Here is a 55,093-nt window from a genome sequence, read left to right on the forward strand (position 1 = left end):
CTTCTGTTAGGGCCAGTAAGCCTTTCTCTCCGTTGAACCGCTTCACCGTTCCCAGCGCCACCGAGCCGACGCTGACCCGGGCGGGACATGATGCCCTCGACGCGGAAGGGCGCGGGGTCCGGAGCCCGGTTGGAGTCGCCAACCCCGTGACGGCACGGAGCCGAGGCACACACCGTACTGATCGCCTCAACAATCGATCAGCACGGAAAGGGTGACCGGTCGGTAAATGGTGACTCGGGAGGTGTATTTCCCTACCCCAATGGAGCGTGAACCCATGTCCACAGGAACGCTTCTAGCGATCATCATCGCGGTCGTGGTGGTCCTCGCCCTGGCCGCCGTGACGGTCTCGCTCATGCGGCGACGCCATCACCTCCGGGAGCGCTTCGGCCCGGAGTACGAACGAACCGTCGAGGGCTCCGACAGCCGACTCGCTGCCGAGCGTGACCTCAGGCAGCGCGAGAAGCGGCACGATTCGCTGGACATCAAACCGCTACCCCCAGTCTCGCGTGACCGCTACACACGGGAGTGGAACAGCGTCCAGGAGGAATTCGTGGACCGGCCGCAGGACGCGGTGCACGACGCGGACCGGCTGGTGACCTCCCTGATGCACGACCGCGGCTACCCCACGGAGGGGTTCGACCAGCAGACGAAGGACCTCTCGGTGGAACACGGACGCACCCTCGAGCACTACCGTGCCGCGCACGAGGTCGAGTCCCTCAGCAATCGAAGCCAGGCCACGACCGAGCAGCTGCGGGGCGCCATGGTGCACTACCGCGCACTGTTCGACGAGTTGCTCTCCGACGGCGGCCGGGCCCAGCCCGCCCGGTCCTGACACCCACCCGACTCGGTATGGAGGAAACACCATGCACAGCAACGACGACACGGGCCGCACCACCGGCGGCCTGACCACCGAAGACCTCGCGGAGCCGTCCGGCGCCGCCACGCAGACGCCAGGACAAACAGAGGAGACCTCTTCCAGGGCCCCCACCTACCCCGGCGAGAGCACCCCCACGACTGACACGCACAGCCCCGCCAATGCGGCCGACCGGGACCGGCCCCCCGGCGAGAGCTCCGACACCACAACCGGCGCCGCCGGCACCCCGAATGCCTCGGGCACCTCGGACGACGAGACTCCGCAGCTCCTGATGGAGGACGAGGACCGGGACTTCCGCGACCGTTGGCAGAAGATCCAGAACCAGTTCGTGGACGACCCCCGCGAGGCCGTGCACGACGCCGACGCGCTCGTCGCGGACGTCATGCAAACCCTGGCCACCACATTTGCCCAGCACAAGAAGGAACTGGAAGGCCAGTGGGGACAGGGCGAGCAGGTGGACACGGAAGAGCTGCGCCGGGCCCTGCGTCGCTACCGCTCCTTCTTCAACCGGCTCCTCAGCACGTAAGACTCCTTCTCCCAGGCCGGGCCAGAACAGGAGGGCCGTCGCCCCGCCCACGTCTGCGACACCGGCATGCCGTGGCTTGGCCGACTCCTCGATCAGGCAGGCCAGATTACGCCGCGAGGCTGTGTGCCGAGTCTTCGGCAGCCGACTCAGCCGCGGTCCAGCGTCTCGCGGGGCGCACGCCGGTATGTGCTTCGATAGAGAGAGGCGAAGCGGCCCGGTTTGTAGAAGCCCCAGCGCGCGGCGATCTCCATGACCGTGGCGCCTCATTGCAGATCCGCATGGCGTACGGCAGGTCGGTCGGTGCGAACAGCACCCCATCGCCAGGACCGAAGGAATCCTCGACTCCCTGGAAGGTGGGGTCGCGCACGGTACCGTCGTGGACGAGGCACAGGCAGAACTTGCCGAGCGGCGTCACCGAGTAGCCCTATCTCGAAGCCAAGGTCGATTTCGTCGATGCTCACCGAGTCGATGGCGGTGCGGTCATGCGGGCTCGACTGGGGCCGGGCGTGTTGTTGCCGATGCGCATCCTGGCGTAGGCACGGCTGAGGAAGTCCTCGGTCGTCGCCAGGGCGTCGCTGTCGAAGGTCAGCGTCTCCATGGATATCAGTCGCCCGTTAGCCACTCCGTCATGGGCCGCTGAGCAGGTTTGTTTCGTTGGTGCGCATGCGCCCCGTCTTCCTCTTCAAACGGGAGCCGGCAAGCGAACAGCGCCGCATCTTCGGCGGCCGCTACCTGCCAGGCCCCCTGGCCCGGCCCGAACTGCTTCCCTTCCTGTCCGACATACCCGGCCTGCGGGTGCAGGCCCTGCACACCGACGACGCCGCCCGGGCCGACCGGCTCGCACTACGCTCGCCCCAGGCCCGCGGCGCCTTCAACCTCTCCGCCGAGCCCTCGGTCGACGCCGATGTCCTCGGCGCGATGCTTGGTATGCGACGCGTGCGGCTGCCACGTACAGGGGCCCGATCCGCGATCGCCGCCGCCTGGGGACTGCGCCTGCTTCCCGCATCCCCTCACCTCTTCGATGCAGTCCTGCGACTCCCCTTGATGGACTGCACACGCGCGCATACTCAACTGGACTGGCAGCCGGACCACACCGCGACCGAGGTACTGCAAGAGTTCCTGAACGGGATGCAGCACGGGGCAGGCACAGACACCGAACCGATGCAAGGCCACAAAGTCGGCTGAACGCAGCCGGGGGTGTACGCCTGACTGCACCTCGCAGACGTGCTCTGCCAAAGTCGCCGACCGCGGCATGTGCTGATCAGGACCATGACGACCCCATCTTCCGGTCTCGCTTCAGGGCTCCGCAGCGCGAACCGTGTTTCCTCCCGTCCCAACTGAGCTGAGGGCTGTGTTCTCGCGTCCCTTCAACCAGGCCGGGGCCACCGTGGAGATCCAGCAGCGTCACCGCGACAGTGCGAGCGTGCCACCTCTTCCTTCAGACAGCCGAGACAAACAAGGCCATGGGCTCGACCGCGACCGGCCGGTCGATGATCCGCGGCCAGCGGAACAGCCAGACCGCGCGCCGGCGCTTCTCCACCTGGAGCGACGAGCGCGCTATGCGGCATCCTCCCCAGCTCACGCATCACCTCGCCCTCACGCCCACCCACGAGGAGACCGCCCGAACGTTTGCCGGATCATCAACGGCGTGCCGAACCGCCTTCGTCGGGACCTGCTCTCACAGGGGAAATCGCGAGCATCTGCCTTGCGCGTTGAACCAGCGGCAAACAGAACCGCTGCCGCGATGAGGCGCCGTTAGTGCAGGATGCTGACAGCGCGGGCGATCACGAGGAGCGAGGTGACCAGCGCGGAAACGCTCTGGACGCTCATCATGACCTTGGCGCGGGTAGACAGCGGCATGGTGTCTGTCGGGCTGAAGGCAGTGGAATTGGTGACGGACACATACAGGTAGTCCATCAGAGTGGGGACCCAGTCAGAGGTGCCACTGGCACCATCGGCGACTTCCTGAACGGAGTCGTCGTTCTCGTCCTGCGAGAACCGGAAGTCTGCAAGAGGCAACTCGGTACGGGGCGCCTGGGTGCGGGTTACCGGGCCGCCCCTGTCCAGTTCCCAGTACGCCAGACCGAAGACGATGATGTTGGTGAGCCAGACCTGTAATGCGGCCACCAGCAGCGAGCGGCCGTCCTTCACCCCGGCGTACACCAGCTCATGGACCAAAATACCGAGGGCGACGACATTGCTCGTCGCAATGACGGCAACGAGGGTCAAGGACAGCACGCGAAAGGCCCTCGTCTGTCGTGTGAGGCGTTTCGGGTTGATCGCAACGAGCGGTACGAGCAGAAGAAATTCCAGAGCGGGCAGCACATACCGGGGAGCGATCAGCAGCCGCTGCGGCAGACCCAGATACAACATGATCGCGGCAAGGGTCGCGACCACCCCCGGCAGCCGTGCTTCCCCTCTCCGCTCATGGCGAGGATGCCTGGTCTGGGCCTCTTCGCGCGGACGCGCCATATCCCCCTCCACTCGCACCTGCCGATCAACCGGGGAACGGAGTGTACCCACGGCAACTTCGCAACAGGCCTGCAGCCACACCCCGCAGAGCTGGCAAGTGCGTACTCGGTGCCGCGCCAGCCGCCGGACGCCTACTCCCGGATGACCGTGCATCTACGCCACATGATCGGCGCAAGTACGACGCCCTGCTCCACCCGAAGTCGGGACAGACGGAAGACCCGGATGTGCATCAACATCCCCGAGATCGAGGGGAAGCTACCCGGTAGCATGTCCGGGCGCCGCGACGGGAAGCCCCACTCTTCGCCGGTCGAGGGATCTGCGCGGGTGTAGTGGCTGCGGCGGTCGGACAGCGGCGCGGGGCAAGCGGGGCGGACTTCCGCGCATCGCAGGCCGAGTGCCAGCGCCCGTCCGTGAACCGGCCCGGTCGCGGAAACGGCGGTCACTGCTGGGACAGCCAGCCAAAAGGAGAGCTGCGGAGCATGGGAGTAGGCCCGAACTCGACTCACCGACCTCGTCGGAGTGCTTGTCGACCTTGCCGGTGCTGCCGTCGGTCGCCTCGACCTTGTAGCCGGTCAGATCGGCTCCGGCCAGGTCGCCCGAGGCCGACCTGAAACTCCACACATGCTCAGCCACGCGAAAACAACTCCTCGGCGTGGGCAGCATGATGGGCTACCTGCTGTATACCGACGACGAAGACCTCGGCGTGAACCTCTACGCGCGAAAGCCCGGCGCGTTCACCGAGGGCAGCGAGCTGGCCGGTTGGCTGCTGGCCTCCCACGCCGCCGTCGCCTTCTCCAAACAGGCCGTCGCCACCCGCCACACCATCGGCGATGGCTATGGCTATGGGCATCCTCATGGGCAGCCGCCACCTCACCCAAGAAGAGGGGTTCGACGTCCTGCGCCGCTACTCCCAGAAAACCAACATCAAGCTCCGAGGGGTCGCCCGCCGACTCTGCGAACGAGGCAGCCTCCCGTGACCTCGAACGGGCGGCTTCCCCGGCACGTCGTCTGAACCAGAGAAGCCTGGGCCTGGCCAGCCCCATGGCCGCTGAACCCGGCCTACACACCAAGTCCCCGGCCCCACCACCCCCACACGCCATACAGGGCGAAAAGCCGATCCACGCCCGGATGCCCTTCGAACGCGGCCTCACAGCCGCCTCCCCCGGCTGGCGCACTGTGCCTTGGCGGACTGCGGCGAAGCCACGTGAGCGCCGTCGCCGGCCGGTCGCCCGGCGCGTGCGGCGGCTCCGTCGCAACGGATCAGGCTGTCATCGGGTTCTCTTGGCCTGGTCGGCGTGCTCAGTGTCGTGCTGGACCAGGACGGAGAGCAGATCCGCCGCGGTCAGCGCCGCCTCGGCCGGGTGGCGCAGGGGATTTCCCGGCCGGATGCGGTAGGCGTTGAGACCGTCCCTCACGCCGGTGGGTGAGGTAGCCACCCGCCTCTAGGTCAGAAATGATCTTCTGGACCGCGCGTTCGGTGAGCCGGCAGTGCGCGGCGATGTCGCGGACGCGGGTCCGGCGATTGCTCGCGATCGCGGCGAGCACCCGGGCGTGGTTGGTCAGGAAGGTCCACCCTGTGTGTCGTACGGGTACTTCTCCCATACAGCCAAGGTAGTCCCGGTTCGTTCACGTATACAAAAGCCTGAATTAGATTTCCCGTATTTCTTGACAGGCTACGTAGGCGGGCAGAGCCTGGATGCGGAAGGAAGTGGACGCCGACGGAAGAGGCGGCCATGCGGGAGCTGAAGCTTCCCGGCCAGCAGGCCAGGGAGGTCGAGATCATGAGCAGATCACCGGTCCACTGCGCCGCGGCGCAAGCAGCACCGCGGGCTCTCCTGATCGGGGTCTCCGCCCGCGGCGGGCGCCTGCTCGTGACCATCCGCGGCGACCTTGACATCAGCACGGAGAAAACCGTGCAGACCGTGCTGCGGGCGGCCGTAGGGAAGAGCAGGCACGGGGTCGATCTCGACCTCAGCGGCACAGGGTTCTGTGACGCTTGCGGTCTGAACTGCTTCCTCACCGCCCGGCGCCGCGCCCTGGCAGCCGGCAAGACAGTGACCATCCGGGCCGCCAGTCCCGTGGTGCAGCGTCTGCTGAGCGTGACGGGCATGTGGCCCCTGTTCACGCTCCAGCGCTGTCCGGCAGGCCTGTCCTGCTGCGGCCCCGAAGCGAGCGCAGAACATCAGGAGGATGCCCTGGACGAGAACGAGCACCTGCGCACCGAGGTCGTCCAACTGCGCCAGGCGATGCAGACGCGCCCCGTTATCGATCAGGCCGCAGGGATCCTCATGGCCACGTTCAGCCTCACCGCCGAGGACGCCTGGCAGGTGCTGGTCACCATCTCCCAGAGCACCAACACCAAACTCGTCCACGTTGCCGAGAAACTGCTCACCACAGTTCAGGGCCAACCGCTCCCCGAGGAAGACCAGCAGTACGTGGCCGCAGCCGTCGACGCCCTCCGCGCCGCAGATACGACCTCCGATCCCCCGCAACCAGAACACCCCGTGCCCGAGGAAGAGGCCGGCGGCCGCGGGACGCCGTCGTGAACCGGCCCAGCCCCTGCAGTGGCGGACGACCGTCTGATCGCCGGAGCCATGCCGGGCGCGGGGTCTCGCCAGAACCGCTCGGCCATGCGTGGGCCGCAAGAGACCAGGTCACGTGCCCAGCTGACCAGCGGTCAGAGTGACGTGAAGAGGTGGCCCCCCGCAGCCACTCTTCCTCTCGGGTGCGGTGCCTGCGGGAGGCGCGGGCCGCAAGGATCAAGGCATGATCCATTCAGCCGATATCCGCGAGTGACGCCACCAGGACGTGATCGATCCCAAAGGACACAAGATCGGAGCCCCGGAAGCGGTCTATGTCGACACCACCACCGACACGCCGACGATGGCCACCGTCCGTACCGGACTTCCGACCCGGCAGCGACTCGTCTTCGTATCCGTCGACGAGGCAACCCTGGGCCCGGGCTACGTGAAGGTGGCGCACCCGAAAGGACTGGTCAAGAAGGCGCCGTCCATGGGCGTGGGCGACGTCCTGCCCGCAGAGCGGGAAGAAGAGGCCTTCAAACACTACGACCAGCCTTACGAGCCAGGCGCTGGACGCGGGCGCTGCCTCGCACGCCAGTGACCAGGCTTCATCTCCGCAGAAGGGCCAAGCTCTGGCCGGATCGCTGGTCACTGCGCGGGCTCATCGCGCGCAGCACAGGGCCAAGGATGTGCTCACCATGGCCCTTTTCCTGTGCCTGATCATCGTGGCCATCGTCCTGGGACTCATCGGCGCGGTGGCGCAGGGGCTCACCTACCTCCTGATCATCGGCATCGTGGTCTTCGTGGCGGACCTGGCCCTGGTCGGCAGGCGCTGGTCCCAGCGCTCTCATTGACACCTCCTCCGCTGATGCCACCGCACAGCATCCGGGCGGCACGGCCCGCCGCTGCGCTGCGCGTTAGAAGATCCGAAGGCGCGGCGATATCGCCCCTTTCGGCCTTTCTGACCGGTGGGCGGGCATGCTCCGCCGCGGCCGCGCCCTGGGTCCGGCCCGACGCCGGCTCCGAGCACTGAGTGGCTGCAGATGCCGTGCCTGCGCCGGCCCGACGGACCGCCGAAGCACGCGCCTCAAGGTTTGGCCAACGCCCTCCCGGCCACACGGAGGGGAGAGATGGCAGTGCCGAAGGCCGGCTGATTGTTGGAGGTGGAAGTCCTCGAACTCACCCCGGGTTAACGATGAGCCTGATGGTGAGCTGCCACATGGAGCTTGACGCGCGGGGACAGCTCGCTCACTGGCTATCGGCGCTTCCGCCGCTACGAACGCGGGCGGGCGGACACACACACGCCCGGCGGCCGTTAGGCCGCTCACGACCCGACAGAAGGTCACGGCCCTTACACGCACAAGGAGGCGCGGTCGGCATGACCGTAGTCCCGCAGCAAACCGGCGGAGGCGCCAGCAGCCTCTACGACGTACTGGAACTCGTCGTCGACCGGGGGCTCGTCATCGATGCGTTCGTACAGGTCTCCCTGGTCGGCATCGAGATCCTCGAGATCGACGTGCGGGTCGCCGTGGCCAGCGTCGACACCTACCTGCGCTTCGCCGAGGCGTGCAACCGGCTCGACCTCGAGGCCGGCCCGCGCAAGAGCCCTGGTCTGCCCGACATGGTCGGCGAGATCACCGAATCCGGCGCCCGCGGCAAGTCCAAAGGCGCGCTGTCCGGCGCCAGCCAGACCGTCTCCGACGCTTTCAAGCAGGCACGTGACGAACGCTCGGGCGACGAGGCCGAGGCCGAACCGCGGCCCCGCAAGCCCACAGCCGCCCGCAGGAAGGAGGAGCAGGAGTGAGCACATACGTCTACGCCATCAGCGCGAGCTCGCACCCGGCGCTTCCCGACGGCATGGGCGGCGTCGGCGACCCGCCGCAGCCCGTACGCATCCTGAAGGAGGGGGACCTGGCCGCCATCGTCAGTGACGCCCCCGAGGAGCTGCGCCCCAAGCGCAGGGACCTGCTCGCCCACCAGAATGTGCTGGCCAAGGCGGGCCGGGCCGGGTGCGCACTCCCCATGCGGTTCGGCAGCGTCGCCCCCAACGACGCCACGGTCACCGATGTGCTTGCCGAGCGTACCGAGCACTACCAGGAGCGGCTGCGGGCGCTGGACGGCAAGATCGAGTACAACATCAAGGCCAGCCACGTGGAGGAGGCCGTCCTGCACCGGGTGATGGCCCAGAGCCCGGAGCTGCGCGCGCTCGCCGACGCCAGCCGCATGGCGGGCGGCGGAAGTTTCGACGACAAGATCCGCCTCGGTGACATGCTGGCGGCCGCGGTCAAGGCCCAGGAGGCCGAGGACGCCGCCGAGGTCCCGCGTCTGCTGGCGCCGGTCACCCATGCGGTCAGCGTGGGCCCCGCGTCCACAGGCTGGCTGGTCAACGTCTCGTTCCTGGTGGACGGTGACTCGGCCGGGCAATTCCTGGCCGCCGTCGAACGGGCCCGCACATCCCTCCCCCACCTGGAGCTGCGGGTCAACGGACCGCTACCGCCGTTCTGCTTCGTCGAGCCCACGGGCACCACGGCCAGCGCCGGAGCGGAATAAATCCCCGCGAAACGGAGGGAGTAGCAGAGGGGACCGGTCGGTGAGGTGTGTCTGCTGCCGTTCGCGCCGGTGCGCGGCAGCGCGTGGATGACCGGACAGGTGCCCCGCGAGGCAGAGCGGAGTCCCTGTACTCGGCCGCGGGCCAGACAATCAACGCCCACTGGCGGCAGCTCCGGCACTCCAGCGCGCAATTCAGCATCCGCCATACGCCCCCGATGCCCGAAGCCTCACCGCCAGCCGACCCGCCCCGTTTCCCCTGGCGAAGAGTGCGGGTCCGATCGCTATGAAGGTGCGCAACGACCGAAGCGGCAACGCAGAGGCGAATGTTGACGGCTCCTGTGGGCACTCGTGGGTCACCAACTCGTGAGGGGTGCCAGCCGTATGGAAATCTCAGGCATCATCAGCGCGATCGTCATCGGTATCGTGATCGGCGTCCTCGGCCGGCTTGTCGTCCCCGGCCGTCAGCGCATCGGCATCCTGTGGACGATCGTGATCGGCATCGTCGCCGCCTTCATCGGCACCGCCATCGCATCGAGTATCGGTGTCGCCGACACCAAGGGCATCGACTGGATCCAATGGCTCTTCCAGATCGCACTGGCCGCCCTCGGCGTGGCCGCCCTCAGCAAGGTGAAACTGCGCCGCTGACAAGCCGCATCACCCCCACGCAGCGCCTTGCCGGCGGACCTGGCCATGTCCGCTGGACTGGATGCTCCGCGAGTGTTGGCGGTGCCCTGCCGAGGCAGCGGCTGGGCCGCCTCGCCGCCGGCTAAAGCGCCGCTCCTCGCAGGACCTCACCAGGGCGAGCGCCCGCAGTACGCCCCAGCGCAGCGGCCACCGCCAGGTCGCAGGTGCGCCCCCGGCTCGATGCGCCCGGTTCCCCAAGGCTTCCCAGTCCCGAGGTGCGCCAGACACTGACGGTTGCGACCGTGTGAGTGAGCAAGGACCGTCCGGACGGACGACGACGGAGGCAGGCACCATGCTGACGGCGTATCCTCCGCTCTCCGGCGGCGGCCCGCTGATCGCGCGTCAGCTCGAGGACGCGACATACACACTGTGTGTACTCACCGGCACCCGCCAACTGGACACAACCCTGTTCGTAGCCCGCCGACAGCTGGCCGACGCCATGACACAGAACGGTTCCCCGCCCCGCTGAACAGCGCCTGCACCACACAGGGAGCCACCCCCCGCTGCCGGGCCTGCAGGTGTCAGCCACAACAGCGGGCCGCGGTGCAGAAACGCCGTCGCGAGCGATCCCGGCCCATGCCACCCGGGATCGCTGCCCGCCATGTCACCACACCCACGCGCGTAAGCGCCTCGGACACGCCTGTAGCACCCCGTCCGGCCAGCCAGCACCACAAGTGCGGGCGCCGAGGGTCGGGCGGGGCTCGGGCCGGTCACGATCCTGTGGCGCGGACATCACGGGCTGGCCCGTGACAGTCGCCGACGGCGGGCTGCCTCGTTGTCATGACGTGAGCAGTATGAGCGGGAGCAAGAACTGTGAGATCTTTGCCGGGCTGAGTGGCGCCTACTGGCGGGACGCATCCGGCGGCGAGTGCCGTTGCTGCGGTGAACTGCAGGCAGCACAACGCGAACAGCAGCCGACAACGGCCGGTGAGGGCAATGTGCCGGACCGGTGGGGCGCTTTGCGTGCGGTCATACTCCCGGTCTCGGTCCTCACCGTGACCTCCGCAGTACTGGTGGGATTCCTCGCCTGAAGCCGTCCTTATTGCAGCGTGCAGGGCAAGCCGTTGCGGACGGGGAAATGTGCCCGGCATGCGGTGTACTGGTGGATACCTGGGCCAGGGGTTCGACGTGCAAGCCGGACGCCAGAAAGGCCACCTCAGGCAGGCATTCCGGCACCACATCGGCGCGGTCGTCTTCGCCAGCGTCCTCCTCTCGGCGGGGGCCCTGCCTCTTCAGGCCCCCCGCCGGCTCCCCCCGGGCCACGCTTGGAGCGCTCGCGTGACACTGCGACCTGTCGGCCGCACGGCATCCTCCACCCTGGCAGCCAGCACTCGGCCTGAGATCGTGGGCGGGATGCCGCAATTGGGCCAGCCCACTCACGAGCCGGGGACATCCGGGTGCGCCGTTTCCGGCTCCGCCTGGGGCGCCGGTGGCGGAGGGAACAAGAGATCTTCGTACAGACTCAGTGCAAGCACCACAGCCAGGAGCATCACTGGAACGAGCAGGCCCACCACGACGGCCATGGCGCCTCCCGGGGCACAGCAGTGATCACGGGAACGGCAGCGGATCCGCCCCCAGCTTGCTGCCGAACGGGGGAACACAGCGCGCCGGACCGGCATTGCGATAGGCCATTCGGGTGACATACCCCGCGTCACACACCACCGGCGCCTCGCATGCGACGACCGGCGCCTCCGAAGAGAAACGGGTACCCCGCCGTGCCGCTCCGCCCTTGCACAAACCGATCACGGTGTGCCCGGCACTGCCCATGCCGACCAGCCCCAGCTCGCCCGGAGCCGAGAGGAGCGGACGTCATGACCAGCCCCGATCCCGAGCCGATACGCACTCCGGGACTCGAACCCGGCGACAACGTACCCCCCCGATGAGACCCCGCCCGCCGAAACCGGTATCTCCGGCATCTCCCACCCGGAGCCACCCAAGCTGCGCAAGGGATGGGGACCCATGCCGCTCGTCCTGATCATGCTGGTGGTGGTACTGATCGCGATCGGCCTGATCGCGATGGTGGTGGCCTTGATCGTCTAGACCAAAATCGCCGGAACTCACCCCGCTCCCGCACGTACGACGCCAGCGCTGGGGCGCGCCGCGGAACGCTCGCGTTTCCTGTGGTCCGCGCCGAACCGAGGCCGACGGGCTGGGAGCCCCTTCAGCCGGGCCCCGGCTGCCGATGAGGATCCGGCGTCGGTGCCACGATGTGAGAGTGCCAGGCTTCCGGGTCTTCCTCAGCGACCAGGACGCCGAGGGACACCAGGCCGACGGGCGGGCCGTCCGCGTCGACGACCGGAAGGCTCCGGACCGAGTGTTCGCGCATCACGCCGGCTGCCTGATCGACCTCCTGGTCCGCGCCGACGGCTCGTCACGCATCAGCCGCGCCACATCGGTGACCAAGGCACCGGTCTCCACGGACACCGGTGTGCCGGTCATGATGTCACGCACGTGCTGCGCCATGTCGTGTCCCCTTTCCGCAGGTGTCGCGATGCCATCCACCGCTGTCGGTCCGCCGAGTACCCCTGCGCCGGAATACGCACGCCGCGATCCTGCCGCTGGCCTGCCCGCGGGGCAGTCGACGACCGCGGGTCGTGCAGGAGGCCGGATAGAAAGCCCGCCACGGGATCCGAGTCACGGATGGGGGGACAGGGCGACTACGAGGACACCCCGTGAGCGACACGATGGATGGGTGGGAGAAAGCGACGAGAGCAGTGCGAGCGAGGCGGAGCTCATCTTCGGTCTGCAGGAAGAAGTCAGCCGGCTGAAGGAAGCCGTCGTCGGGCCCAAGCCCCCGACCACGCCCGAAGACGGCTGGTCAGTTACACGAGCCGGGCCGCCATGAGAGCCACAGTGCGGCAGGGCCCACAGCCCTCCCCGCCCCCGCCGAGCCTTTGTGATCAGGGGCTCAGATGACGACCACCCATGGTCGGCACTTCCCCAGCGCGAGCATCCAAGTCCTCACCGTGCCCTGACCACCAGCCGTCGTCACGCAGAGTCCCGGATGTAGAAACAGCATCCGGTCTGGTCGGGACCTTCGGGGGGCGACGGCACCCTGCGGCAGACGCCACGTCACACCCAGCCAGCGTGCGAGAACTCCCGCCGGACGCCGGGGAGCGGCGGCCTGGTCCGCGCACTGCTTGGCAGGCACGCGTGGAAATTCAGACGGGAACGAGGGAATCGTCGTGTGGGCGGGCGCCGGGCAACTGGTACCTGGCGGCGATGAGAGCGGCGTCGACGTCGCGGGTGCCAGTGGACACACACAACGTGTAAGCGACGTCGTCCATGCGCCGACGGACCTCCACACTGCCGTCCTCGGCATGCAGGATCCGCAGCGCGTCGTACTGCTCAACCAGGTTCCACAGGACCGCTGGGTGCGCCATCAGCATCAGGAGCCTCCCCCTCTTTTCAGTCGTCACATCTGCCGTACCTCGCCCCGGTTACCCACAGCCCGCACCGTCATACCCGGGCGTTCCGACAGCGGCCGCGCTGGCATGGAGTGCGGCGGGAGCAGGCACCTGGTGGTCCGGCAGACAGAACCCGTTCAGCCGCGTGCCGCACACCCCCGCTCGCCGGACCGAACGTAAGTTCCCGGCGCCCGACGTCCGAGACAGGACAGGCGGGCGTGGCTCCTGCCCGGCGCACGCCGGTTTGACGCGCCCTGCCGATTGCCGGGAACTGGCCTGTTGTCGCATGGACGGTGCCCACCGACTGGGTGAGGCGCACGCGCGAGGATCACTTCGCTGCCCCGCTGGGGGGATGACTGTCTGGCGGGGCGGGAACCCGGCCCCGACAGCGACCAACGAGAGGCGGAATGTGCGATGGGACATGGCGGAGATGTCATCGAGGAGCTGATGACCGACCACCGCGAGGTCGAGGAGATGTTCGGCCGGATCGAGTCGATGCCCGACGGGGCACAGCAACTGCGTGATCTCGTGGACGAGGTCACCATCGAGCTGGTGCGTCACTCGGTCGCCGAGGAGCAGCACCTGTACCCGGCCGTGCGCGAGTACATCGAGGGCGGCGACCAGCTCGCGGACAAGGAGCTCGCGGATCACGGCCGGGTCGAGAAGATCCTCAAGCAGCTGGAGAAGACGGACGCCGACGCCCCCCAGATGAACCAGCTGCTGCAGCTGCTCATGGAAGAGGTGTCCACGCACGTCCAGGACGAGGAGACCAACCTCTTCCCGAAACTGCGCCAGACCTGCACCGCCGAGACGCTCGACGATCTGGGGAACAAGATCCGCCGGGCCAAGGCCATGGCCCCGACCCGCCCGCACCCCGCCGCCCCCGACACCCCGCCCGCGAACAAACTCCTCGCCCCGGGCGCAGGCCTGGTCGACCGGGCCCGCGACTTCCTCACCGGCCGCGGAAAATCCTGACGCCCGGTAGCCGGGGCCGCACCGCGACAGCAGCCGGCCCCGGGCCGCCCGCCCGGGACGCTCAACGCAAGGACGCCGGTCATGACACGAGCGCGGCAGCGCAGCTTCCGCGCAGATACCTTCCCCGCGCTTGTCGCCACCTGAAACTGCCGTTGCACGCGCCCGTCGCATCAGGTGCGGGCGCTGTTGTGGCAGGTGAGGGTGGGAGGGTGGATGAACATCGAGTGATGGTGCAGCCGCCCGACGAATCGGGCGGGCGTCGAGTGCATGTGGACGCGAAGACCGTTGGTACCGCGCACGGCCTGCATGACCTGCTGCTACTCGGCCAGGCCGGGCTTACGTCTTTGGACGAGGTGGCCGTGGCCGAACACCCGCTCATCGAGTGGCACGGAGGAGGGCCCGAAAAGCTCTGAACGTGCCGATCAGCTCTCCACCGAAACGGGCCTTCAATCTGGAATCCATCCGGGCTCGTCCGGACAGCTCCTCAAAACCGTATGGATTCCGCCCGGCCCGACGTCACCTGGTGTCAGCGGCCGAGGACGTTCTCCATCTGCCGCTTGGTCATCGAGGAGCGCCCGTGGATGTCGCGCTTCTTGGCTTCCTCATACGGCTGGTCCTTGGTCGGCCCCTCCGAGCCGCTGTGCCAACGCTGCCCACCACGCTGGGGCGCTGACTTACCGTCGCGGGTGGAGGACTTGCTGGCCGTCTTCGACTCGCCCGACCTCGCCCGCTCCTTGTTCACCGTCCGCGCGGCGATCTCCTTCGCCCTCCTGGTCGACTCGCCACGGTCCTGGGCGCTCTTCTTGACGTGCTCGTACTGCCGCTCCCGCTTGGAGCTGGATCCGGTCTGCATCGTGGTTCACTTCCCTTCCTGACAACGCGAACCCCGCCCTGGTACGACGAAGGCACTCGGCCCGGGTTCAGGGATATCTCCCCCGCCCCTGCTGCACTTGTCCGTGCCGTGGGCATGCCCGCCCTTCGCCTCTGCCTGACAGTGGCTTGAGCTCGGCGCTGTCCTGGGGCCATGACGAAGCGCCCGTACTCGACGCGCTCGCCCGCTACCACGATGTCGACGAGCCGGGATTCACGCCCCCCGGTCACAAGCAGGCACGTGGCGCGGACCCCCGCGCACGGGCTGCACTTGGGGACACCGTGTTCTTCGGCGACGTCCTCGCCAGCGGCGGCCTGGACGACCGGCTCACCCGGGGCCGCGTCCTGAAGCGGGCCGAGGAGCTCATGGCCGACGCGGTCCACGCCGACCACACGTTCTTCTAAAACCTGCGGCAGTTCCCTGTCGGTCAAGGCCGCCACGCTGGCGGTGACCTGCCCCAGCCACCGGCTCCTCGCCGGACGCGACGCCCACAAGTCGGTCGTCGCCGGGCTCATCCTCTCCGGCGTCGAGCCGGTATGGGTGGGACCCCGATGCGACGCCAAGCGGCACATCGCCCATCCCCCATCGGCGGCCGCCTACGACCAGGCCTTCACGCACCACCCCGATGCCCACGGAGCCCTGGTCACCAGCCCGACCCCGTACTTGGCAACGAAAGGGATCCAGAAGGAACTCCACCAGAAGCTCAAGTCCCTTACCTGAAAGCAGATCCCGCTGCAGGGCCGCACCCGCGACACCGGCCATGGCCGCTGCGAGGTCCGCCGCATCATGGTGTGCACGGCGAACAGCCTGAGCTTCCCCAGTGCCCGCCAGCCGTCCAGCTCAAGCGCCGCCGAGTGGACCGCAAGACCGGCAAGGTCAGCATCAAGACCGTCTGCGCGACACCAGCCTCGCTGCGGAACAGACCACACCCGCCAAGCTCGCCCGGCTGATCCGCAGCCACTGGAAGATCGAAGCCCTGCACCACGTCCGAGACGTGACGTTCGCCGAGGACGCCTCCCAGCTGCGAACCGGCTCCGCTGCTCTTCGCCTCGCCGGGAAGAGCAGCATCGCCGCCGGCCTCCAGCACAACGCCCGCGACGCCAGCTGGCCGCTCGCCCGCCTCGGACTCACATGATCACGAAACGGGTCACACGACTACGCCGAAGCCCTGCGGTCACCTGCGTGGCTGCCGGGCCGGGCCCACACACAAAGCATTCCTGAATCCCGCCCGTTACCTCATCCCAACTCGGCTCGTTGCGTGAGCCGTTGTAGACCCGAAGGAGCCTTGGCCCGGTTCGACAACCAGCCAAACCTGTGATTTGCTGAAATAAATCGAGAGCCGTCCCGATGTTGCGGATATCTAAGGACGGAGTGCGAGTCGACTCAGATCACTTACCCCGTTCAGGAGTGCCGTCGAGACAGCGGATCACTTGGCGAAGGGGTTGTTTGCCGTGTCGACCTATGACACTCTACTCGCCTCCGATCAAGTCCACCGTTACACGGTTCCACCTGGTCTAGAGACTCAAATTACGGTCCAGACTCTACCAAATGCCAACTGCCGGATTTATTCAGGGCAAGAAGACGGCCCATACCTCTTGGCCATTTCCGACCCTGATGGGTACCTTGAGTTCTCTGTTCGACCATTGGGCAAGAGTACCGAGATCGCTCGGCTGCACATTGATGCGGCAACTGACAGCCAAGGTGCCCAGCACCTGCTGGAAATCCGGTCCAGCAATCATCCGACCCCTGACATGCCAACACCGCCCGAACGACCTAGACCGTTGCGCGGGCGAGGGGTTCGCACGAGCCCTCCTCTAGGGTTGGACGAATGCCTGAGCCTGTCTGACGAAGAAATCTTCGAGCGCGGCTACCCACTCCGGCCGAACCCTGACGTCGCACCTATGGCATTCAACTCCTGGCGTCGGTTCGTCTCAGCTCCGGTCACTTTTGTGGAGCCGCAGATCGCCTCCCGCCCAGATATCGCGCGGACGCATCGGAAAATGAACCAGAACCTCGACCCGCAGTCATTGCAAGAATCAGACAACTGGAGCGGGTATCAGCTGATTGACGAGCCCGGCACATACGACTGGGTGTATGCCGAGTGGCATCTCCCCGGCGCAGGAGCAGGACCCTTCAATCCCCATACCTACAATGCCTTCTGGGTCGGCCTGGACGGAACCGGAACTCGAGACTTGGTCCAGGCCGGAACCGAAGGAAACGGAATCGTAGACGGCACTCTCTGCACGAGCACCTTCTTTGCCTGGACAGCACTGCTGCCTGAACAATGGGCTGCGCAACAAATAACCAACTTCCCGCTCAGGATCGGCGACAACATTCAGTGCGCGGTCCAGACTGCAAATAGCGAAGCGGATGTACCCTCTATTGGAGGGGCACTGGCCATCTTCTCCCTTGCCAACGAGAGAACGCATCAGTACACCCGCGTCACGACACCGCGAAAGTTCACAGAGGTGAGCGGCTCTCAAGCAGACTGGATAATGGAACGGCCGACCGTAAACGGTGGTCACTCCGACTTGGCCACATACAACACAGCCACCATGAAATTCCCGTTGGCAGACCGCGAAAATCCATTGGAAGAGGTGGGCTACCTGGAAGCGCCCAACGATCAAATCACGATGGTCAGCCAAGAAGGACGTACGCTGTCTACCGTCACTCCCATAGACAACGACACAATGCAGTTCACGTGGCACAACTTCAAATAACAAAGCAATGGAGTCAAGTGATTGATGCGCTGCTGGATATCGAGCAGCCTCTGTCGTATAGGTGACTTTACGGGGCATGATGATCGGGCCGAACAGGCTCTGGCAGGGTCTACAAGGCAAGAGCCAGGTCCCCTTGCCGCGCCCGATCCCACAGCCAAGCCAGCAGACGCAAACCTCTTCGCGATAGAAGCTCGCCGCATCGCCTCTCTCCGGGGAGAGTTGCCCCCAGAGCACTTCACGGGGCACTGCGCTCACAAGAGCGACGGACCATCCACACCAGGGTGCGGGCGCTGCAGTGGCAGGTGAAGGTGGCAGGGTGGATGAACATCGAGTTGTGGTGCGCCCGCCCGACGAGTCGGGCGGGCGCCGAGTACAGGTGGGCGGGAAGACGCTGGGCACCGCGCACTGCCTGCATGACCTGATGGGGCTACTGGAGCAGGCCGGTCTGGAGCCTTTGGACGAGGTCGCTGTGGCCGAGCACCCGCGGATCGAGTGGCACGGAGGAGGGCCCGAAGTCTGGAAGCCCTGAACTTGCCCCCAACCCACCCGAAACGGGCCTCGGGTCTGGTTGCCCACCTGAGCATGCGGCCCCACCCCACCCAAAACCTGAGAGCTTCCGCCCGGGGCCAAGGCCCCAGGGATCAGCGGCCCAGCGCTTTCTGGAGCTGCCGCTTGGTCATCGTGAAACGGCCCTCGATGTTGCGCTTCTTGGCCTCTGCGTACAGCTGGTCCTTGGTGGGCCCTTCCGCGCCGCTGTGCGAGCGCTGCCCGCCGCGCTGCGACGCCGACTTCGGGTCACGCATGGAGGACTGGCCGGCGGTCTTCGACTCGCCCGACCTGGCCCGTTCCTTGTTGACCGTCCGCGCGGCGATTTCCTTGGCTCGCTTGGTCGACTCGCCACGGTCCTCAGCGCTCTTCTTGATGTGTTCGTACTGCCGCTCCCGCTTGGAGCTGGATCCGGCCGGCATCGTGGTCACTTCCTTTCTGCCACCGCGGACCCGTCCTGGTTCGGCGAAGGCACTCGGCACGGGTTCAGGCATGGTCGGCGCGCTGGTCCGGCGGGACCCCGCCGCCCTCTCCCCCCGCCCTTGCTGTCCTTGTCCGTGATTGCGGGCCCCGAGTTCCCCGGAGTTACCGTGACGACGCATGCGACGCACACTGCCGGCCCGCACCCGTCCAAAGAGCTGCCTGGCATGCCCGCCCCGGCTTCGGGAACCGCTTCCCACCATGGGTTCGCACCACGACGAAGCGCCCGTCCGCTACGCCCTCATCCGCTACCACGATGTCGGCGAGCTGGGATTCACGCCGCCCGGCCACAGAGACGCGGCGTGAATCCCCGCGCCCGGGCAGTCCTCGGGGACGCCGTGTTCTTCGCCGATGTTCTGGCCAACGGCGGACTGGACGACCGGCTGGGCCAGGGCCGCGTCCTGAAGCGGGCCAAGGATCTCATGGCCGACGCGGTCCACGCCGACCACACGTTCTTCTCAAACCTGCGGCAGTTCCTTGCCGGTGAAGGCCGCCACGCTGGCGTTGACCTACCCCGGCCACCGGCTCCTCGTCGGGCGCGACGCGCACAAGTCGGTCGTGGCCGGGCTCATACTGTCCGGCGTCGAGCCGGCGCGGGCGGAGTCCCAGTGAGACACCTTGCGGCACATCGCCCATCCCCGTCGGCGGACACCTGGGCTACGTCGCGCCGCTGCCTCCGCTTCCGAACGATCCGCTGGAGCCAGGCTGCCAGCGGGGACGGGTCTGGTTCCGGTTCGGCCTACTGGGGGCGTTTCCGAGCTGGTAGGGAGTGAGGCGATCGGCCTCCCCCGCCGCCCGGGGCACTTCGTTCGGCTCACGTATGTTCCGTTCCTCATGCACCGGCCCCTCGCGGGGCAACGTCGGCTGCTCCGCGGGCCGGGGCGGTGCGGACTCCCGGTGGCGTACGCGGATACCGAGGCGTACGGCCCCCACGAGTGCGGCCGTAACAAGCAGGCCGAAGACGACGATGACGACCATCCCCGCCGCCGAGCCGGCGGCGGCCAGTTCCTGAGATGTCGTGTTCATCGGCCCCGGGTACCCGCTGCCTGGCCCCACATACCCAGCGGCGAGGGTGGCGGACGGCGCGGACACTAGGCCCCGGTAGCGTCACCACGAAGGAAACAGACAGCCATTTGCCCGTCCTATGCGTGCGCCCTCCGGCGGCAGGGGCAGTGCCGACGAACGCGACGTCGGCTGCTGGCCAACCACATGCAGATCGGTCATCAGCACCGCGCTCCGCCCGCTTCTCGGCGAGGGCTCCCTTCGCGTGCCGTTCGCAGGCCGCGCCGCAGCTCGGCGTAGGGCACGACGACACCGAGACGATGACCTCGGCCAGCCCAGCCAGGTAGGCAGCGGGCAGCGGGCAGCGGGCAGCGGGCAGCGGGCAGCGGGCAGCGGGCAGCGGATGATCCATGGCCAAAGTCGCCAGTCCTGGGGACCAGGGCCGCCCGTGAAGGCCGGCGCCGAAAGCGCCAGCACTTCCAGGGAGCTGTGGATGTGCTGCTCGATGGGCCGGACCTCCCGTTCACCGACGGCGCAGCGACACGTCGTACACGGCCGTCGCTCCATGGGCCACGGCGGCACCGCCCATCACGGTGAGCACCAGCGGATTGACCCGGGCCAGCAGTCCCATCACCACAGGGATGCCGACCTCGGTCGTCATCAACGCGTGCACAGCGGACTCGCTGGTGCCGCTGGTGTGCTCGATCCGGGTCCGCCGGTGCATCCATCAGTCCGCAAGGCCAGGCACCACCCACAAGGAAAGAACCCAGTACAGCAAGAACCGGCGGCTCGCGTCCTCCGCCTCGGTGGACGTCACCGGAACCTGCAGATCGTCGGCCCGTCGCCTGTCCCGGCAGGTCCGCCAGGCGTGCCGGGGCAGTACGCGCAGCGCCATGGACACCTCAGTGACAATGACAAGGGTCCTGCGGCCCAGGTCTACAAACCGTCGATACCCGCCTCCGGTACTCCTCCTCATGCCTGCGACACCACGCACGACCCCCCGGTCGGTGGGTACTCGGAGCCGGACGGCAAAGCCACGGATGCGGTTCGGGAGAGACTATGGCGGGCTTCGGATACTTCCTGTCGTGTGAGGAGCACACCCCGGCGGAACTCGTCGAGCAGGCGCGGATGGCCGAGCAGGCCGGCTTCGAGTCGCTGTGGATATCGGACCACTATCACCCGTGGCACGACCGCCAAGGCCAGAGCCCGTTCGTGTGGTCGGTGATCGGGGCCTTGTCGCAGGCGGTATCACTGCCCGTGCAGACGGCGGTGACCTGTCCACTGGTGCGGACCCACCCCGCCGTGATCGCCCAGGCCGCCGCGACCAGCGCGGTCCAGCTGGGCGGGCGTTTCCGGCTGGGGGTGGGCACTGGGGAGGCGCTCAACGAGCACATCCTCGGCACGGTCTGGCCCGAGGCGCCGGTGCGGCTGGAAATGCTGGAGGAGGCCGTCCAGATCATGCGGCGGCTGTTCACCGGGGAGGAGATCAGCCACCACGGTAAGCACTACACCGTGGAGAACGCACGCCTGTACACGCTGCCGGACGAGCCGGTGCCGATCGACGTGTCGGCCTTCGGCCCCCAAGCCGCCGAGGTCGCCGCCCGCATCGGTGACGGCCTGATCACCATGGCGCCCGACGAAGCGATGGTGCAGCGTTTCCGGCGCGGTGGCGGCGGCACCAAACCGGTGTACGGCGGATTCAAAGTGTGCTGGGGGACGGACCAGCAGGAGGCGGTCCGCACCGCGCACCGCCTCTGGGCGAACGAGCAACTGCCCGGCGAACTCCCGCAAGTCCTGCCGACCCCGCGCCACTTCGAGCAGGCGTCCCAGTTGGTCACCGAGGAGCAGGTGGCGAAGGCCGTACCGTGCGGCGACGATGAAGACGTCCACGTCGAGGCGCTGGCTGCGTTCGTCGAGGCAGGTTTCGACAGCGTCTACGTCAACCAGATCGGCAAGGACCAGCAGGGCTTCTTCGACTTCTACCGCACCAGGGTCCTGCCACGGGTACGGGACTGACGGCAGGGTGATGGGTACGGTGAACGGCTCCGAAGCGACCGGCGGCACGGCGCTCGTCGTGATCGACATGATCAACACGTACGACCATGAGGACGCGGAACTGCTCATCCCTTCCGTCGGCCGCATCGTTCCCGTCGTCACAGATCTGCTCGCCCGTGCCCGGGACGCTGACGTGGCGGTCGTGTACGCGAACGACAACTTCGGCCTGTGGCGCTCCCACCACGGCGAGCTGCTGCAAAGGGCGCTGGATCGGCCGCACGCCGGGTTGGTCGAGCCGATACGGCCCGACGGCGAGTCCCTTTTCGTGCTGAAGGCCCGCCACTCCATTTTCTATGAGACACCCATGGCGTACGTGCTGTGGCGACTGGGCGTCACGCACCTGGTCCTGTGCGGCCAGGTCACCGAGCAGTGTGTTCTGTACTCGGCCCTGGACGCGCACATCCGGCACCTGAAAGTGACGGTACCGAGGGACGCCGTGGCCTCCATCCACCCCCATCTGGAGACTGCGGCCCTGGAAATGATGGAGCGCAACATGGGTGCCCGGATCGTGACGGCAAATGAGGTCGACTTCGCGGGCACCCGGAGTGCCGTACCGGACAGCTCCCCGGATCAGTGCCAAAACGGAACGTGAGCGAACACGGCCGCCGCACCACGGAGCGCTAGTACGACACGCTGTCCTTCACCGAAAGCCTCGCGCATGTCGTCGTCGGCCGAGCAACACACCGACCCACACGGCCCCCACACGCTGCTGCGCACAACGCGCCGGTACCAGGCGCGTTCCCAGCAACGGCCCACCGAAGCCTCTCCGGTGTGCGCGGATGCATCGGCTTGGCGCCGGTTGCCCGGGTACTCGGTGTCGTGCACGTCCAAGGGGCCGTGCCGGCACGCCAACGCGCACTCCGACGAAAGCCAACCAGGAGGCAATCACGGGCACGGTCAAGGAAGCGGTCAACGTGGAGGTTTCGCTCCGCACGGCCTACAACCATTGGACAAGGTTCGAGCAGTTCCCCCACTTCATGGGGGCGTCGAGGAGGTCAGGCAGCTCGACGACCGGCACAATCACTGGACCACCAGCATCGGCGCGGTGCGCCGCGAGTTCGACACAGAGATCGTCGACCAGCTGCCGGACGACCGGATCACCTGGCGCTCCGTAGCAGGCGACACCACACAGTGCGGATCGGTCCGCTTCGAGCGCATCGACGACACGCACGCCAGGGTGGAACTCACGACAAGGCCGGCGTTATAGCCGCCAGTTCGTTCAGTGCCCGGCAGCGGCGGCCAGGCACGTGTTGCCGGGCGAAGTCGAGAAGGCGCTGGTAGCCGCGGCCATGGGCGGGTGCGTTCGGTGGTGTCCAGGACAGCACCGATGGGGCTGACGGCTGCTGCGGCGATGGTGTCGCGGTGGGTGTAGACGCCCCATCACATCAGTGGGCCGCTGCGCCCATTGACGGCCGCCGTGCGGAGCGTGCAGCAGCGCGCGCAGGCGTTGTGCCAGGCGTGCTGGTGGTGCGGAGCAGGAGCAGGGCGATGTCGTCGGTGTGCTGACCGTGGGGCCAGCTGTGGTGCACCAGATCGCCGATGAGCTGATCCAGGTCGGATACATCGGTATGGGCAAGGTGGTCGGCGAGGGCGGCGGTGGTGCGATCGGTGCCCCTGCCGGGGACCTCCACCAGGCCGTCGGTGTAGAGGGCAAGGAGGGTGTTCACAGGCAGCGGCAGGGTGGTGAGGGGGTATGAAGCGTCGGCGTGGATGCCGAGCAGCGGGCCGGGTTCGACGGTGAGGACGGCGGTCTGGCGGTCGGGGTGCCGCATGAGTGGTGGGGTGTGGCCGGCGCTGGCGAGGGTGATCTGGTGGCGGGTGAGGTCGAGGTGGGCGTAGAGGCAGGAGACGAGGAGGCCGGGCTCCAGGTCTGTCAGGACGCGGTTGGTGCGGGCGAGGACCTGGTCGGGGGTGGCGCCGGCGGCGGCATAGGCATGGACGGCGATGCGGACCTGCCCCATGAGGGCCGCCGCGGCGGTGTTGTGGCCCTGGACGTCGCCGATGACGGCCGCAGCGGTGTGCGGGTCCAGCCGGATGACGTCGTAGAAGTCACCGCCGATGTCCATGCCGTGGCTGGCGGCAAGGTAGCGGGCGGCCACGTCCAGGCCGTCGATGCGGGGCAGAATCCGGGGCAGGAGCGCCTGCTGGAGTCCGTGGGCGAGTTGGTGCTTGACGTCGTAGAGGCGGGCGCGGTCCAGGGCCTGGGCGATCAGTCCGGCCAGGGAGGTCAGGACGGCGCGCTCGTCGGGGGTGAATGTGTGGGGCTGGTCGTAGGAAAGGATGCAGCAGCCGACGGGACGCCCCGAGACGATCAGCGGGAGGAAGGCCCACGCCTGCTTGTCGCTGATCTTCGGCGCCTGCGGGTAGCTGCGGGCCATCTCGGCCGGGTCGGCGAAGAACGAGGGCACGCCGCTGGCGATGACCTGGCCGGCGGGCGTGAGGACGGTGTCCAGCGGCAGGCCGTCGAGGCGTTCGATGACTTCGGACTTGTAGCCCCGGTGGCCGGTGATCTTCAGACGTCCGGCGTCGGCGGCGGACAGCACCAGGCTCTGGGCGCCGAGGGCGGGCAGGATCTGTGCGCCCACCAGGTCGACGACGTCACGAACGCCCACGGCCTCGGTGAGGGCCGCGGACAGGTGCATCAGCTGGTACAGGCGGCTCACCCCGACCAGTCCGCTGGCTGTCGGCGGCTTGATCGGCACCGGGGCAGGCGAGGGCCTGTCGGCGAGCGCGGTCTCGATGATGCGGACGCTGATTCCGTCGGGGCCGGGGAAGAGGTAGAAGTCCAGCCAGGTGTCGGGCGGGCGCAGGGCATGGAAGAACGCGGGTTCGCGGCTGAGCAGTGCGGTGCGGTACTTGTCCCCGTAGGCCGGATCGTTGAGCCAGGGCAGTGCGTGCCAGGGCAGCCGGCCCAGCAGCTGGCCGGCCCCGCGGCCCAGCAGGCGGGCGGCGCCGGAGGTCAGGAAGGTGATCCGGCCTTCCGAATCGAGAGCGAGACTGCCGCCGGGCAGGCGTTCGGCAAAGTTGGCCACGGCGTGCGGCGTGCGGGTGTCGAGGTGCTGGAAGTGGACCATGCTTGGCTGGTCGGGGATGACGGGCGGTCGGCCGGTGGCCTGCAGCAGGCGACCTGTGCGCCGCGCGGCCTGCATGATGCGGGCGCGTTCGGGGCCTGTGGCATGCGGGGGATGGTCGGCGGGCCACAGCAGCAGCAGTGCGCCCCGGCAGGCGGGAGGGCCGGGGACGGGCGCGGCGGCCAGACAGAAGCGGTAGGGCAGCGTGGCGGCGGCGCGCGGGTAGGTACGAGCCAGGTCCTCCAGACCGCCGACCCACACCAGGCGATCCTCACGTACGGCGTCGGCCACCGGGTCCGGGGCGGCCAGCGCAATGCGTGTCCACGGTGCTGCATACTCAGCGGGCAGGCCGCCGGTCACCACCAGGCACAGCACCCGCTGCCCGGTATCGAGCAGGTAGATGCCGCCGGCCGCGGCCCCGGTGCGGCGCACGGCGGCGGCCAGCGCCCCCTCCAGAGCCTGCCTCGGCGACCTCGCGTCGGGCCGTTCACCGTGGCGGGACATCGCCCTGTCCCGGTCGGCTCCCGGCGGTGCCCCTTCGGGTGCAGCGGGCACGAGCGGCCTCGCCGCTGATGCCCAGCGCCCTGCCGATCTGCGGCCAGCTGGCCCCGGCCTGCCGGTCCGCCAGCACCGCCAGACGCACTAGATGGTCGGTAAGACGCGGGATGCGGGCTACGGCCGTGCAATGGGCGGCCCGGTCCGGCACCCCGCCGTCACCGGCGGCGATACCGGCCAGTTCACCCTCGATGTGCACCAGGAGCACGCAACCGGCGCTCACCATGGTCCGGCGGGCGGCCTCGGCATGGCGCCAGCGGCGCCGGGCCCGCCAGGCCGCCTGCCGGTACGCGGCACGGCCGTACCGGCGGCCGGCACTGCGGGAACCTGGCAACACGGCCCCGCACCAGGCGCAGCACGCATTACCCATACCAGGACACTACGCCCGCCAGGCAGCGACGGCGCACCGCGGTCGTTCAGCCAAGGCGGTGCTGAAGCCCGCACGCAACTCAAACCAAGATCACCGAGTGTCGTCGGCAAACCACTCCTGCCGACGCCACGGCCCAGTACGGTTACCGCACCGCCGGATCTGCAGGTGTCGGCGCCTACCCCGGAAGCAGGCCGCGGCGCACAAACGCCGTCGGAAGCGATCCCGGCCCCGGGATCCCTGTCCGCCATTAGGCTATGCCGCGCCGCTGCCCCCGCTTCCGAATGATCCGCCGGAGCCGGGCTGCCAGCGGGGACGGGTCTGGTTCCGGCTCGGCGTGCTGGGGGGCGTTTCCGAGCAGGTGGGGAGTGAGGCGGTCGCCTTCCCTCGTCGCCCGGGGCACTTCATTCGGCTCGCGCATGGTCCGCTGCTCGCGAACCGGCCCCTCGCGGCAGAGTCGGCTGCTCCGAGCGGTGGGGCGGTCCGGGCTCTCGGCTGCGCACCCGGATCCCGAGGAACACGGCCCCCACAAGTGCAGCCGTCACGAACAGACCGCAGACGACGATGACGACCATCCCCGCCGCCGGGCAAGGAATGCCCGGGCGATGAGGCGGGCAGGACGAGGTGGACGCTGGGTCCCTAGGGGCGGGCCACGCCGACGTTCGCGCGGGCGGACGGTCGGCAAGCCCCGTACGAACCAGGAGAGCTCCGACGCCTGCTGACAGCGGCTGCTTCCGAGCAGACCACCTCCTCCGGAAACCCTGAGGGTGGCACGGCCCGCACAACCACTCGCTCAAGCTGCGACTTCACTCCAGAGCGACAAAACTGCGCAACGAGCCCTCGAGAGATCATGGGTGTGGCGCAGCGCGCAAGCCAGCAGCAGCCGCCTGGGGTGCGCAGGTCCAGGCAGGAAGGAGAGAGTCGTCCGGGGGACGGGAAGCTGGTACCTGGCGGCGATCAGGGCGGCGTCGATGTCCCAGGTGCCAGTGCACACGCACAGCGTGTAGGCAGCGTCGTTCGCAGACCCCCGGGCTCTTCCGCAGCGGCAGGTGATCACACACGTGCGGACGGTATGCGTGGCCGGTTTGCCGCGACCGGTGACGAAAGCGCAGGAACGGTCGACCAGACAGGCACGCGGCGTGAGGGGCCTGTTCGAGATGCGCGTGCCCTCCGCGGCGCCGGCCGCAAGGTAGATCCGGCTCCGGCACCCAGACGACGATGACGACGTCGCTCTCCTCATCGCCCGCGCCCAGCCCCTGGCCACGGCCCGCGAACCCGAACGCCCGGGCCGGGCACACCTCGACTGAGCACGCCCCCGGCCGTCGTGCCCGCCGGTGTTCAGCCGTCGAGTCCGCTGACCTTTGCGACGGCCGCCGTCACCTTGTTTTGGACCCCGCCTGACAGAGGGGTTCCTTTCACTGTGGTCACCACGTCCCTGGCTAGGCGGTGCAGCTTGGTGTTGGTGTTCTGCGAGGCCATGACGAGTACTTCCCACGCCTCGTCGGCGCTCAGGCCGAAGGAGGCCATGAGGATTCCGCGTGCCAGGTCGATCTCCGGACGGGTCCGAAGGGCCCGTCGAAGCTGCACGACCTCGGACTGAAGCTCTTCGTTGTCCCTGCGCGGTGGGACGGGCATGGCTACGGATGCACTGGTGTCCTCGGCACTGCTGGAAAACAGGGCGTATGTGTCGGTGAGGGTGAGCAGGCGTTCGGCCTCGGGGCTGGCGGCGGTAACAGTGATCGTTTTCCCTTCAGCGAGCGCTTGTCGGCGGACGGTCAGCAGCACATTGAGGGCGGAACAGTCGCCGAACTCCAGCTCGCTCAGATCCAGGTCGATACCCCTGGCCGACCTGCCGAGGGCATCATGCAGCGAGCGACGGAGCGTCTGACTGTCGTCAAGACAGAGCCCTCCGCGCATGGTCACGACCACGCGGTCGCCGTCCGGACCCGCCTTGATCACGGGCACCGGGGCGGCCACTCGTGTACAGCTGCGGGCCGCGCTCGCAGGGCGGGCTTCGCAGGGAGGCTTCGGCATGACTGCCTCTCGGTGGGTACTCAACGTATCCCGGGCTTTCAGCGTGGCCCGCGACGAGGTAACCCGTCAAGATGTACATGAGATATTTTTCGTGCTTTTGAGTACATGAAGAGCTAGTCGTACGATTTAGCCATGGTTGGGATTGAGTCGGATGTCTGAGCCGCAGATCGGATGGACGTTCCTCACCAGCCATGCTCGCGTTCTGGCAAGCATCGCGGACAACCGCAACGCGCGTATTCGTGACATCGCGGCACGCTGCCAGCTCACCGAACGCGCCGTCCAGAAGATCATTGCGGACCTGGAAAGCGACGGCTACCTCTCGCACACCCGCCGGGGCCGCACCAACAGCTACCGGATTGACCCGAGCAAGATCTTGCGTCATCCCGCAGAAGCCGGCCTCACCGTGGCCTCGCTGCTGTCGATGCTGGTCAGGGACGAGAGCGAGCGGCAACACGACATCGAGCAGGCCCGGTCCAAGCCCTGACCGCAGCAGCGAAGCCGCCAGGGAGAGCCCGGCAGCCTGGGGGCTGCCCGAACGCCCCATGCGGCGTATTCAGGCCAGCCGAAACGGCTTGGCCGAACGGCCGACACGGTGCACGCCGACCACACATGAGGCGATAGGTGGCATGTTGAGGGGGTCCCATGCCCCGCGACCACGGTCAACAGAACGGTAGCGGCGGAATAGCGGTAACCACTCAGGGGCGACTCGCCATTGTGCGACGACGTTGCTGAGTGCCCTGCGATGGCACTGTCGCACCACGCCACGTGGATGCCCACCGCTTCCGACGCCACCCGATCGCTCGTTTCACGCCACCCCGATCCGGTCGACCCAAGGGCAATTGAGCGGGCAGTTGCCGCCCCCGCCGAGGACGAAACGGCGTCAGGCCCGGGCCGAGCGCAGCGACCCGGCCCACTGCTTCGGCGGCCGGCCAACGCGAGCCTGTACTCGGCCCGCTTCAGGACGGCGCCCTGCTTGGCCGCCGTTCAGATGACCCGACTGCGGTTCGGGGGGCAGCCGCCGCTCCTGCGGCGCCAACGGAGGCAACTTCGGCAACTGGACCTGTACGAGTCAGGAATGCCCCGTCCGTTTCTCATCGAGGGCTGCCCTCCCGCGCCGCAGCCCGCAGGCAGCGCCCTAGCTCTTCGGCGTACGGCGCGACAACGCCTGAGACGATGACCCCAGCGAGCCCGGCCAGGTAGGCGGCCGGCAGCGGGTGATCCTTGGGCAGCAGACGCCAGTCATGGGGATCAGGGCCCCCTCGCAGCAGCGAGCGGACTTGGTCCGCGTGCAGACAGGCGGTGAAGGCCAGCGCTGTGACCGGCAGGACTTCCAGGAAGCTGTGGATGTGCTGCTCGATGGGCCGGACCTCCCGTTCGCCGACGGCCAGCGACACGTCGTACAGGGCCGTCGCGCCATGGGCCAGGGCGGCACCGCCCATCACGGTGAGCACCAGCGGATTGACCCGGGCCAGCAGTCCCATCACCACGGGGACGCCGGCCTCGGTCATCATCAATGCGTGGACGGCCGACTCCCTGGTGCCACTGGTGTGCTCGATCCGGGTCCGCCGGTGCATCCACCAATCCGCGAGGCCCGGCACCACCCACAGAGGAAGGACCCCATACAGCAAAAACCGGCGGCTGGCGGCCTCCACGTCGGTGGACGACACCGGTACCCGCAGATCGTCGGCCCGCCGCCACGTCCGCCAGGCTTTTCGGGGCAGTACACGCGGTGCCATGGAAACCTCCGTGACGGTGACAACGGCCCTCTGCCCGACGACTTCGAGCCCTCGAATACCCGCCTTCCGGTACCCCTCGTCAAGCCGGTCACACCACACGCGAAATCCCGGCGCCGCGCACTCCACAGCAAAGACGGAGGCTGGCCAACAGCGGAGCACGTCGTGGTGCCTGGAGGGCGAGGGTGAGTGAGATCGTTCATGGGTACCCGGTGACCTCCACCGGATGGTCGGCCTACTGACTGCGAGGGCCACTCGGTCCTTCGTCGCACAGAGGAGTCTCGTCATGTCCACGTATGAGGGCCGGACGGAGACCGGCATGGATCGGGCAGCCGTGTTCGACGTGGACGGAACCCTCGTCGACACCAACCACCTGCACGTACTGACCTGGTGGGAAGCATTCCGTCAGGCCGGACACCAGGTCCCCACCCATGCAATACACCGGGCCGTCGGGCTCGGTTCCGACGATCTCATCGCCCATCTGCTCCAAGGCAAAACGACCTTGGCGCCGGGGGAAGCACAGCATCTCGACACCGCGCACAAGGTGCTCTACGCCCAGTACTTCGAACGGCTTTCGCCACTTCCGGGCGCGGGACGTCTGCTGCGGCGGCTGGCTGACGACGGCTGGAGGGTGATCCTGGCAACATCGGCAAGTGACGACGAGCTGTCCGCGCTGAGGAACGCGATCGACGCGGACGACGCCATCACGGCGACGGCAAGCGCCGACGACGTCACCGAGGGCAAACCGTCCCCCGAGCCCGTCGAGCGGGCCCTGGAACTGGCCTGCGTGCCCGCGGAGCACGCCGTGTTCGTCGGCGACACGGTGTGGGACATGCAGGCAGGCAGCCGGGCAGGGGTGCGGTGCGTGGCGCTGCTCTGCGGCGGCATCCCCCGTACGGACCTGGAAGAGGCGGGCGCCGATGCCGTTTTCGACGACCCTGCCCACCTGCTCGCCTCGCTGCCGCGAAGCCCTCTGGCCTGACGGAAATGGTGTGCGCTGGCCCCATCGTTACGTCCGCTGCCTGGGGGTACCCGTGCCACACCGCCGGTTTGCACCGGCGCACCCGCACCACGTACACCGTGTTCGGAGCCAAGCCGTGAAAGCGCTCGTCATCAACTGCACGCTCAAGAAATGCCCTGAACCGTCCAACACGAAGGCGCTGGCCGCAGTCGTCGCCGTGCGTGTGTCTGATTTCCAGGCGGAGGTGGGAACGGTGCGCGCCGTCGACCTCGACATAGCCCCCGGGGTGGTCACGGACGCAGGCGACGGCGGCGAGTGGCCGCGGGTTCACCATCGGCTACGGGAGTTGCGCATATTCATCATCGCGTCGTCCGCGTCGCTGGGTCGGCCGTCCTCGCTAGCGCAGCGCGTGCTGAAGCGGATGGACGCGATGATGGCCGAGACGGACGACGTGGTAAACGCGAACGAGGACGGCGCCCACCACGTGATCAGCAAGAAGCCCGGCGCATTCGCGGACAGCGGCTACACCGTCCCCGGCCAGGCGTGGACGTACTGGCACCTCGGTCCGGGCCCGGGCCCCGAGCACCTGAATGCCGAGCGCTGCCGCGACTGGGCCCACAGCACCGGACGCACGATGGCCGACAACCTGCGCGGGTTCTCACAGGCGCTGTCCGAACGGCCGTTGAAGGCCCTCAGCTGAAGAAGCCCACGATGACAGCCGAGACCCTGACCGCCTCTCCCCGATTCCGCTGCTGGATCCCGCCAGGGGTCTACCGGCCGCAGACCGACACCGGGCTGCTCAGCCGAGCGATGCGCCGGGAGCGGATCACCAGCCGTACCGAGGTCCTGGACCTCGGCACCGGCAGCGGCGTACTCGCGGTGGAGGCGGCCCGGCGGGGCGCTCGGGTCACCGCGGTGGACATCTCCTGGCGGGCTCTCGCCGCTGCCTTGTGCAACGCCCTGATGAATGGCCAGATGGTGCGCGTACGCCACGGCGACATGGCGGCAGCCGTCCGGGGCCGTCGTTTCGACCTCGTGGTCACCAATCCGCCGTACGTACCCACACCGGGTAATGCCACGCCCCGAGGAGGCGCCAGGGCCTGGGACGCCGGCACGGACGGCCGTCTCCTCATCGACCGTATCTGCGCGACGGCACCGACGATGCTGCGCCCTGCGGGGGCCCTGCTGATGGTGCACTCGCATCTGAACGGCGTCGAAGAGACGCTTGCCCGTTTCCGGGCGGCCGGTCTGCACGCGGAGGTGGTCGACCGGGCCCGGTTGCCCTTCGGTCGCGTGCTGCGCGCCCGGCTCTCCTGGCTGCGCGAGCGTGGGCTGGTGGGGGACCGTACGTTCGAGGAGCTGGTGGTGTTCCGTGTCGAACATGTCTGAACGCCCGCGCCGCATCCGCGTCCAGCGCGGCGGCCCTCTCCTGGTGGAGGGACCGGTCGAAGTCGTGGGCGAGGACGGCGAGGTGACGGTGTCTCGGCGGTTCACGGTGGCCGTCTGCACCTGCCGTCGCAGCCGGATACCTCCGTGGTGCGACACCAGTCACCGTTGCCGCACCAAGCGGAACGAGGGGGACGAGGGGGATGAGGGGGACAAGGGGGACGACACACCATGACGGACGTCCGCTCGCGACGCGAAACCCGGCCACCGCCGCTGCCCCATCCGCGCGGCTCGCTCTCGGCCGCGGTCGTGAACACGCTGCGCGGAGCGGGACAGAGCCTGCCACAGCTGCCCACCGACGCCTACGGCGACGACCTGCAACTGGCCCTGTACGTCCTCTACGAACTCCACTACCAGGGCTTTGACGGCGTATCGGACGACCGCGAATGGGACCCCGAACTCCTCACCCTGCGCGCCATGTTGGAGGACCTCTTCCTTGACGCGCTGCGCGCGGACGTGCCGATCGATGCGTCCGACACCGCCGAGCAGGCTCTGAACCAGCTCCAGTGCGAACCGGTCGGCGACGACAGCGGCAGCGTCTCGCACTTCCTGCGCAACCACGGCACCCTCGAACACTTCCGTGAGTACGCAGCGCTGCGTTCGCTCTACCACCTCAAGGAAGCGGATCCGCACGCCTGGGTCATCCCCAGACTGCGCGGGCGGGCCAAGGCCGCCATGGTCGCCGTGGAATTCGACGAGTTCGGCGCGGGCCGCGCGGACGAGATCCATGCGGAGCTGTTCGCCGATCTCATGGCGGACCTGGGTCTGGACACGTCGTACGGCCACTATCTCGACGCCGCACCCGCCGAGGCGCTGGCCACTGTGAACCTGATGTCCTTGCTCGGCCTGCACCGGGCCTTGCGCGGCGCGCTCGTCGGACACTTCGCAGCCGTCGAGGTCACCTCGTCCCCAGCCTCACGTCGCCTGGCCGAGGCACTTGAGCGGATGGGGGCCGGCCCCTCGGCCATCCGCTTCTACACCGAGCACGTGGAGGCGGACGCGGTGCACGAACAAGTCGTACGGCATGAGGTCGTCGCCGGTCTGCTGGCGAGCGAACCGTGGCTGGACGCCGACGTGGTGTTCGGCATCCGTGCGACCGGCCATCAGGAGGACCGGCTGGCGGCCCGGCTGCTGGGCGCCTGGCGAGCCGGGTCGACGGCCCTGCGCACGGGCGGCATCGCCCCGGCCGTTGCGGGCAGGCCGGTCACATGAGAACGGGATCGGGTGTCCCAGGCTGCGTGGGACGACGGCGGTATGCCCACTCGCCGATGCGCTGCGCGCCGCCCTATGAACAGGCCGCCCGGCCCTGGCCCTCGCAGTGCCCGGGACACTGCGCCGACCGTCGGAATGAACTCGGTGTCGCTGGGCCCTACGCCAAACGGTGCTGCGGCCGGCCTCTGGCGGAGGCAACCGGCAAGTCGCTCGGTCGCCAAACAGTCGACGCGATCGGCAAAGCCGAGCACACGGTGGTTGGCGCGCCGAAAGACTGCCACGAGGCATTCAATGCCCTGGTCAGGGCGTATCCCACAGGCAGCAAGGATCAGGCCGATTGCCTGATCGATCACGGCGTGCGAGAGGGCGACCTCTGGCACATGACGGATCTTCCGAAGAATCGGCCACGGAAGACGCTCAAGGCAGGCGCTTTGTGTCGCCGCCTACCGCTCATGGCACCCGGCCGGCATCGAGGCCACCGCGTTGCCGGACGCTGGTGGCGTGCGCCGGAGCACCCGGCGCGGTGGTCCCGATGACCGGGCGGCCCGACACCGTGTTGCGGTTCGGCGTGGAGGAAGAGTTCCTGCTTACGGATCCGGTCAGCAGGATGACTGCGCCGCGCGCTCACTTGGTGCTCCCCCGGGTCGCGAAACGGCTCGGGGAACGAGCACAGTCCGAGTTCCACGCCACCCAGGTCGAGGCGTGCACACGCCCAGTGGCCACCGCCGAGGCACTGGCCTCCGAAATCGCTGCAATGCGCGTGATGATGGCCGAGGCTGCTGATCGTGTGGGCTGTCTTCTCGTTGCTTCTGGCACCTCCGTACTACCCAGCCATCACCCGCTGCCGCTGACGGACGCGACCCGGTATCGCACGGTTGCGGCGCACGTCGGGGCCATCGCCGATCAGGAGGGCGGGGAATTGTGCGGTTGCCACGTCCACCTCGGCGACCTGAGCCGAGCCGACGCGCTCGCCCTCGCCGCCCGCCTTCGACCCCACCTGCCCGTGCTCCAGGCTCTCGCGGTCAATTCCCCGTATTGCGAAGGCGTCCACACCGGGATGGCGAGCACGCGGTGGGCCCGCCACTCCGCCTGGCCGACCTGCGGGCCTGCACCGGTCTTGGACGAAGCCGGGTACGAACGCACCGCCCGTCGGCTCATCGCCGACAAGATCGTTCTCGACCGAAGAATGATCTATTGGTATCTGCGCCCCTCCGAGCACCTGCCGACCCTTGAGGTGAGGATCGCCGACACCAACGCCGACATGGAAGTTCCTGTCCTGCTCGCGGTGTTGCTGCGAGGACTGGCGCACACCCTGCTGGTTGAAGACCGCCGCGGCGCACCGGCGCCACACGTCCCCGAGGCTCAATTGCGCCAGGCGCACCGCCGCGCCGCGGAAGGAGGTCTTGCGTGCCAGGGCATGGACCCGGTCACCGGCACCCTGGCATCGATGGCAGACCTGCTGGGCGACCTCTACGAGCGAGCGGCACCCGGCCTCGCCGAGGCGGGTGACCTGAACCTCGCCCGCACGGAGATCGAGGCCGTGCTGTCGGGCGGCACCGGCGCGCAGCGCCAGCGTGCGGCTTTTGCCCGACGAGACCGCCTCACCGATGTGGTCGACGACCTCGCGTTCCGCACCAGACTGGGCCCAGCGGCCACGCGGAGCACACAGCCGTGACGCGTGCGCTCCCGGCCGGGACACACGGCACAGCAGCCACAACGCCCACGGCACTGTGAAGCACCCATGGCCAGCTGGGATGAAAGCCGCGGATCGCCACACCAGTGAGGAGACACACGTCACCGCGGCCATCGACAGCGGCAGCCACGGCCGCCGAACCGGGTGGCTCACGTCCGACGAGACCTGCGTGGGGCAGCAGCGCGACATCATTGGAGTCATTCCGGTCGTCCGCGATATCCACCTCATTCGCGTCGTCCTGCGGAAGCAGTCCGCTTCACCCCGCCGTGCGGCTTCGTACAGCGACCGACTGACGCCTGTGCCCAAAGCCCAGATGCCTGGCTTCACGTCGCTTTCCCGGGTACTCGGTGCCGTGCACACGTAAGAGGGGTCGGCACGCCCAGTGCGGCCGGCTTCAGCCACAAGCCGACAAGGAGACACCTATGAGCAAGGTCAAGGAAGCAGTCGACGTGGAGGTTCCGCTCCGCACGGCGTACGACCAGTGGACTCAGTTCGAGGAGTTCCCAAAGTTCATGGAAGGCGTCGAAGAGGTCAGGCAGCTCGACGACCGGCACAACCACTGGACCACCAGCATCGGCGGAGTGCGGCGGGAGTTCGACACAGAGATCGTCGACCAACTGCCGGACGACCGAATCACCTGGCGCTCCATCGGCGGCGACACCCAGCAGCGCGGATCAGTCCGATTCGAACGACTGGACGACACACACACCAGGGTCGAGCTCACGATGGACGTGGAACCCACCGGAGTCGCCGAAAAGGGCGCCAGCGCACTGGGCATGATCGACCGGCGCATCAAGGGCGACCTACACCGATTCAAGGACTACGTCGAAAGCGGCGGCGACATCGGCGGCTGGCGCGGACGCATCCGGCCCGAAGACCCCAGCTCGACCCTGTAACCGACAGACATAGGCCTGGCTAGGTGAGAAGGAGCGCACCTGCACCGCGCAGCGCACGGCGGAGAGAGTGCCTGTCCGGGACCAGATCACGGGTCCCTGCTCGAGCGCCGTTCGGGCACGTCGATGACAGCACTGTGAGAGTCACTCCAGCTCGTGGTTCACGAGCGGAGCCACGGCTGGATCGATGCAGCCGTGACGGTGCCGTGTAAGACGTACGCCGGCTTACCCGTGGAATGGAACGCCGACCGTTCTGGCGCCCAGGGACCGAAGGCCCCACGACTGTTGGCGACCGTCGGCCCTATGCGCCGTATCGGCGTGCTGTCGCGCGGGCACGAGCCCACGCCCCGGGAAGTTCCCGCTCCAGGGCGCGGCCGGCAGCCCTCTCGCGACCGTACAGCAGGCCCCAGGTGAAGCCGGGCTCGCCCGCCGTCTGCGCGGCGACTGCCATACGGCGCAGGGCGTGACAGGTCACAACCGTGTCGTGCTGGGTACCGCTGACCCGTTGTACGGCCTTGACTCGTTTGCCAAGACGCCGCGCTGGCTTCCCGAGGGCCGGGCGGGCCGCCTCCGCGGCGTAGCGGAGCCTCTTGGCGGCCTTGCGGGCGGAGTGGATCGCCGCGTCGCGGTCGGACCCGGAGGGCATGTCAAGCGCACGGTCCATGCGTCGAGCGAGTCGCCGGTAATCCTTCAGGAGCACCTTGACCAGCACCTTTTTGGGCTTGCCGGCCGCCTTTGCGCGCAGCGGAGGCGCGGCAGTCAGGATCTTCAGATCCTCCAACAGGTCCAGATAGCGGGGCGAGGCGAGCGCTGCGAGGGTGCGTCGGCGGCCCTCGGCCCGCTGCGCCACGTCCCAGGCTTGCAGCCGGGCGGTGACGGGGCCGAAGACCAGCTCTCCCGCCAGTTCCCGCAGGCCGGAGGTGACCCGCTCGCGGAGCACCTCGTGGTCGCGTTCGGCGCCGAGCTCACCGGCGAGCCACTTCAGATCCCGCCGGATGGGGTCGGTGACCTCACGATCGAGGACCGAACGGTAGGAGCGCAGGCAGCCGCGCAGTCGGCGGGCCGTGGTGCGCATTCGGTGCACCGCGTCGGGCATCCCCCGGCGGACAGCCGGATCGAGGTCGGTGAGGGCTTCGACCAGCCCGTCCACATACACAAACACATAGTGACCGGCCGACCCCGGGGCGACCTGGACACCCGCATCCACCGTGCGCTCCAGGAGGGACGTCGTCTCTGCCAGGGCATGCGCCACCTTGGAGGGGCTCTGCTCGCGGTCGACGCCGTGCTCGTGCAACACCTCCTCTATGCCGTCCAAGAGCTCGGGGCCTGCGCGGTTGGCGAGTTCGACCTCCAGCTCCGTCCACCTCGCATGCCCGCCGTCTTCGAGCAGGGATTCTGCCCACACCGCGTCCATGCTCAGGTCGGCCAGCACGGCGCCCTCGGCATCGAGGAGATGCCGCAGGGAGCGGGTTGAGCGGATGTGTATCACCGGCCGCAACGGGGCCTTACGCGTGCGGGAGAGGACAAGCTCCACCAACTCGTCAGGAGGGGCGGCCTCTGACGACAACGGGGCCTGGATCTCCTCCCGGCTGTCGCCCGGCAGGGGCAGTTTCAGATGCCAGCCAGCATCCGTGCCGCCGGTCCTGCGTCGCAGGGACGCCTTGGTGCGGGTCAATCGCAGGTCGGCGGTGTCGTAGTAGACCGCGTCCAGCTCTTGCACCCCGCCCTCCGAGAGCGAGGCGACCGGGTCCGCACCGGTCAGGTGGGACAGCCACCCGATGTCGTCACCCTCGGGCGTCGCGTACTTTCGTTCTGTCTCTCGTGTCAACTGGGCCATACACTCCCCGTTGACGCAATCGCACGGTTCAAACCAGCACGTAAGCCGCTTCCGGTTAATTCCGGGAAGAAACCGTTGAACAGCGGCGCGTCCGGCTTCCGTGACCGGGAAACGATGTGCGCGTCGCCGAGCTCACGGGCTCTGTGCTGGCCATGCCCGCCCACCCTGAGCCGAACACACCCGGGGCACTGCCAGCAGGGACGGAGCACGACCGCGCCGCGCCCTGCCAGCCGAGCGTTGCATCCTGCCGATGGGGCCCTTGGGGGGCGCAGCAACGGTGACATGCGTCGCGGCCTGCGCCGCTCGTCCCCAGGCTTCGGGATGATCACCCGACGGACCGGCGCGCCGGCCGGTAGATGCCCGCATCGAGCCCGGCCCGGACCTCGGGCCAGTGCACCAGCAGCCACGGCCGCAACTGAGCCGTAGTCATGCCGTCCACCCCGGGAGCACCCCGGTTCGCTTCGACACGGTTGAGCGCCGTGAGCAAGTTCTCCTTCGAGAGCATCAACTCCCACAACGGGGACTCCTATTCACGGTGAACGGCTTCCGCAGGGTGCGCCAACCGGCCGCTACGCACCGCCGTGGGCTCTGCCGGATGCACCAGCTCCTCCCCCTGCGGCCCCGCCAAAGCGGATTTCCTGCGGTCCACGTGACCGGCACGAGCAACCACCACATCACCCGTTCCACTCGATGTTCGGCCCTTCCCAGCCCACCGCACATCGGCAGCCATCCCGGCTGGTACTACGGCCTCTGCTGCCTTCTGCCCGATCAACCCGCACCTTCCAGCTTCGAAGCGAACGCAGCCCTCGTCGGGGTTCTGCAGGTCCTTCCAGGCTTTGCGTGCGATCGGGACGACGTGGCCAGCCAGTTCGCGGTGGAGGTCTTTGTCTTCCAGGCCGCGCAGCTTCGGGACGTGGCGGTGGGTGATCGTCTGGTCGGCTGTGTGGCAGAAGCGACTGACCGTACGCAAGGCTGCGTTGGATAGGGCCCTTTGGGAGACCTTGCGTTCGCCGATGCAGATGTCTTCGGTGAGGCCGAGGACCCGTCCGGCCTTCCAGGCGGGCCGTCGTGGGGCGTTGAGGCGGCGGATGTAGCGGTGCCCGACGGCGGCGTAGGCGAGGGAATGGGTGGTCTTGCACTGGACGGTGTTCGGAAAGCGGGCGGTGGCGTCCTGGGCGATGGACCGGTTGTAGGAGAGGTACCGGCCGCGGCGTTTGGTGGAGCGGGCCAGCATCTCCAGCAGGGTGGTCTTACCGGTGCCGGCTCCTGCTTGCAGGGCCAGGTGCTCGCCGCGCCGGAAAGCGTCGGCTGCGGCGGTCTGTTCGCCAGTGGGCTTCATAAGGTCGCTCCTTCGGGGAGTCGGGTGAGGGCGTGCCCGACAGCGGAGAGCAGGCGTGCGGTGGTAGTGCCGAGGTACCTGGCTATGAGGCGGTCGACTTGCCGATGCGCACGTAGCGGGGGCAGAAGCGGGATAACTGGCCCTAACAGAAATGGTTGAGCATGTGACTGTTGGCTTGTTCGCTCGTTGGTCTCGCTGTGGGAAAGCGTCAGTCACGGCCGTGGATCGTGTCGGATGAACTGTGGTCGCTCATCGAGCCGTTGCTGCCCGAGGCGGGGCCGAAGCTGGTCGAGGGCCGGCCGCGGGTGCCGGACCGTCAGGCCTTGTGCGGGATCCTGTTCGTGCTGCACACCGGGATCCAGTGGGAGTATCTGCCGCAGGAACTGGGCTTCGGCTCGGGGATGACCTGCTGGCGGCGCCTGGCCGCGTGGAACGAGGCAGGCGTGTGGGACCAGTTGCATGCAGTGCTGCTCAAGCAGCTGCGCTCGAAGAACAAGCTGGACTGGTCGCGGGCGGTGATCGACTCCTCCCACGTCAGGGCGGCACGGCGGGGCCCAAAAACGGTCCCAGCCCGGTCGACCGCGCACGACCGGGCAGCAAACACCACGTCATCACCGACGCACAAGGCATCCCGCTCGCGGTGTCGCTGACCGGCGGACACCGCAACGACGTCACCCAGCTCCTGCCCCTGATCGACAAGTCCCCGCCGGTGGCCGGCCTCGTCGGACGGCCCAGACGCCGGCCCAACGCACTGCTGGCCGACCGGGGCTACGACCACGACAAGTACCGGCGTCTGCTCCGGGCCCGCGGCATCCGCCCCGAGATTGCACAGCGAGGCCAGCCCCACGGCTCTGGCCTGGGCATCTTTCGTTGGGTGGTCGCAAGGACGATCAGCTGGCTGCACGGTTCCCGTCGGCTTCGGATCCGCTGGGAGCGACGCGACGACATCCACGAGGCATTCCTCGGCCTCGCCACCTGCCTGATCACCCACCGGCATGTTCGCCGCCTTCGCTAGGACCTCTAAACCCACGTCCGTCGCGCCGTCGGCGCACGGTGCCATCACCTCACGGTGTGGAGTACACAGCGCGCATGGCGATGCGGCGCCGCCGAGCGCTCGGCGCGGATGTCGTTCCACTGGCAGCAAGGCGATCAGGTCGGTTGAACGGCGATCAGGCAGGTGTCGTCATCGGTGTCGGCGATGTCACTGGACAGCAGAAGGTCCAGATAGTCCTCAAGGTTGTCCACCGGGCGGCTGGCTACGTCCAGTAGCTGTTCGAGGGCTTCGTCCATGCTGCTGTCGCGGCGCTCGATCAGGCCGTCGGTGTACATCAGCAGGATGTCCTGCTGATGCAACTCGTGCCCGGTCTCCTCGTACGCGACGGCGTCGACAGCGCCCAGCAGCACGCCGTCCGGCGGTTTGAGCGCGTGGGCCTTCCCCCGGCTGACGAGGATCGGAGGTACGTGTCCCGCATTGGCCCAGCGCAGGGTGCGGACGGCGGGATCGAACAGGCCGCAGACGACGGTCGCGGTGACCTGCTCGGTGAGGCAGCAGGCGACGCTGTTCAGCCAGGAGAGCAGCCGGGCCGGTCCCGCACCGGTGATGGCCAAGCCGCGCAGGGCGTTGCGCAGGACGACCATGCCCGTCGCGGCAGCAATGCCGTGGCCGGCGATGTCGCCAACCGTGAGCAGCACCCGGCCATCGGGGAGGACGACGGCGTCGTACCAGTCTCCGCCGACCCGCTGGTCCTCCTCCGCCGGGCGGTAGCGGACGGCGACCCGCAGCCCCGCCCCGTACACCGGATGTTCGGTCGGGGGCATGATCGCCCGCTGCAACTGCCGAGTCAGTCGATGACGCTCCGCGGCCTGCTGCTCGGCACCGGCCAGCCGGTCCCGGGTGGCGGCCAGCGCGACCTCGGTCCATCGGTGCGGAGAGATGTCCTGGTAGGCGCCGCGTACTGCGACCAAGAGCCCGGAGGCGTCGCAGACGGGTTCGGCGACCACCCGCAGGTGGCGGACCACGTCGCCGGCGCGCCGAAGCCGGAAGGTGATGGCGCTTTCCTCCCCCTGGTGCAGCACGGTGCGCAGGAAGCGCCCCACGGCGCCGGTGTCGTCGGGGTGCGCATGTTCGAAGAGCCGGTGCAGCGGAACCGGGGCCGCGCCGGGTGGCAGCCCGTACAGCGTGGACAGCTGCTCGGTCCAGGTGATCTCACCGGTGGCCAGGTTCTCCTCAAAGGCGCCGATCTGGCTGAGCCGCTGGGCGTGCTTCAGCAGGTCGGCCAGCCGGGCGTCGCCCTTCGGGAGCCGCCAGCTGAGGAGCACCACATCGCCGAAGCGGGCCAGCCCCACGGCAGCAACGACGGCCGGGGGCACCGGACTGCCCGGGAACCTGAGCACCGCGCTCTGGCTGCGATACGTGGCCCCGGTGCGGTGCACCTGCCTGATCCGATCGAACAGCCCACCCTCCGCGGCAAACAGCGGATACGCCTCCAGCAGGGGCAGCCCTGTCACCTCGGCACGGGGACGACCGGCCGGATCGGTGAACCGCTCGTTGGTGTGCTCGATCATGAAGTCGGTGATCCGGCCGTCGTGGTCCCGCAACGGCCGCAGCAGAGCGGCGGAGTCCAGGAGGCCGTCGAGCAAACCGACGAGCCAGGCGGCGGCTTCTCCGGGCGGCCTGCCCAATGCCACGCCCTGGTCGGGCAGTGACAGGACGCACAGCTGGGCCAGGGCATCCAGCTGCCGCTGGAGGGCGAGCGCGGGGTGGGCGCCGGGCCAGTGGACCTCCAGGACGGCCACCCGCTGATCGCCGCCTTGAGCGGGCACGACGGCTCGTGAGCCGCTGCTGCCGCCGCCGATGGTGGGCGTCAGCACGTCGCCGGGCTCGCTGATCCACACTGTCCGGTCCTCGCTGATGGCCTGCTGGGCCGGCGTGCCGAGTCCGGGCGGGACATAGCGCCAGCGGGTGGCCTCAGCAGGGCCGAACCCTGCCTCTCCCGCGAGTGTGAGAGAGCCGTCAGGGGCGGCCGACCACACGGCGGCGGCGGTGGCGCCCAATGGCCGCAGCGACCGGTCGAGGAGGGCCCGGGCGAGCGCCTGGGCGTCGTCACCGGCCAGGATGGCGGCGGCCTCCGCCATGCGCAGCCGCAGGGCGGTCCCTCCGTCCTGCGGACCCGCGGCTCCCTTTTCCTTCCGGCCGCTACGGGATGTGGCCTGCGTAGAGCGGGCTTCCGCGACCGCGCAGGCGGTGGCGTCCGCGGCTGCCTGGTTGACGATGTCGGCGGCCAGCACGCGCAGAGCCATCCGGGAGTCGGAGGCGAGCCTCTGAAGCTGCCGCGCGGCTTCGGCCGGAGCGCAGTTCAGCCGTTCCACCAGGATGCCCTGGGCGAGTGCCACCAGAACCCGGGCCTCGCGGTCCTCGCGCCCCGCGCGAATCTCGGTACTCAGCCGGTCGACGGTCGCTGCCAGCCCAGCCACTGCGGCCTCACCGTGCTGTGAAGGACACACGCCGGGTTCGTTAGGGGGACGCTGCCCCATGGGCTCGCGCTGCTGCTCCACCATGGGGTGCTCCTCGGCGGTGCTCCTCGGCCCGGGGATCCGGCGGACGACTGCTCGCCTGGTACCCAGTCCAAGCACATCACAGGTCGAGCCAGCGGCGCATGCAGTCGACCAACTGTTGTGCGTCGAAGGGCTTGGGTACGTAGTCGTCGGCCCCGGCGGCGAGGCACTTCTCCTGGTCACCGGACATGGCCTTGGCGGTGACCGCGATGATCGGCACCCGGCGGCGCCCGGGCACCGCCCGAATCGCCGCGGTGGCGGCGTAACCGTCCATCTCCGGCATCATCACGTCCATCAGGACCAAGTCGATGTCCTCATCGGCCAGTGCCTCCAAGCCTTCACGGCCGTTCTCGGCATGCAGGACCCGCATGCCGTGCAGTTCGAGGATGCCGGTGAGGGCAAAGACGCTCCGGGCATCGTCGTCGACGATCAGTACGGTGCGGTCGGCCAGCGGATCGGACTCCTGAGGTGCGGGCTGCGGCCTGGTCACCGGGGCGCGCCCCAGTGACAGGGCGTCCCCGGGGCACTCGGCGGTCAGGTGCGCCACGACGCGTTCGCGCAGCTCGTCCAGGCTGGTGAGCACTTCGAGCGGCTGGGCGCCGGCGCATTCCCTGAGCCGATGCTCCTCCTCGGCCGAGGGGGCCGGGTGGCTCCAGTAGACAAGGACGGGAACGTGGCGCAGGGCCGGGTCGGCGTCGAGGAGCTCCAGCAGTTCACCTGCTCTTTCCCTCGACGGGCCATGGTCCACTACTACGAAGTGGTGTGCCCGGTCGGCCAGTGCGGCCGCCGCCTGACCGGGATCCATGGCGGTGTCCACCAGAACCGGCGCGTTGAGTCCGGGCAGCTCGGCGACGGCGCTCTCGGTCAGCCGGGACAGCAGCCCTCGCGGCCCGGCCTCGACGACCAGCACGCGGAGCAGCGCGGTGGGCGCGCCGTGGGTGTCCGGGGCGAGGCCGGCTTCGCCGGGGCGTTCCAGGCCGCCGGCCACGGTGCCCCGGTCTTCGCGGAGCTCGGCGCCGGGCACTGCCGCCGGTGAGGATGCAGCGGCTGCGGGTGGGGCCCCGGTGTGCTGGACGGCGGGGTGCACAGTCGGCAGGTACAGGGTGAAGCAGCTGCCCTCGCCCTGTGTGCTCCTGGCGCTGATGGTGCCGCCGAGCAGGTAGGCGATCTCGCGGCAGATGGACAGGCCCAGGCCGGTTCCTCCGTATCTGCGGCTGGTGGTGCCATCGGCCTGCTGGAAGGCACCGAAGATGCTCTCCAGTTGCTGGTCCGAGATGCCGATGCCGGTGTCGCTGACCCGGAAGGCCAGGGCGGCGCTGCCGCGGCGGACGAAGTCGGGCAGGTCGGTGGAGGCTGTGTCGACGGGTTCGACTCGCAGCTCGACGTGGCCTGCCTCGGTGAACTTCACCGCGTTGGAGAGCAGGTTGCGCAGGACCTGGCGCAACCGGGACTCGTCGGTGACCAGTTCGGACTGGACTCCGGGTGCCGTGAGGAGCCGGAACTCCAGCCCTTTCTGGGCGGTCAGGGGACGGAAGGCAGCCTCCAGGTAGTCCAGCAGCTGACGCAGCCGGAAGCGCTCGGGGCTGATGTCCATCTTCCCCGCCTCGACCTTGGACAGGTCGAGGATGTCGTTGATCAGTTGGAGCAGGTCGGAGCCGGCGGAGTGGATGACTTCCGCGTACTCCACCTGCTTCGGGGTGAGGTTGCGGTTGGGGTTCTGGGCCAGCAGCTGGGCGAGGATGAGCAGGCTGTTGAGCGGCGTCCGCAGCTCGTGGCTCATGTTTGCCAGGAACTCCGACTTGTATTTGGAGGCACGGGCGAGCTCCCGTGCCCGGGCCTCGAGCTCCTGCCGCGCCTGCTCGATCTCCAGGTTCTTCGTCTCGATGTCGCGGTTCTGGCTGGCCAGCAGCGCGGCCTTCTCCTCCAGCTCGGCGTTGGAATGCTGCAGCTCCTCCTGACGGACCTGGAGTTCCTCCGAACGGGCCTGGAGCTCGCCCGCGAGGCGTTGGGACTCGCCCAGGAGCTCGTCGGTGCGGGCGTTGGCGAGGATGGTGCTGAGGTTGGCGCCCACGGTCTCCATCAGCTGGTCCAGGAAGTCCCGGTGCACCGGGGTGAAGCGGCCGGTGGAGGCCAGTTCGATGACGCCGAGAACCTGCTCCTCCACCGTGAGGGGCAGCACGATCAGGCTGCTGGGGGCCGCACTGCCAAGACCGGAGGAGACAGTGACGTAATCGGCTGGTACGTCGCCCACGGCGATAGTGCGTCGGCTGCGGGCGGCCTGACCCACCAGTGACTCGCCGAGCCGGAACCGTGTGGGGCGGTGGGAGCCCTCGGGACGTCCGTAGGAGTCGATGAGGCACAGCTGCACACCTTCATCGGTGTCCTCGGCGAGGAAGAAGGCGCCGTACTGGGCCGAGACCAGCGGCACCAGCTCGTCCATGATCAGCCTGGCCACGTCGGCGAGATCGCGACGGCCCTGTATCAGGCCGGAGATCCGGGCCAGGTTGGTCTTGAGCCAGTCCTGCTCCTGGTTGGCCTGGATGGTCTGGCGCAGCGACTTCACCATGGCATTGATGTTGTCCTTGAGCTCGGCAACCTCTCCGGAGGCGCCCACGGTGATGGAGCGTGTGAGATCGCCTTCTGCCACCGCACTGGTGACCTCGGCGATTGCGCGGACCTGGAGGGTGAGGTTGTCGGCCAGCTCGTTCACGTTCTCGGTGAGCCGCTTCCAGGTGCCCGAGACGCCCTCCACTTCAGCCTGCCCGCCGAGGCGGCCCTCGCTGCCGACCTCGCGGGCCACCCGGGTCACCTCCGCGGCGAAGGAGGACAGCTGATCCACCATGGTGTTGATGGTGGTCTTGAGTTCCAGGATCTCCCCGCGGGCGTCCACGTCGATCTTGCGGGTGAGGTCGCCCTGGGCGACGGCGGTGGTGACCTGGGCGATATTGCGGACCTGGCCGGTCAGGTTGTTCGCCATGGAGTTGACGCTGTCCGTGAGGTCCTTCCAGGTACCCGCCACATGCGGCACCCGGGCCTGGCCGCCGAGAATGCCCTCGGTGCCCACCTCACAGGCCACTCTGGTGACCTCGTCGGCGAATGCCGACAGGGTGTCGACCATGGTGTTGATGACCCCGGCAAGGGCGGCGACCTCCCCCTTGGCCTCGACGCCGATCCGCTGCGAGAGGTCGCCCCGGGCAACGGCGGTGGCCACCTGAGCGATGTTCCGCACCTGGCCGGTGAGATTGGACGCCATGACATTGACGTTGTCGGTGAGGTCCTTCCAGGTGCCGGAGACCCCGCGGACGGTGGCCTGGCCGCCGAGGTTGCCCTCGGTGCCCACCTCGCGGGCCACCCGAGTCACCTCGTCGGCAAATGCCGAAAGCTGGTCGACCATCGTGTTGATGGTCTCCTTGAGCTCGAGGATCTCCCCGCGAGCGTCCACGGTGATCTTCTGGGAGAGGTCGCCGCAGGCCACAGCGGTGGCCACCTGCGCGATGTTGCGCACCTGAGTGGTGAGGTTGCCGCCCATCGCGTTCACCGATTCGGTGAGGTCCTTCCACGACCCCGACACGTCCGGCACCCGGGCCTGCCCGCCGAGGCGGCCCTCGCTGCCGACCTCGCGGGCCACCCGGGTGACCTCGGAGGTGAACCGTGACAACTGGTCCAGCATGCCGTTGAAAACGGTGGCGATCTCGCCAAGCAGCCCGTCGCCGTCTTCGGGGATCCGGGTGTGGAAATCGCCGTCCCGGACCGCGGTGAGACCGGCGAGCAAGCGGCGCAACCCGGTCTCGTCCATGTGGCAGGCCGCGCTCGTGGGTTCATGCCGCGTGGCCGCTCCGGAAGCCTCAGCCATCTCCGCTCCCGCCGTACTGATCCACCAAGGGCGACCGGCCGGCAGTCCGGCTGGGGGTTGCGGCCCTCGGCCCGCCCGAAGGGTACGCCCGGCGATCGCCCCGTCGCCTCCAGTGTGCCGCTGCCGAGGCATGGCGGACAGCGCACGTCCGAGGTGACCACCGTGGCGGTCCCCTTGGCCCGCCCTCCCCCATGCCAGGCCGCCTCTTCTCGGCCTCGTCCGGCATGCGGCCGAGGTGGAGACCAGCTGGTTTCGTTTCGTGCTGAATCAGGAACGGCTCAAGCTCCGATGGCCTGCCGTCGACGGCGTCTTGGGTGAGTCCCTTGTGGCCGAGGCAGACGTCGACGAAGCGTTCACTCTCTGGCGAGAGGCGTGTGCGGGCGCTCGCGTCACTTACAGCCGCGAGGCGACGTGCCGGGCCGGCGACGACGGACCACCGGCCCAGTCTTCTCCGGCCCACGGAGAGTGGGGGCTATCCCTTGACGCGTGCGCCCGCCGCCGCCAGGTCGGCCGCCTCGTTGCGGTTCCTGGGCATGAGCCGTTCCAGCAATCCGATGTGTTCGGCGAGCGGGGCGGGCGGTTGCCCAGGACGGGGCGTGGTGACGCAGTTCCCTCAGGGCGCGGTACGTCATGCTTGGCAAGGCGAGCAAGCAGAATCTGAAGCGGGGGGCAAGGCGCCGCGGCGCCGAACGTCGCGGTCCGCGGCAATCAGGATGACGGTGGCCGGGCCGCGGAACGCGGGCGGCTCGGCCACCGGGTGCAGGCACGACGCCGAGCCGGCAGATCGCCGGAACCGCCGGGTGAGGAGCTGGCGCTCAGGACAGCGGGACGCCGGCGATCGCAATGCGCTCCATCACCCGACGCTGGGGGTAGTAGTCGTTGATGGCGTAGTGCTGGACGGCGATGTTGTCCCAGATCGCGATCGAGTCGGGCTGCCACCGGAAACGCACCTGAAGCTCCGGAATGCGGGCCTGCAGGCCAAGTTCGTGCAGCAGCTCCCGGCTCTCGTCCTCGGGCAGTCCGACGATGCGGGTCGTGAACGGCTCGTTGACGTACAGCGTCTTGCGCCCGGTGCGCGGGTGCCGCACGACGACCGGGTGCTCGACCGCAGGCAGGGACAGGCGCAGCGCCGCTATCTGGTCCTGGGTCATGAACGTGCCCCAGCTGGGCTCCCAGTCGTGTACGGCGGTGAGACCCTCGATGCGCTGCTTCATCTCGTCGCTGAGGTTGTCGTAGGCGGCGCCCATGTCGGCCCACATGGTGTCGCCGCCGGCCGGCGGGACCTCGACCGAGCGGAGCACCGAGCCCAGGGCGGGCGCGGCCATGAACGAGTGGTCGCTGTGCCAGATGTTCTCCTGGCCGATAGCCGATGCGTCCTTGGCCAGCCGTGAGACACCGATGGTGTCGCCCTTCGGGAAGAACGGGTTCGGCTCCGGTTCACCCCACACCGCGGCCAGCGCCAGGTGGGCGTCGACGTCGAAGTCGTGCTGGTCACGGAAGAAGATCACCTTCCATTCGAGCAGGGCCTGCCGCAGCTCCTCCACGAGCTCATCGTCGATCGGCCCGGACAGGTCCACACCGCCGATCTCCGCCCCGATGTGCGGCGTCATCGGCGCAATCTGCAGAAGCCGGTACTCGGCCGGTGCGGTGCCAGGCCCGGTCCGCTCCAGCAGGCGCCGGCCGAAGTGGATCAGCGGCTTCTCCAGAAGGGGGTTCTTGTCGGTCCCAGTCGTGTCCATATGGTCCTCCAAGGTCGCATCCGAAAAATCGTTACCGGAAGTATCGATATCCGGGCAGGTGGCCGCAAGGGTCCCTCATGACTATTTCGCCGCACCGGCCAGGAGCCGCATTCGCAGCCGGGAGGCCGGAACGGCGGGTGCCGCCAGACGGGCAGCCAGAGACCGGGCACCTCTCGCACACGGCAATCCACCGACGGCTCTGCCCCTGCCGCAGGAAAGGACATACATCCGCCGGGCCGTGCGGACCGCGGCGACTCGTTCGCCGCACGCCCCACCCGGGCGGAGGGTCGCTGCCGGGCCACCATCGGGCGATCGCAGCGATCAGACCCTTGCCGCCACACTCAACCGTATCGATACTTCACGTAACGAATTTTGCGCCGCTGTGACTGATACGTGCTGCCGCGCCCTCGATCCGCCGACGTCCCCTCCCCCGTGCTCTACGCCGATCACCCCTGCCCGAGAACAGCTACCTTCGCGGAGCCCCCGTGCCCAACACCGATCTCACCCCCGCCGCGCTCACCGAGCCCGTCACGACGAGCCTCGGCCATCGACGGCAGGCCTGGACCATCACCGGGTTGCTGGTGGTCTTCATGATGGTCAACTTCGCCGACAAGTCCGTCCTCGGACTGGCGGCCGATCCGATACGCCATGACCTGGGCCTTTCGGCGACCGGATTCGGGGTGGCCAACAGCGCGTTCTTCCTGCTCTTCTCACTGTGCGGCGCCATGGGCGGGCTGCTGGCGGACCGGGTGCGACCACGGTGGCTGCTGCTGGGGATGGCACTACTGTGGTCGATCGCCCAGGTGCCGATGGCCCTGGGCGGAGGGCTGGTCGCATTGGTCGTCTCGCGGATCATGCTCGGTGCCGCGGAGGGGCCCGCCTTTCCGGTGGCCCAGCACAGCGCTCTGGCGTGGTTCCCGGACAGCCGACGCAACCTTCCCGGCGCGCTGCTCAGCGTAGGCATCGCGCTTGGCGTGGTGCTCGCCGCCCCAGGGCTCACCTGGGTGATCCAGCACCACGGCTGGCGCTCCTCCTTCGCCGCCGTCGCCGTCGCCGGCGTGCTCTGGGCGGCAGCCTGGACCGTGTTCGGTAAGGACCGGACACCGCAAACCGGGGCCCACAGCGCCAGCGACGCGTCCGGAAGCAGCGACGAAGAGTGCTCGCACGCCCCCTCGTACCGGCGCATCCTGGCCACCAGAACCTGGATCGGGGCCTCGATCGGCTACTTCTGCACGTACTGGATGATCGCCCTGTCACTGGTGTGGGTGCCCTCGTACCTGCACGACGGCCTGGGCTACTCCACCACCACCGCCGCCGGCCTCGTCGCCGGAATCTGGGCGATCAGCGCCATCGCGCTGCTGGGCCAGGCGGGAGTCACCGCCTGGCTGCTGCGGCGCGGCGTGAGCAGCCGGTGGGCCCGTGGCCGCGTCGGCGGAATCAGCCTGCTGGTCTCCGCCCTCGGTTGCGGTGCCCTGTCGCAGGCCGCACGCGGGCCGGTCACCGTGCTCCTCCTGCTCGTCGGCTTCGGCCTGTGTGGGACGATGTCGACGATCGCGGTGACCACGGTCGCCGAACTCGTCCCGGCCCATCGGCGCGGCGGCGCCCTCGGCCTGATGAACGCCGTGGTCACCACGGGCGGCCTGATCGCCCCGGCTCTGACCGGATACCTGGTCGACACCCAGGGCAGGGCCGGCTACCAGCACGCCGTACTCCTCGCGGCCGTACTACTCGTGCTGGGGGGCACGGCCTCGGTGACCCTGATCGACCCAGCCCGCGATGCTCGGCACCTAGCTCAATGACGGTCGTCACCGACCGCCGCGCCACACCATTGCGTCCTGAAGTGAGAGTTCTTGAACGGTGGCAATGAGTTGTGTGCGGCTGGACGGTCTGGAGGGTTGGCTGCTGGCGGGACGACGTGAAGCCACTCACTCGCCACAGCCCCCGCCCTCATACCCGGCGATTTCCCATCCGAGTGGTCAAGTTCGGGCACTGGTCGAGATCGGGACCTGAATAGCCAGGCTGAGCCCACGGGCTCGCCACCCCTCAGCAAGGGGAGGCGGGACTCTCGTTATGTATGTGTGAGATGCGGGCGGCCAGACGGATGGCACACTCCTGCCTGGCCACGAAGGGATTCGCAATAATGAAGAAGCGCCTCAGACGCCTGCAGTTGGCCGCCGCGACCCTGGCCGTGGCCGTCGCCGCGAGCGCGTGCGGCCCCGCCGGCGGAGGGGACGCGTCGGCGAAGCCCACAGCCGCCGGCGCGGAGCGGACGGCCGGAACGCCCTCGACCGCAAAGACATCAGCGCGCCCGCCGGCGACCGCACCGCCGAGCCGCGCCCCGAAGCCGGCACCCGCCAAAACCGCGGCTGCCCCTCGCACTCGCGCCCCCTGGCCCCATGTCACCTTCGCCCGGCTGACGTTCGAGATACCCCCGGGCTGGACGCTGATGACGTACGGCAGCGACGCCTGCGTGCAGCCCGTACACCAGGCCGGGCTGCCAACGATGTTCGGCTGCGCCGGAATCGCCATCCAGTCCGGCTCCATCGCCGGCCACGAACTGCAGCCCTACGAGGCCCGTCAACCAGGCGGCTGGTACGCGGCAACCGATGTCCAACCCTGCCCGGTCGACCCGACCCTCGCGGACGGTTCCTTCAACGGCATCTCCAGCGGCACGTCATCACCACCGGTCGAGTCCGGCCTGCGCCCGGTGGGCAACCACAAGGCGGCCTACGACCGCTGGACGGCCGCCTGCGCGAACGGCCACCGCTTCTCACCACGGGCGTGGCACCTGCCCGTCTCCCGGGTACTGTTCCTGGACTACACGGGGCACGTGGAGACGGCCCGTGTGCTGGAGTCGGTGCGCTTCCCTGACTGATCGTCAGGGGTGATCGGTCTGCATGATGGGCATGCCGCGGTCAGGACCTCTTCTTCACGGCAGGGCGGGCTTCCTCATCGTGAGTCGCCCGGTCATGAGGGTGATGAGTGCCCAGTTCAGGTGCGCATTGCTGAGGAAGGCGTTCGTCGGCCTCGCGTTACGGCGAGCGTCATGATTCACCCCCAACGTGCGTTCGACTCGCCAGCGGCGCAGAAGGCCGACGAACCCTTTGGCGCCCTTGGGACGGGACGGTCTTGAGGATGCTGCGAAGGCAGTCCTAGGCCCAGGTGACGAGCTGGCCAGCCTGGGAGGAGTCGCAGACCTGGGTGATCTGCGGGGGGCGCGGCGAAACTTCGGGCGCCCGCCCGAACACGACCTGCGCGAATTCTGGAACGCGGCCCTGTACATGGACCGCACCGGGGTGCAGTGGCGCTACCTGCCGCACGACTTTCCGCCCCGGGAAACGGTCTACGGCTACTTTGCGCAGCGGGAGAAGGAAGGAGTGTTCGCCCAGCTCAACGGCCTGCTCAGGGAGTTGGCGCCACGGAAGGAGGGTCGGAACGCCAAGCCGCCAGCCTCCGTGATCAACGCGCAGAGCGTCAAGACCTCCACCGGCGTCCCTGCCTCCAGCCAGGGCACGGACGCCGGCGAAAAGATCGCGGGCAGGAAGTGGAGCATCGTGATCGACACGATCGGCGTCCTCCTCGCCATGCCGGTCACCGCGGTCGGCGTGCAGGACTCCGTGGCCGGCACTCATCTCCTCGACAAGGTCGCGTCCAGCCATCCCGGCATACGCAAGGTCTGGGTCGACGGCGGCTACCGGCAGCACTTCGTCGAACATGCCGCCATCCTTGGTATCGACATGGAAATCGTCACCCGCACCCCCGGGGCCAAGGGATTTACCCGATACCGAAGCTCCGAAGCTCCGAAGCCATGATCCGCCTCGCCATGACCGACGTGACGTCCCGCCGCCTCACCGGCGACAGCGCTGTCTCCTGGCGCGACCCGACATCAACGGATCAAACACTGATTTCGGGATAAAACCTCGAGATAAGACGACCACTGACGACGGGCGGGAAAGTCCGCACGCGCCGCGCGCCCAGGGGGACGAGGTTCTCAGTCTCCGGCGCGACCGACCGCCCGGACGACCAGATCCACCAAGTCTTCCACGAAGCGCACGTTAGGCAGTTCACGCTCCGCCAGCAAGCGGTACACCAGCGGCGCCGCCACCAGCGTGGCGGCCGACCGGATGTCGACGTCGGGCCGTACCTCGCCGCGGGCGATGCCCCGCTGGAGGATGCGGCGCGTCTCGGCCATCAACCGGTCCGTGTAGTCCACGTACTCTCCACGGGCCCCGTCCGCCTCGGCGGCCGCTGCCATGAGTTCCGTCAGCAGCCGCGCCGTACCCGGCAGTCGGTACGACGCCAAGCGCGCCGCCAGCACCTCGCGCAGCTCGGCCCGAATGTCACCCAGGTCCGGGACCGACAGCGGGCCTATCCGTGACTCGGCCGCCGCGATGATCAAGGCCTGCTTGGAGGGCCAGCGCCGGTAGATAGCAGGCTTACTCACCCCGGCACGCGCTGCTACAGCATCCATCGTCAATGCGTCGACGCCCTGCTCGGTCACCAGCTCGATCACTGCCTCGAGGGTGTCGTCCGTGACCCGCTCCTGGCGCGGCCGCCCAGGTCCACGCTCGGCCTTCTGTGTCTGTGCCCCGACCATGCCCCGAGGATACGGGGCGCCGACAGCTCCCATCGCATGTCGGCGGACGGCCGACGCCGAGCACTCGTGAGGGCGCTGCCACATTGACTGATGGGATGGGATGATCTTCGCTTGTCCGTCAGGCCAAGCGGTCCCTGGCCGTCAGGACCCTGTGGCCGCAGCCCGGCAGTCAGGACAGAAGCCCCAGAACGTCACTGCGGCCTCCTGGATGTCGTACTCCTCCGGCAACCGGGGCTCCATACACGGAGCCGCACCCACCGCACACTCCACGTCACAGATTGCACCGCACCGACGGCACACGAAGTGGTGGTGGTTGTCGTGGCGCTCGGTCTCGTAACGGGTCGGGTGACCCGGGATCTGAGTGCACCGGACCAGACCGGCGTCCGTGAGGGCGCGCAGCACGTTGTAGGTGGCCTGCAGGGACAGGTGGCCCGTGATCTGCTGCGCACGGTCACGCAGGGTGTCGGCATCGAGGTGTTCGGCCGAATCGGAGACAGCCATCAGCAGGGCCATGCGCGGAGCGGTCACCCGCATGCCCGCCGTGCGCAGCCGCGTCACGGCCACCGCCATGGGTTCCTCGGCGCTGGTCACGGTTGTCACGCTGCCTGGCATTTTCTGTCACCGTTCACGACGTCCAGCGCGCCCAAGCGGGTCTCGCCCGTGGCTGCATCCCGGCCGCCCCGGGCACCCCTCCTTTCCAGGTCAGGTGCGTCCGCGTCGGCAGCGAGCTCGAACCAGACGCTCTTACCCACGGGCCCGTGCTCACAGCCCCACCGTGCGGCCAACATGTCCACCAGCGTGAGCCCGCGGCCGTGCTCATCCCCTGGACCTGCCTGCGTCAGGCGGGGAGTTTGCGAAGAGCCGTCGCTGACCAGACAGCGCACATCGGATACCCGCTCGAGGGTGAGGCGCAGCGGACCGGCAGCATGACGCAACGCGTTACTCACCAGCTCGCTGACCAGCAGTTCGGCGGTCGGGACGAGCTCACCCAGACCCCACTGCGGCAACACATCGCGTATGGCAGTCCTCGCCAGGACACACGCGGACGGCGACCACGGCAAGGACCACGGCCCGCCCACGAACGATTCCAAGCAGGTCACGCCGAGGGGTTCACCGGACGGAAGGGGAGGAGCTGAGCACTGCGGACCAGGAGGAGCCGCGTCGGCGATGGTTCCGCCCGGGTGGGGTTCTAGGGGAACTGTGCGGTCCATGAGGGCGCGCCTTCGGGGGGACGGTTTGCAATCTCATTTATGACCGTACGCCGTTTCTGGAGTCGGTCAAGTCTCTAGATAGCATCAGAAGGCATGATTCACTCCACTCACTGGAGTCGTGCTTGCGGTAGCTGTCGTGCTCGTAGCCGCCGTCGGCGAAAAGCGAGATCACACTCGAGGTGCCGATGTGCCGGCTGGTGGGGCATCGACCACTCGACACGGCGAACCCACGCTCCCCGAGGCCCTCGCTCCAGGAGCGACCGGGGGCATGCGGGCACCCGACTCCCGCAGCGACCGCCTCGGGCTCCGCTGCCCCCATGACCGCCAGGAGCCCAGACGGCTTCGACGCGGCATCGGCACGCCGCCGCAAGCCGGCGATTGGTTCTGCCCTCTGAGCGAAAGTACGCCTCCGTCCGTGGAAATCGGGCGCACAGTTCGCCGCGATCGTGTCCTACCGGCAGGGGTAGTCACTGGTTGAGGCTGTTCCTTTGGAGTGGACACCCCGACAATGGATCTTGATGGTTCAGGGAGGGATGTCCAGGTGGGACGCCAGTCTCCGTATCCGGAGGAGTTTCGGAAGGACGCCGCCGCGCTGTACCGCGCGTCCGGCGGCAAGCGCACGCACGTGGCGGTGGCCGCGGATCTCGGGATCACCGGGGAGACGCTGCGCACGTGGGTCCGCAAGGACACCGTCCGGTCCGCTCCCGAGCCGCCAGACAGCACCGTGCAGAGTCCGGCCGAGGAGCTGGCCCGGCTGCGAGCCGAGAACCAGCGATTGCTGAAGACAGAGAAAGAGTGGCAGCTGGAGCGGGCGATCTTGCGCCGGGCAGCCGCCTATTTCGCCGATGCAATTTACAGCAAGCATTGCCGACGAAAGGGCTGACCAGCCGGGAGCGTCATAAATCAGGCTCTTGCAAGATTTGCGTAGCCGGTGATCGCTTCAACTTGCCTGTGGCGTCGGCTAGAGATCTTTAACGGCGTGGGTTACGTCGGGTGGTGAGCCCTGTCGTTGGATCGCGTTATGCCGGAGGGATGAGGTATCCCGATGGTGGCGGGCTGACCGGGGAGGAACGGGCTCGGCGTGAGCGGATCCGCGTGGCGGCCGCCGGGTACTACTGGCCACTTCAAAGCGCTGGCAGGCAGGCGCTCCGCGGGCCAGGTCCCTCGCAAGTCTTCATCGGGTCCCGCATGAGGGGGTAGCTACCCTCACTAAGGTCGGGGCTGGGTGTATTGACCCGCAGCGGCGCGGTCGCTCGGCACGTTGCCGAACGCGGGGGTGATCTGCTGCAACGTCAGCAGCCAGGAGACCCTCA

General features: G+C 68.4%; 50 protein-coding genes and 14 pseudogenes (1 of these 64 cut by a window edge). 38 read left to right on the top strand and 26 right to left on the bottom strand.

Annotated features, from left to right (window positions below; translation table 11 throughout):
* Window positions 1-274: 274 nt before the first annotated feature.
* Both IPZ69_RS28350 and IPZ69_RS28355 read left to right on the top strand, forming a co-directional pair.
* On the top strand, window positions 275-832 hold the full coding sequence (locus IPZ69_RS28350; RefSeq protein ID WP_235457427.1) for a hypothetical protein: 558 nt from the start codon (window positions 275-277) through the stop codon (window positions 830-832).
* A 31-nt stretch (window positions 833-863) separates the two neighbouring features.
* Window positions 864-1,400 (top strand): hypothetical protein, encoded by a 537-nt coding sequence (locus IPZ69_RS28355; RefSeq protein WP_235457428.1) that lies wholly within the window; start codon window positions 864-866, stop codon window positions 1,398-1,400.
* A 457-nt stretch (window positions 1,401-1,857) separates the two neighbouring features.
* On the opposite strand, the gene IPZ69_RS28360 is transcribed toward IPZ69_RS28355, so the two are convergent.
* Window positions 1,858-1,998, bottom strand: a complete 141-nt coding sequence (locus IPZ69_RS28360) for a hypothetical protein (RefSeq protein WP_235457429.1) — start codon at window positions 1,996-1,998, stop codon at window positions 1,858-1,860.
* A 50-nt stretch (window positions 1,999-2,048) separates the two neighbouring features.
* Between IPZ69_RS28360 and IPZ69_RS28365 the strand changes: the two are divergent.
* Window positions 2,049-2,585 (top strand): annotated as a pseudogene (locus IPZ69_RS28365) (NAD-dependent epimerase); the annotation flags it as partial.
* A 570-nt stretch (window positions 2,586-3,155) separates the two neighbouring features.
* Here the strand turns inward: IPZ69_RS28365 and IPZ69_RS28370 are convergent.
* Both IPZ69_RS28370 and IPZ69_RS28375 read right to left on the bottom strand, forming a co-directional pair.
* Window positions 3,156-3,872: a hypothetical protein gene (locus tag IPZ69_RS28370; RefSeq protein WP_235457430.1), complete on the bottom strand. Its 717-nt coding sequence runs from the start codon at window positions 3,870-3,872 to the stop codon at window positions 3,156-3,158.
* Window positions 3,873-4,370: 498 nt separating this feature from the next.
* Window positions 4,371-4,535 (bottom strand): annotated as a pseudogene (locus IPZ69_RS28375) (PRC-barrel domain containing protein); the annotation flags it as partial.
* Between IPZ69_RS28375 and IPZ69_RS28380 the strand changes: the two are divergent.
* Window positions 4,519-4,849 (top strand): annotated as a pseudogene (locus tag IPZ69_RS28380) (ANTAR domain-containing protein); the annotation flags it as partial. The pseudogenes IPZ69_RS28375 and IPZ69_RS28380 sit on opposite strands and share 17 nt — an antisense overlap.
* 291 nt (window positions 4,850-5,140) lie before the next feature.
* Here IPZ69_RS28380 and IPZ69_RS28385 read toward each other — a convergent pair.
* Window positions 5,141-5,474, bottom strand: a pseudogene (locus IPZ69_RS28385) (helix-turn-helix transcriptional regulator).
* A gap of 131 nt (window positions 5,475-5,605) precedes the next feature.
* Here IPZ69_RS28385 and IPZ69_RS28390 point away from each other — a divergent pair.
* The 9 genes and pseudogenes from IPZ69_RS28390 to IPZ69_RS47510 all read left to right on the top strand — a co-directional run bounded on the left by IPZ69_RS28390 (window position 5,606) and on the right by IPZ69_RS47510 (window position 11,668).
* Entirely contained in the window at window positions 5,606-6,418 is an 813-nt protein-coding gene (locus IPZ69_RS28390; RefSeq protein ID WP_235457431.1) for an ANTAR domain-containing protein, read from the top strand.
* A 262-nt stretch (window positions 6,419-6,680) separates the two neighbouring features.
* A complete protein-coding gene (locus tag IPZ69_RS28395) occupies window positions 6,681-6,995 on the top strand; it encodes a PRC-barrel domain containing protein (RefSeq protein WP_235457432.1) in 315 nt (104 codons plus the stop codon).
* Between the two features lie 97 nt (window positions 6,996-7,092).
* A complete protein-coding gene (locus IPZ69_RS28400; protein WP_235457433.1) occupies window positions 7,093-7,248 on the top strand; it encodes a hypothetical protein in 156 nt (51 codons plus the stop codon).
* A 524-nt stretch (window positions 7,249-7,772) separates the two neighbouring features.
* The gene (locus IPZ69_RS28410; RefSeq protein ID WP_235457434.1) at window positions 7,773-8,198 is read left to right on the top strand and encodes a gas vesicle structural protein GvpA; all 426 of its coding nucleotides are present in this window, start codon (window positions 7,773-7,775) and stop codon (window positions 8,196-8,198) included.
* Complete coding sequence (locus IPZ69_RS28415) at window positions 8,195-8,944, top strand: GvpL/GvpF family gas vesicle protein (protein WP_235457435.1); 750 nt, start codon at window positions 8,195-8,197, stop codon at window positions 8,942-8,944. Before IPZ69_RS28410 ends, IPZ69_RS28415 begins: the two co-directional genes overlap by 4 nt.
* Window positions 8,945-8,989: 45 nt before the next feature.
* A pseudogene (locus IPZ69_RS28420) lies at window positions 8,990-9,064 on the top strand (gas vesicle protein GvpG); the annotation flags it as partial.
* A gap of 261 nt (window positions 9,065-9,325) precedes the next feature.
* On the top strand, window positions 9,326-9,589 hold the full coding sequence (locus IPZ69_RS28425; protein ID WP_235457436.1) for a GlsB/YeaQ/YmgE family stress response membrane protein: 264 nt from the start codon (window positions 9,326-9,328) through the stop codon (window positions 9,587-9,589).
* 331 nt (window positions 9,590-9,920) lie between these two features.
* Window positions 9,921-10,097: a DUF5133 domain-containing protein gene (locus tag IPZ69_RS28430; protein ID WP_235457437.1), complete on the top strand. Its 177-nt coding sequence runs from the start codon at window positions 9,921-9,923 to the stop codon at window positions 10,095-10,097.
* A gap of 1,445 nt (window positions 10,098-11,542) precedes the next feature.
* Window positions 11,543-11,668 carry a DUF6480 family protein gene (locus tag IPZ69_RS47510; RefSeq protein ID WP_308407553.1) on the top strand — a complete coding sequence of 42 codons (126 nt, stop codon included), beginning with the start codon at window positions 11,543-11,545 and terminating at the stop codon, window positions 11,666-11,668.
* Window positions 11,669-11,789: 121 nt separating this feature from the next.
* Here the strand turns inward: IPZ69_RS47510 and IPZ69_RS47900 are convergent, their stop codons facing one another.
* From IPZ69_RS47900 to IPZ69_RS28445, 3 genes are all read right to left on the bottom strand, one after another.
* A complete protein-coding gene (locus tag IPZ69_RS47900) occupies window positions 11,790-11,954 on the bottom strand; it encodes a hypothetical protein (protein WP_374294109.1) in 165 nt (54 codons plus the stop codon).
* On the bottom strand, window positions 11,954-12,091 hold the full coding sequence (locus IPZ69_RS47515; protein WP_308407550.1) for a hypothetical protein: 138 nt from the start codon (window positions 12,089-12,091) through the stop codon (window positions 11,954-11,956). The genes IPZ69_RS47900 and IPZ69_RS47515 overlap by 1 nt, the downstream gene beginning before the upstream one ends.
* A 698-nt stretch (window positions 12,092-12,789) precedes the next feature.
* The gene (locus IPZ69_RS28445) at window positions 12,790-13,017 is read right to left on the bottom strand and encodes a DUF5133 domain-containing protein (RefSeq protein WP_235457438.1); all 228 of its coding nucleotides are present in this window, start codon (window positions 13,015-13,017) and stop codon (window positions 12,790-12,792) included.
* A 432-nt stretch (window positions 13,018-13,449) separates the two neighbouring features.
* On the opposite strand from IPZ69_RS28445, the gene IPZ69_RS28450 reads away from it, so the two are divergent.
* Both IPZ69_RS28450 and IPZ69_RS28455 read left to right on the top strand, forming a co-directional pair.
* Window positions 13,450-14,010 carry a hemerythrin domain-containing protein gene (locus tag IPZ69_RS28450; RefSeq protein WP_235457439.1) on the top strand — a complete coding sequence of 187 codons (561 nt, stop codon included), beginning with the start codon at window positions 13,450-13,452 and terminating at the stop codon, window positions 14,008-14,010.
* 227 nt (window positions 14,011-14,237) lie between these two features.
* Complete coding sequence (locus IPZ69_RS28455; RefSeq protein ID WP_235457440.1) at window positions 14,238-14,423, top strand: hypothetical protein; 186 nt, start codon at window positions 14,238-14,240, stop codon at window positions 14,421-14,423.
* Window positions 14,424-14,536: 113 nt separating this feature from the next.
* On the opposite strand, the gene IPZ69_RS28460 is transcribed toward IPZ69_RS28455, so the two are convergent.
* A complete protein-coding gene (locus IPZ69_RS28460) occupies window positions 14,537-14,863 on the bottom strand; it encodes a plasmid stabilization protein (protein ID WP_235457442.1) in 327 nt (108 codons plus the stop codon).
* A 158-nt stretch (window positions 14,864-15,021) separates the two neighbouring features.
* Here IPZ69_RS28460 and IPZ69_RS28465 point away from each other — a divergent pair.
* From IPZ69_RS28465 to IPZ69_RS28480, 4 genes and pseudogenes are all read left to right on the top strand, one after another.
* Window positions 15,022-15,544: pseudogene (locus IPZ69_RS28465) on the top strand (ornithine decarboxylase); the annotation flags it as partial.
* 157 nt (window positions 15,545-15,701) lie between these two features.
* Window positions 15,702-16,016, top strand: a complete 315-nt coding sequence (locus tag IPZ69_RS28470; protein WP_235457444.1) for a hypothetical protein — start codon at window positions 15,702-15,704, stop codon at window positions 16,014-16,016.
* Between the two features lie 460 nt (window positions 16,017-16,476).
* Entirely contained in the window at window positions 16,477-17,601 is a 1,125-nt protein-coding gene (locus IPZ69_RS28475) for a G1 family glutamic endopeptidase (protein ID WP_235457445.1), read from the top strand.
* 316 nt (window positions 17,602-17,917) lie between these two features.
* A complete protein-coding gene (locus IPZ69_RS28480) occupies window positions 17,918-18,130 on the top strand; it encodes a hypothetical protein (RefSeq protein WP_235457446.1) in 213 nt (70 codons plus the stop codon).
* Window positions 18,131-18,242: 112 nt separating this feature from the next.
* Here the strand turns inward: IPZ69_RS28480 and IPZ69_RS28485 are convergent, their stop codons facing one another.
* Window positions 18,243-18,569: a plasmid stabilization protein gene (locus IPZ69_RS28485; RefSeq protein ID WP_235457447.1), complete on the bottom strand. Its 327-nt coding sequence runs from the start codon at window positions 18,567-18,569 to the stop codon at window positions 18,243-18,245.
* Window positions 18,570-18,828: 259 nt separating this feature from the next.
* Between IPZ69_RS28485 and IPZ69_RS28490 the strand changes: the two are divergent.
* Window positions 18,829-19,236, top strand: a pseudogene (locus IPZ69_RS28490) (ornithine decarboxylase); the annotation flags it as partial.
* Between the two features lie 48 nt (window positions 19,237-19,284).
* Here the strand turns inward: IPZ69_RS28490 and IPZ69_RS28495 are convergent.
* The gene (locus tag IPZ69_RS28495) at window positions 19,285-19,653 is read right to left on the bottom strand and encodes a DUF6479 family protein (protein WP_235457448.1); all 369 of its coding nucleotides are present in this window, start codon (window positions 19,651-19,653) and stop codon (window positions 19,285-19,287) included.
* Window positions 19,654-20,152: 499 nt separating this feature from the next.
* Window positions 20,153-20,353: a hypothetical protein gene (locus IPZ69_RS28500; RefSeq protein ID WP_235457449.1), complete on the bottom strand. Its 201-nt coding sequence runs from the start codon at window positions 20,351-20,353 to the stop codon at window positions 20,153-20,155.
* A gap of 335 nt (window positions 20,354-20,688) precedes the next feature.
* Here IPZ69_RS28500 and IPZ69_RS28505 point away from each other — a divergent pair, with 335 nt between their 5' ends.
* The 3 genes and pseudogenes from IPZ69_RS28505 to IPZ69_RS28515 all read left to right on the top strand — a co-directional run.
* Complete coding sequence (locus IPZ69_RS28505) at window positions 20,689-21,645, top strand: LLM class F420-dependent oxidoreductase (protein ID WP_235457450.1); 957 nt, start codon at window positions 20,689-20,691, stop codon at window positions 21,643-21,645.
* A gap of 10 nt (window positions 21,646-21,655) precedes the next feature.
* Window positions 21,656-22,276: a cysteine hydrolase family protein gene (locus IPZ69_RS28510; protein ID WP_374294120.1), complete on the top strand. Its 621-nt coding sequence runs from the start codon at window positions 21,656-21,658 to the stop codon at window positions 22,274-22,276.
* Window positions 22,277-22,568: 292 nt separating this feature from the next.
* Window positions 22,569-22,870, top strand: a pseudogene (locus IPZ69_RS28515) (SRPBCC family protein); the annotation flags it as partial.
* 199 nt (window positions 22,871-23,069) lie between these two features.
* On the opposite strand, the gene IPZ69_RS28520 reads toward IPZ69_RS28515, so the two are convergent.
* The 5 genes and pseudogenes from IPZ69_RS28520 to IPZ69_RS28540 form a co-directional block, all read right to left on the bottom strand.
* Complete coding sequence (locus tag IPZ69_RS28520) at window positions 23,070-25,259, bottom strand: SpoIIE family protein phosphatase (protein ID WP_235457451.1); 2,190 nt, start codon at window positions 25,257-25,259, stop codon at window positions 23,070-23,072.
* A complete protein-coding gene (locus tag IPZ69_RS28525) occupies window positions 25,243-25,647 on the bottom strand; it encodes a hypothetical protein (RefSeq protein WP_235457452.1) in 405 nt (134 codons plus the stop codon). Before IPZ69_RS28525 ends, IPZ69_RS28520 begins: the two co-directional genes overlap by 17 nt.
* A gap of 434 nt (window positions 25,648-26,081) precedes the next feature.
* A complete protein-coding gene (locus IPZ69_RS47905; RefSeq protein WP_374294123.1) occupies window positions 26,082-26,252 on the bottom strand; it encodes a DUF6479 family protein in 171 nt (56 codons plus the stop codon).
* A 350-nt stretch (window positions 26,253-26,602) separates the two neighbouring features.
* Window positions 26,603-26,692 (bottom strand): annotated as a pseudogene (locus IPZ69_RS47910) (DUF5133 domain-containing protein); the annotation flags it as partial.
* Between the two features lie 323 nt (window positions 26,693-27,015).
* On the bottom strand, window positions 27,016-27,642 hold the full coding sequence (locus tag IPZ69_RS28540) for an ANTAR domain-containing protein (RefSeq protein WP_235457454.1): 627 nt from the start codon (window positions 27,640-27,642) through the stop codon (window positions 27,016-27,018).
* A gap of 220 nt (window positions 27,643-27,862) precedes the next feature.
* Here IPZ69_RS28540 and IPZ69_RS28545 point away from each other — a divergent pair, with 220 nt between their 5' ends.
* Complete coding sequence (locus tag IPZ69_RS28545) at window positions 27,863-28,195, top strand: helix-turn-helix transcriptional regulator (RefSeq protein ID WP_235457455.1); 333 nt, start codon at window positions 27,863-27,865, stop codon at window positions 28,193-28,195.
* A 607-nt stretch (window positions 28,196-28,802) separates the two neighbouring features.
* Here the strand turns inward: IPZ69_RS28545 and IPZ69_RS28550 are convergent.
* Window positions 28,803-29,447: a diguanylate cyclase gene (locus IPZ69_RS28550; RefSeq protein ID WP_235457456.1), complete on the bottom strand. Its 645-nt coding sequence runs from the start codon at window positions 29,445-29,447 to the stop codon at window positions 28,803-28,805.
* A 316-nt stretch (window positions 29,448-29,763) separates the two neighbouring features.
* Between IPZ69_RS28550 and IPZ69_RS28555 the strand changes: the two genes are divergently transcribed.
* The 7 genes from IPZ69_RS28555 to IPZ69_RS28585 all read left to right on the top strand — a co-directional run bounded on the left by IPZ69_RS28555 (window position 29,764) and on the right by IPZ69_RS28585 (window position 35,652).
* Window positions 29,764-30,426, top strand: coding sequence for an HAD family hydrolase (locus IPZ69_RS28555; RefSeq protein ID WP_235457479.1), 663 nt, complete (start codon window positions 29,764-29,766; stop codon window positions 30,424-30,426).
* A 115-nt stretch (window positions 30,427-30,541) separates the two neighbouring features.
* On the top strand, window positions 30,542-31,105 hold the full coding sequence (locus IPZ69_RS28560; RefSeq protein WP_235457457.1) for a flavodoxin family protein: 564 nt from the start codon (window positions 30,542-30,544) through the stop codon (window positions 31,103-31,105).
* An 11-nt stretch (window positions 31,106-31,116) separates the two neighbouring features.
* Complete coding sequence (locus IPZ69_RS28565) at window positions 31,117-31,794, top strand: HemK2/MTQ2 family protein methyltransferase (protein ID WP_235457458.1); 678 nt, start codon at window positions 31,117-31,119, stop codon at window positions 31,792-31,794.
* Window positions 31,787-32,026, top strand: a complete 240-nt coding sequence (locus IPZ69_RS28570; protein WP_268835141.1) for a CDGSH iron-sulfur domain-containing protein — start codon at window positions 31,787-31,789, stop codon at window positions 32,024-32,026. The genes IPZ69_RS28565 and IPZ69_RS28570 overlap by 8 nt, the downstream gene beginning before the upstream one ends.
* Window positions 32,023-33,063, top strand: coding sequence for an iron-containing redox enzyme family protein (locus tag IPZ69_RS28575; protein WP_235457460.1), 1,041 nt, complete (start codon window positions 32,023-32,025; stop codon window positions 33,061-33,063). Before IPZ69_RS28570 ends, IPZ69_RS28575 begins: the two co-directional genes overlap by 4 nt.
* Before the next feature lie 532 nt (window positions 33,064-33,595).
* On the top strand, window positions 33,596-34,738 hold the full coding sequence (locus tag IPZ69_RS28580) for a carboxylate-amine ligase (protein ID WP_235457462.1): 1,143 nt from the start codon (window positions 33,596-33,598) through the stop codon (window positions 34,736-34,738).
* Window positions 34,739-35,178: 440 nt separating this feature from the next.
* Window positions 35,179-35,652, top strand: coding sequence for an SRPBCC family protein (locus IPZ69_RS28585; protein WP_235457463.1), 474 nt, complete (start codon window positions 35,179-35,181; stop codon window positions 35,650-35,652).
* Window positions 35,653-35,950: 298 nt separating this feature from the next.
* Here the strand turns inward: IPZ69_RS28585 and IPZ69_RS28590 are convergent, their stop codons facing one another.
* A complete protein-coding gene (locus IPZ69_RS28590) occupies window positions 35,951-37,486 on the bottom strand; it encodes a CYTH and CHAD domain-containing protein (protein ID WP_235457464.1) in 1,536 nt (511 codons plus the stop codon).
* 787 nt (window positions 37,487-38,273) lie between these two features.
* Window positions 38,274-38,825 (bottom strand): annotated as a pseudogene (locus IPZ69_RS28595) (ATP-binding protein); the annotation flags it as partial.
* 197 nt (window positions 38,826-39,022) lie between these two features.
* Here IPZ69_RS28595 and IPZ69_RS28600 point away from each other — a divergent pair.
* Window positions 39,023-39,840 (top strand): IS5 family transposase gene (locus tag IPZ69_RS28600; protein ID WP_235457465.1). Its coding sequence is split into 2 segments (ribosomal slippage): window positions 39,023-39,374 and window positions 39,374-39,840, totalling 819 coding nucleotides; the frame shifts between segments, so codons are not numbered across the junction.
* A gap of 134 nt (window positions 39,841-39,974) precedes the next feature.
* Here IPZ69_RS28600 and IPZ69_RS28605 read toward each other — a convergent pair.
* Window positions 39,975-42,299, bottom strand: coding sequence for a SpoIIE family protein phosphatase (locus tag IPZ69_RS28605; protein WP_235457466.1), 2,325 nt, complete (start codon window positions 42,297-42,299; stop codon window positions 39,975-39,977).
* Window positions 42,300-42,459: 160 nt separating this feature from the next.
* Window positions 42,460-46,176, bottom strand: coding sequence for a HAMP domain-containing protein (locus IPZ69_RS28610; RefSeq protein ID WP_235457481.1), 3,717 nt, complete (start codon window positions 46,174-46,176; stop codon window positions 42,460-42,462).
* Between the two features lie 247 nt (window positions 46,177-46,423).
* Between IPZ69_RS28610 and IPZ69_RS28615 the strand changes: the two are divergent.
* Window positions 46,424-46,894: pseudogene (locus IPZ69_RS28615) on the top strand (mycothiol transferase); the annotation flags it as partial.
* A 154-nt stretch (window positions 46,895-47,048) separates the two neighbouring features.
* On the opposite strand, the gene IPZ69_RS28620 reads toward IPZ69_RS28615, so the two are convergent.
* Window positions 47,049-47,972 carry a TauD/TfdA dioxygenase family protein gene (locus tag IPZ69_RS28620; RefSeq protein ID WP_235457468.1) on the bottom strand — a complete coding sequence of 308 codons (924 nt, stop codon included), beginning with the start codon at window positions 47,970-47,972 and terminating at the stop codon, window positions 47,049-47,051.
* Between the two features lie 485 nt (window positions 47,973-48,457).
* Here IPZ69_RS28620 and IPZ69_RS28625 point away from each other — a divergent pair, with 485 nt between their 5' ends.
* The 3 genes and pseudogenes from IPZ69_RS28625 to IPZ69_RS28635 all read left to right on the top strand — a co-directional run.
* Window positions 48,458-49,771, top strand: a complete 1,314-nt coding sequence (locus IPZ69_RS28625; protein ID WP_235457469.1) for an MFS transporter — start codon at window positions 48,458-48,460, stop codon at window positions 49,769-49,771.
* Between the two features lie 341 nt (window positions 49,772-50,112).
* Window positions 50,113-50,847, top strand: a complete 735-nt coding sequence (locus IPZ69_RS28630) for a hypothetical protein (protein WP_235457470.1) — start codon at window positions 50,113-50,115, stop codon at window positions 50,845-50,847.
* A 334-nt stretch (window positions 50,848-51,181) separates the two neighbouring features.
* A pseudogene (locus tag IPZ69_RS28635) lies at window positions 51,182-51,888 on the top strand (transposase); the annotation flags it as partial.
* A gap of 75 nt (window positions 51,889-51,963) precedes the next feature.
* Here the strand turns inward: IPZ69_RS28635 and IPZ69_RS28640 are convergent.
* The 3 genes from IPZ69_RS28640 to IPZ69_RS28650 form a co-directional block, all read right to left on the bottom strand.
* Window positions 51,964-52,485 carry a TetR/AcrR family transcriptional regulator gene (locus IPZ69_RS28640; protein ID WP_235457472.1) on the bottom strand — a complete coding sequence of 174 codons (522 nt, stop codon included), beginning with the start codon at window positions 52,483-52,485 and terminating at the stop codon, window positions 51,964-51,966.
* Between the two features lie 225 nt (window positions 52,486-52,710).
* The gene (locus IPZ69_RS28645; protein WP_235457473.1) at window positions 52,711-53,160 is read right to left on the bottom strand and encodes a Fur family transcriptional regulator; all 450 of its coding nucleotides are present in this window, start codon (window positions 53,158-53,160) and stop codon (window positions 52,711-52,713) included.
* A 5-nt stretch (window positions 53,161-53,165) separates the two neighbouring features.
* Complete coding sequence (locus IPZ69_RS28650) at window positions 53,166-53,780, bottom strand: ATP-binding protein (RefSeq protein ID WP_374294136.1); 615 nt, start codon at window positions 53,778-53,780, stop codon at window positions 53,166-53,168.
* A gap of 541 nt (window positions 53,781-54,321) precedes the next feature.
* On the opposite strand from IPZ69_RS28650, the pseudogene IPZ69_RS28655 reads away from it, so the two are divergent.
* A pseudogene (locus IPZ69_RS28655) lies at window positions 54,322-54,626 on the top strand (transposase); the annotation flags it as partial.
* 186 nt (window positions 54,627-54,812) lie between these two features.
* Window positions 54,813-54,887, top strand: a pseudogene (locus tag IPZ69_RS48125) (helix-turn-helix domain-containing protein); the annotation flags it as partial.
* Window positions 54,888-54,989: 102 nt separating this feature from the next.
* On the opposite strand, the gene IPZ69_RS28660 reads toward IPZ69_RS48125, so the two are convergent.
* Window positions 54,990-55,093: the 3' portion of a hypothetical protein gene (locus tag IPZ69_RS28660; RefSeq protein WP_235457476.1), read on the bottom strand. It continues 79 nt past the right edge of the window; only the last 104 of its 183 coding nucleotides appear in the window; its start codon lies beyond the right edge, outside the window; its stop codon occupies window positions 54,990-54,992.

The organism is Streptomyces olivochromogenes (assembly GCF_021538895.1).
In the GTDB taxonomy this organism is placed as follows: domain Bacteria; phylum Actinomycetota; class Actinomycetes; order Streptomycetales; family Streptomycetaceae; genus Streptomyces; species Streptomyces olivochromogenes_A.

Excerpts from the sequence above, each read along its gene's own strand:
- IPZ69_RS28520 (WP_235457451.1), bottom strand. The coding sequence starts at position 25,259 with ATGTCCCGCCACGGTGAACGGCCCGACGCGAGGTCGCCGAGGCAGGCT.
- IPZ69_RS28495 (WP_235457448.1), bottom strand. The coding sequence starts at position 19,653 with ATGAACACGACATCTCAGGAACTGGCCGCCGCCGGCTCGGCGGCGGGG.
- IPZ69_RS28550 (WP_235457456.1), bottom strand. The coding sequence starts at position 29,447 with ATGGCACCGCGTGTACTGCCCCGAAAAGCCTGGCGGACGTGGCGGCGG.
- IPZ69_RS28355 (WP_235457428.1), top strand. The coding sequence starts at position 864 with ATGCACAGCAACGACGACACGGGCCGCACCACCGGCGGCCTGACCACC.
- IPZ69_RS28350 (WP_235457427.1), top strand. The coding sequence starts at position 275 with ATGTCCACAGGAACGCTTCTAGCGATCATCATCGCGGTCGTGGTGGTC.
- IPZ69_RS28410 (WP_235457434.1), top strand. The coding sequence starts at position 7,773 with ATGACCGTAGTCCCGCAGCAAACCGGCGGAGGCGCCAGCAGCCTCTAC.
- IPZ69_RS28580 (WP_235457462.1), top strand. The coding sequence starts at position 33,596 with ATGACCGGGCGGCCCGACACCGTGTTGCGGTTCGGCGTGGAGGAAGAG.
- IPZ69_RS28620 (WP_235457468.1), bottom strand. The coding sequence starts at position 47,972 with ATGGACACGACTGGGACCGACAAGAACCCCCTTCTGGAGAAGCCGCTG.
- IPZ69_RS28360 (WP_235457429.1), bottom strand. The coding sequence starts at position 1,998 with ATGGAGACGCTGACCTTCGACAGCGACGCCCTGGCGACGACCGAGGAC.
- IPZ69_RS28545 (WP_235457455.1), top strand. The coding sequence starts at position 27,863 with ATGTCTGAGCCGCAGATCGGATGGACGTTCCTCACCAGCCATGCTCGC.
- IPZ69_RS28630 (WP_235457470.1), top strand. The coding sequence starts at position 50,113 with ATGAAGAAGCGCCTCAGACGCCTGCAGTTGGCCGCCGCGACCCTGGCC.
- IPZ69_RS28555 (WP_235457479.1), top strand. The coding sequence starts at position 29,764 with ATGGATCGGGCAGCCGTGTTCGACGTGGACGGAACCCTCGTCGACACC.
- IPZ69_RS28485 (WP_235457447.1), bottom strand. The coding sequence starts at position 18,569 with ATGCCGGCCGGATCCAGCTCCAAGCGGGAGCGGCAGTACGAACACATC.
- IPZ69_RS28390 (WP_235457431.1), top strand. The coding sequence starts at position 5,606 with ATGCGGGAGCTGAAGCTTCCCGGCCAGCAGGCCAGGGAGGTCGAGATC.
- IPZ69_RS28510 (WP_374294120.1), top strand. The coding sequence starts at position 21,656 with ATGGGTACGGTGAACGGCTCCGAAGCGACCGGCGGCACGGCGCTCGTC.
- IPZ69_RS28400 (WP_235457433.1), top strand. The coding sequence starts at position 7,093 with ATGGCCCTTTTCCTGTGCCTGATCATCGTGGCCATCGTCCTGGGACTC.
- IPZ69_RS28650 (WP_374294136.1), bottom strand. The coding sequence starts at position 53,780 with ATGGACCGCACAGTTCCCCTAGAACCCCACCCGGGCGGAACCATCGCC.
- IPZ69_RS28425 (WP_235457436.1), top strand. The coding sequence starts at position 9,326 with ATGGAAATCTCAGGCATCATCAGCGCGATCGTCATCGGTATCGTGATC.
- IPZ69_RS47515 (WP_308407550.1), bottom strand. The coding sequence starts at position 12,091 with ATGGCGCAGCACGTGCGTGACATCATGACCGGCACACCGGTGTCCGTG.
- IPZ69_RS28575 (WP_235457460.1), top strand. The coding sequence starts at position 32,023 with ATGACGGACGTCCGCTCGCGACGCGAAACCCGGCCACCGCCGCTGCCC.
- IPZ69_RS28455 (WP_235457440.1), top strand. The coding sequence starts at position 14,238 with ATGGTGCAGCCGCCCGACGAATCGGGCGGGCGTCGAGTGCATGTGGAC.
- IPZ69_RS28565 (WP_235457458.1), top strand. The coding sequence starts at position 31,117 with ATGACAGCCGAGACCCTGACCGCCTCTCCCCGATTCCGCTGCTGGATC.
- IPZ69_RS28430 (WP_235457437.1), top strand. The coding sequence starts at position 9,921 with ATGCTGACGGCGTATCCTCCGCTCTCCGGCGGCGGCCCGCTGATCGCG.
- IPZ69_RS28610 (WP_235457481.1), bottom strand. The coding sequence starts at position 46,176 with ATGGACGAGACCGGGTTGCGCCGCTTGCTCGCCGGTCTCACCGCGGTC.
- IPZ69_RS28590 (WP_235457464.1), bottom strand. The coding sequence starts at position 37,486 with ATGGCCCAGTTGACACGAGAGACAGAACGAAAGTACGCGACGCCCGAG.
- IPZ69_RS47905 (WP_374294123.1), bottom strand. The coding sequence starts at position 26,252 with ATGGTCGTCATCGTCGTCTGCGGTCTGTTCGTGACGGCTGCACTTGTG.
- IPZ69_RS28450 (WP_235457439.1), top strand. The coding sequence starts at position 13,450 with ATGGGACATGGCGGAGATGTCATCGAGGAGCTGATGACCGACCACCGC.
- IPZ69_RS28460 (WP_235457442.1), bottom strand. The coding sequence starts at position 14,863 with ATGCAGACCGGATCCAGCTCCAAGCGGGAGCGGCAGTACGAGCACGTC.
- IPZ69_RS28505 (WP_235457450.1), top strand. The coding sequence starts at position 20,689 with ATGGCGGGCTTCGGATACTTCCTGTCGTGTGAGGAGCACACCCCGGCG.
- IPZ69_RS28370 (WP_235457430.1), bottom strand. The coding sequence starts at position 3,872 with ATGGCGCGTCCGCGCGAAGAGGCCCAGACCAGGCATCCTCGCCATGAG.
- IPZ69_RS28445 (WP_235457438.1), bottom strand. The coding sequence starts at position 13,017 with ATGCTGATGGCGCACCCAGCGGTCCTGTGGAACCTGGTTGAGCAGTAC.
- IPZ69_RS28585 (WP_235457463.1), top strand. The coding sequence starts at position 35,179 with ATGAGCAAGGTCAAGGAAGCAGTCGACGTGGAGGTTCCGCTCCGCACG.
- IPZ69_RS28500 (WP_235457449.1), bottom strand. The coding sequence starts at position 20,353 with ATGCACCGGCGGACCCGGATCGAGCACACCAGCGGCACCAGCGAGTCC.
- IPZ69_RS47900 (WP_374294109.1), bottom strand. The coding sequence starts at position 11,954 with ATGCGCGAACACTCGGTCCGGAGCCTTCCGGTCGTCGACGCGGACGGC.
- IPZ69_RS28570 (WP_268835141.1), top strand. The coding sequence starts at position 31,787 with ATGTCTGAACGCCCGCGCCGCATCCGCGTCCAGCGCGGCGGCCCTCTC.